This window comes from Nocardioides sp. SLBN-35 (assembly GCF_006715725.1).
Classification (GTDB): domain Bacteria; phylum Actinomycetota; class Actinomycetes; order Propionibacteriales; family Nocardioidaceae; genus Nocardioides.
Map to the genome: position 1 here is coordinate 2415513 of NZ_VFNU01000001.1, position 55779 is coordinate 2471291.

Below are 55779 nucleotides of genomic sequence, written 5' to 3' on the forward strand. Positions count from 1 at the left end.
CTCGACGTCGACCACCGGCTCGAGGCCGGTGTCGTCGAGGTGCTCGTAGAGCACGTCGAGCTGGTGGGCGGCCCCCTCGCCGAGTGACCCCCCGTGAGCGGGGTGCGGGGCGAGCTTGCGCAGCAGGTCGCCCCGCTGGGCCGCCTCCGCGGCCCGCTGGGCCGCCCGGGGGTTCTGGCTGGTGTCGCTCACGGGGACGAAGGCCACCGGCGGGCGTCCGCGCCGCTTCGTCGCGACCGTGTGACGGGCGACCAGGCCCTCCTCCTCGAGCACGCCGAGGTGGTCCCGCGCGGTGTTGACGTGCAGCCCCGTGGCCTCGGCGATCTCGGCCAGGAGGCTGCCGGGCCGGTGCTGGACGGCACGCAGCACCTTCAGCCGGCCCAGCGGAGTCAGGCCGCGGAAGTCGTGCGCACGGCGAGGCATCGGGCTCCCTGTCCGAGGGCGACCGGACGGTCGCGCCAACGGTCCGATCCTAAGCCCGGATCCGGGCTAAGCCCGTCACAACAGCGCACCGTGGTGCACGTACGGCGAGGGCGGGTCCATGCCGCGCAGGCCGAGGTGGCCGCGGGCGACCAGGTCCAGCCGGGCGGTCAGGCCGACCTCGACCGCCCAGTAGTTCGCCGACGTCACGTGGGCGATCTCGTAGCGCTCCTCGGCGCTCGCGAGGCACTCCCACAGCAGGGTGCGCGCGGCGTCCTCGTCGCGGGCCGCGAGCAACGCCATGACCCGGCCGTTCGTGTAGGCGTAGCCCGAGCGGTCGGTCGTCACGACCAGCCGGCCGGCGGCCAGCAGCCGCTCGTGGTCGGCGCCGTGCGGACCGCCCCGGTGGGCGCGGTCCAGGTCGTCCATCCAGGCCAGGTCGTCGGCGTCGCCCTCGCGCACCCCGGTCAGGGCCGGCAGCACCGACCGGTCGATCGCACCGTGCAGGGCGAGCTGGGGGTGCAGCCGGAACCCGGCCAGGTGGTAGCGGCGCAGCGCCCGGGGGTCGACGGAGGCGGCGAGCATCCCGCGGGGCGTGTCGGCGCCGTACGCCAGCGCGGCGTCGAGCACCTGCGCGCCGATCCCGGCCCCCTGCAGGCCCGGCCGGACCGCGAAGGTCGCCAGGCACCAGACCCGCTCGCGGCGGAAGCTGGTCGCGAACCCGACCACCTCGTCGTCCTGAACGGCGACCCAGCATCCGTCCGGGTCGGAGGCCAGGAAGCCCCGGGTACGGGCCTCCCAGGCCGCGCTGTGCGAGGCGGAGCGGCGCTCGGGCGGGGGCGCGGCGGGCAGCCGGTTGGCGACGTCGAGGGCGAAGAAGGCGTCGTCGCTGATCCCCTCGGCCAGGGGTACGTCGGCGTCGGTCATCGGTCGGATCAGCACGTCTTGCACACCTGTGACCGTAGACGTCCCCCATGATGTGACGCATGCGGATCCTGGTCGCCCCCGACAAGTTCGCGGGCACCCTGACGGCGGTCGAGGCCGCCGAGTCCATCGCGGCCGGCTGGCGCCGGCACGCGCCCGACGACGAGGTCGTGCTCGCCCCCATGTCGGACGGCGGGCCCGGGTTCGTCGACGTCCTGCACGCGACCCTCGGCGGCGAGCTGCTCGCCGTCGTCGGCGAGGCGCCGCAGGGCCACGAGGTCCCGGCCACGATCCTCGAGGTGGGCGACACCGTCTACGTCGAGAGCGCCCAGGTCTGCGGCGTCCACCTGACGGACGGCAAGCTCGGCGAGTTCGGTACGACGGTCGGCGTCGGCCGCCTGCTCCTCGAGGCGGTCAACGCCGGCGCCCGCCGGGTGGTGGTCGGGTTGGGTGGCTCGGGGACCAACGACGGGGGAGCCGGCCTGCTCGCCGCGCTCGGTGCGGACGCGGACGTCGCGCTGGACGTCGGCGGGATCTTCCTCGACGGGGTGAGCCGGGTCGACCTGAGCATCCCGCGCGGCCTGGTCGACGGCGTCGAGATCATCGCGGCGACCGACGTCGACAACCCGCTCACCGGGCTGTTCGGTGCGAGCAAGACCTTCGGCCCCCAGAAGGGCCTCGACGAAGAGACCCAGGTCCTGCTCGACGGGTTCCTCGAGAGCTTCGCGGCCGCGACCGACCGGCGGGTGGCCCTCGAGCCCGGCGCCGGTGCGGCCGGCGGGCTCGGCTTCGCGTTGATGCTGCTGGGCGGCACCCGCGTCTCCGGCATCGAGCTGGTCGCCGAGGCGGTCGGCCTGGCCCGCCAGGCCCGCGACGCCGACCTGGTCATCACCGGCGAGGGCGCCTTCGACTTCAGCAGCCGCGCCGGCAAGGTCCCGGCCGGGGTGGCCGCGATCGCAGCCGACGCGCTGCGCCCGTGCGTGGCGCTGGCCGGCCAGGTGCTCGTCGGGTCCCGGGAGATGCGCGCGCTCGGCATGGACGCGGCGTACTCCCTGGTCGACGCCGTGGGGGAGGAGCGGGCCTTCGCCGACCCGTCGGGTGCCCTGAGCGAGCTCGCGGCCAGGGTCGCCCGCACCTGGTCGAGCTGAGCCACTCGCGCCAAGAGTGGAACGTGTTCTAGATTGCCCGGGTGACGGACATCAGAACCCGCTTCGACGAGCTCCGGGCCGCCGAGCACGCGGACCCCGCCGACCTCGACGCCCTCTGGGCCGACCTCGCGACCGTGGAGGTCGAGGAGATGCTCGGTGCCTGGCGGGGCGGCGACTTCGCCACCGGGCACGTCGCCAGCAGCGTGCTGGAGAAGGTGCGCTGGCACGGCAAGCGCTTCGACAGCCCGCTCGAGGCGGTCCCGCTGGTCTGTCGCGACGAGAACGGGGAGCTCTACTCCAACCTCGCGGCCGGTGGCGGCGGCGAGGCGTCACTGTGGCCCGTCGGCTTCCGCGGCGAGGTCACGGCCACGATGGTCTACGACAAGATGCCCGTCCTCGACCACTTCAAGAAGGTGGACGCCGACACCGTCATGGGCATCATGAACGGCAAGCTCGCCGGGACCTTCGGCATCGACGACCTCTACTACTTCTGGCTGGAGCGTGACGCGTGAAGACGACTGCCTACCTCGTCGAGGAGCCCGGTGGCGAGTTCGTCGCCGCCGAGGTCGAGCTCGAGGAGCCCCGCGACGACGAGGTCCTGGTCCGCATCGTCGCGACCGGCCTGTGCCACACCGACCTGACCGTGCCGACCATGCTGCCGCAGGAGATGCTGCCGACCGTCGTCGGCCACGAGGGCACCGGCGTCGTGGAGAAGGTCGGTGCCGCCGTCAGCGGCATCGAGGTCGGCGACCACGTGGTGCTGAGCTTCCGCTCCTGCCGGCAGTGCGCGCCGTGCCTGGCCGGCGACGTCGGCTATTGCGAGCAGTCCCTGCTGCTCAACTACATGGGCATGCGCGCCGACGGCTCGACCACCATGAAGCGGAGCCAGGAGGATGGGGGCGGCCAGACCGTCTTCGGCAGCTTCTTCGGCCAGTCCAGCCTGGCCCGCCACGCCCTCGCGTACGCCGACAACTGCGTCGTCGTCGACAAGCGGCTCGACCTCACCCGCCTGGCACCCTTCGCCTGCGGCTTCCAGACCGGTGCCGGCACGGTGCTCAACGTCCTGGACCCCGCGCCCGGCGAGAGCATCGTCGTGTACGGCGCCGGCGCGGTCGGCCTCGCCGCGATCGCCGTCGCCCGCGGCGCCGGCGTGGAGACCGTGGTCGCCGTCGACCCGGTCGCCTCGCGCCGCGAGACGGCCGCGGGCTACGGGGCGATCGCGCTCGACCCGACCGAGGAGGGCGCCGCACCGGTCGAGGACCGGGTCCGCGAGGTGACCGGCGGCGGGGCGACGTACGCCATCGACACGACGGCCATCCCGGCCGTCGTACTGCAGGCCCAGCGCTCGCTGCGCACCCGCGGCATGCTGGTCGCGCTCGGGCTCGGCGCGCCGGAGTACACCATCGACGCGATCGACCTGCTCTCGAGCGGCAAGATCGTGCGCTCCTCGATCGAGGGGGAGGCCGATCCGCTGGTCACGATCCCCGAGCTGATCGCGCTGCGAGAGGCGGGCAGGTTCGACGTCGACCACCTCGTCACGACATACCCGTTCGAGAAGATCGCCGACGCGGTGGCCGACTCCAGGGCGGGGACGGTGGTCAAGCCGGTCCTCGTCTGGGGGGAATAACCAGGACTGTGCGACCATTGGGCTAGTCGAACACCCTTTGGCTACACCGACTGACACACCCTGGAGTGAGCATGAGCGACAGCTGCTGCGGAGGCGGCCACAGCCACGAGGCCCCCGGCGCGACCACGACCGTCGCGGCCCCGGTGGACCTCGAGCGCCGTGAGGACCAGATCAACCTGAGCCCGGTGGCGGCCACGAAGGTGAAGAGCCTGCTCGAGCAGGAGGGTCGCGACGACCTCTCCCTGCGCATCTCGGTGCAGCCCGGCGGCTGCTCGGGCCTGCGCTACCAGCTCTTCTTCGACGAGCGCACCCTCGACGGCGACATCGTCACCGACTTCGACGGCGTGGCCGTCGTCGTCGACCGGATGAGCGTGCCCTACCTCAACGGCGCGGTCATCGACTTCGTCGACACGATCGAGAAGCAGGGCTTCACGATCGACAACCCGAACGCCACGGGCTCCTGCGCCTGCGGCGACTCGTTCCACTGAGGTTGAGTTGCCACTTTCTCACCGTTGAATTGCCACAGCCGCACGGGCTACCCGTGCGGCTGTGGCAATTCAACGGTGAGAAAGTGGCAACTCAACCCGTCAGTCCAGGTGGAGGTGCAGCGCGTTGGCGAGGCGCTGGGCGGCCTCGGAGATCTGGATGTCGCGCTTCGGCACCTCGCGCGGCTGGTCGTCGAAGTGGATGCTCGGCGCGGGTCGGGTGGCCTTGACGGCGGCGTCCTGGAGGCGCCGGCTGACGGCCTGGCAGTCGGCGTGCAGGTCGGCGGGGCTGGCGATCTCTTCGTACGGCGGCATGTCTTCGACGCTAAGCGTTACTTTCCAGTACTCCCAGGGGGAACGCCGTCGCGCCGGCTACGGCTCGGTTAACCTTTCGTATCGTGACTGCACCCACGGGCTCCCTCCTGATCGCCGGCTCGATCGCCACCGACCACCTGATGACCTTCGGCGGGAAGTTCGCCGACTCGCTGGTCGTCGAGCAGCTCGACAAGCTGTCGGTCTCGTTCCTGGTCAACGACCTCGAGATCCGCCGTGGGGGCGTGGCGCCCAACATGTGCTTCGGGCTGGCCCGGCTCGGGCTGCGGCCCGTGCTCGTCGGTGCCGCGGGCGAGGACTTCGCCGACTACCGCTCCTGGCTCGAGCGCAACGGCGTCGACTGCGACTCCGTGCACATCTCGGAGAGCAAGCACACCGCCCGCTTCGTGTGCACCACCGACACCACCATGGCCCAGTTCGCGTCCTTCTACCCGGGCGCGATGAGCGAGGCCAGCCAGATCGAGCTGCTGCCGATCGTCGAGCGGGTCGGCGCGCCGGCGTACGTCCTCATCGGTGCCGACGACCCCGACGCCATGAAGCGGCACACCGAGGAGTGCCGCCAGCGCGGCTACGCCTTCATCGCCGACTGCTCCCAGCAGCTCGCGTTCGCCGAGGGCGACCTGATCCGCGACCTCATCGAGGGGGCGGCGATCCTGTTCTCCAACGAGTACGAGTCGCACGTCATCGAGAAGAAGACCGGCTGGAGCGCCGAGGAGGTCCTCTCCAAGGTCGGCCTGCAGGTCACCACGCTCGGCAAGGACGGCGTCCGGGTCACCTCCAGCGACGGCACCTCCTTCGAGGTTCCCGCCGCCAAGGACGTCGCCGCGGTCGAGCCGACCGGCGTCGGCGACGCCTTCCGGGGCGGCTTCCTGGCCGCGCTGTCGTGGGGCACCTCGCTCGAGCGCGCCGCCCAGGTCGGCTGCGTGCTCGCCGCCTACGTCGTCGAGACCGTCGGCACCCAGGAGTACGAGTTCACCCACGAGCAGTTCGTCGCGCGCATCCGCGACTCGTACGGCGACGACGCGGCCGACGAGGTCGCCAAGTACCTCAGCTGAGGCGCCGCACCACGTAGCGGGGCGCGCCGTCCGCGGCGCGCTCCTCGCCGACGTACTCCTGCCCGCGCATCCGGCACCACGCCGGCACGTCGTGCCGCGCCGCCGGGTCGCGGGCGACCACGGCGAGCAGGTCGCCGACCTCCACGGTCGGCAGCGCCTTCGCGAGCTCGATGACCGGGCGCGGGCAGGGCAGGTCGCGGCAGTCGATCTCGGTGGTCACAGACCGGCCTCCGCCCGGATCCGGCCGACCTCGTCGGCGAGGGCGGCACAGAACGCCTCGACCTGCGCGGCGGTGGTGTCGCGGCCCAGCGAGACCCGCACGTTGCCGTGCGTGAGGGCGCCCATCGCGGCCAGCACGTGGCTGGGCTCGAGCGTCGAGGCGGTGCAGGCCGAGCCGCTGGCGACGCCGAAGCCGCGCCGCGCGAGCGCGCTGACGATCTCGTCGCCGCCGACGTAGAGGCAGGAGAACGTCACCAGGTGGGGGAGCCGGGCCACCGGATCGCCCACGACCTCGGTGTCGGGCAGGGCCGCCGCAGCCGCCCGGATCCGGTCGACGAGCGCGTGCTGGCGCGCGGCGACCTCCTCCCGCTCCGCCAGGACGGCCTGCAGCGCGGCCGCCGCGGCGAGCGCCGCGGGCACGTCGGGGAAGCCGCCCAGCTGGTCCAGGCCGTCGTCACCCGGGAACGGGTTGGTCCACCGGGTGCCGCGCCTGACGGCCAGCACGCCGACGCCGGCCGGGCCGCCCCACTTGTGCGCCGACGCGGTCAGCGCGTCCCACCGGCGGGGGAGCGGCACGTGGCCGACGGCGGCGGCCGCGTCCACCAGCAGCGGTACGCCGGCCGGCAGGTCGAGCCCGTCGACCCGCTGCACCGTCCCCACCTCCTGGTTGGCGGCCTGCAGCGCCACCGCGCCCACGCCGGGGAGGCGCGCCGCCCCGGCCAGCGCGGCGAGGTCGACATGGCCGAGCGCGTCGACCGGGATGCTCGCCTGGGCGGGGGAGGGACGCCAGGCGGCGGCGTGGAGCACCGCGGAGTGCTCGACCGCTCCGTGCACGATCCCGTCGCGCCCGCTCGCCGCGGTCAGGCCCAGCAGGCCGCGGTGCACGGCGTCGGTCCCCGAGGCCGTGAAGCCCACCTCGTCGGGCCGGGCGCCGAGGCACTCGGCCACGACCGCCCGGGCGTTGTCGAGGAGCAGTCGCGCGTCGCGCCCGGCGGCGTGCAGGCGCCGTGGGTCGCCGTACCCGCGGTCCAGGGCGGCCAGCAGGGTGTCCCGGGCCGCCGGGTGGAGCGGGGTCGACGAGGCCGAGTCGAGGTAGACCTCGGAGGTACTGCTCACATCCGAACCCTAGAACACCCCAACGGAAGGACCCCTTGCCCCGACCGGGGCCGCACTCCGCTAGTGTTCGCAGTGGTTCTGACCCTCGAGAGGAAGGCTCGTTCGTGGGCTGGTGGCACCCCGAGCGCACGCGTGGCGCGCAGCGACGTTTCCGTCGCGCGACCCCGCTCGCCGGATTCGTCGTACTCGCGCTCGCGCTGTCCGGCTGCTCGACCGATACCCAGTGGGAACGGTTCGGCATGCCGGAGATCACGACCACGCAGGGTGAGCACATCCTGCACCTGTGGCAGGGCGCCTGGATCGCCGCGCTGGTGACCGGTGTCATCACGTGGGCGCTCATCATCGGCGTCCCGATCTGGTTCCGTCGTCGCAGCGACGACGAGGTCCCCGTGCAGACGCGCTACAACCTGCCGATCGAGATCTTCTACACGATCTTCCCGGTCATCATGGTCATCGCGTTCTTCTCGCAGACCGTGCGAGTGCAGAACATCGCACTCGAGCACGACCCCAACCCCGACGTGGTCGTCACGGTCGTGGGCCAGAAGTGGCAGTGGACGTTCAACCAGCCTTACGAGGGCAAGAACGTCTTCGTCTCCGGCACCGGTGAGGACATCCCGGACCTCGTGATCCCGGTCGACAAGACCATCGAGTTCCAGCTGCGCAGCCCCGACGTCATCCACAACTTCGGCATCCCGGCCTTCGCGATGCGCATGGACGTCGTCCCGGGCAACAAGAACTCCTACCAGGTGACGCCGACCGAGATCGGCGACTACGACGGCAAGTGCTACGAGCTGTGCGGTGTCTACCACTCGCGGATGCTCTTCAACGTGAAGGTCGTCTCCGAGGCTGACTACGAGGCCTACCTCGCCGACCTGGCCAAGGACCCCGACCACGTGTCGGACGAGCCTGTCGAAGGCGGCAAGTACGCCAAGCAGCCCATCAACGACGACGAGGGAGAGCACGAGTGACCACTCTCGCGCGTTCCGCGGACCTCAGCCAGCGCAAGCCGCTCGGCCAGCAGATCGTCCGCGCGATGACCACGACCGATCACAAGCTGATCGGCAACCTGTACTTCGGCACCGCACTGGCCTGGTTCATGGCCGGCGGCATCATGGCGCTTCTCATCCGGTCCGAGCTCGCCTATCCGGGCAGCCAGATCGTCAACGAGGAGCTCTACAACCAGCTCTTCACGATGCACGGCACGATCATGCTGCTGCTGTTCGCGACGCCGCTGTTCTTCGGCTTCGGCAACGCGATCATGCCGCTGCAGATCGGCGCGCCCGACGTCGCGTTCCCGCGCCTCAACATGTTCAGCTACTGGCTGTACCTGTTCGGCGGCCTGATCGCCGGCGCCGGCTTCCTCACCCCGCAGGGCGCCGCGTCCTTCGGCTGGTTCGCCTACACGCCGCTGTCCGACTCGGTCAACAGCCCCGGCGTCGGTGGTGACCTGTGGATCATGGGTCTGTGGATGGCGGGTCTCGGCACCATCCTCGGTGCGGTCAACTTCATCACCACGATCATCTGCATGCGTGCCCCCGGCATGACCATGTTCCGGATGCCGATCTTCGTCTGGACCGTGCTGATCACGGCGATCCTGGTGCTGATCGCGTTCCCGATCCTCGCCGGCGCGCTGCTCTCCCTCGAGGCCGACCGCCAGATCGGCGCCCACGTGTTCGACGCCTCGCACGGCGGGGCGATCCTGTGGCAGCACCTGTTCTGGTTCTTCGGGCATCCCGAGGTCTACATCATCGCCCTGCCGTTCTTCGGCATCATCTCCGAGATCCTCCCGGTCTTCAGCCGCAAGCCGATCTTCGGCTACGTCGGCCTGGTCGGCGCGACGCTCGGCATCGCGATCCTCTCGGTGGCCGTGTGGGCGCACCACATGTTCGTCACCGGGGCCGTCAACCTGCCGTTCTTCTCCGGCATGACGTTCCTGATCGCCGTACCGACAGGCGTGAAGTTCTTCAACTGGATCGGCACGATGTGGGGCGGCTCAGTGCGCATGGACACACCCATGCTCTGGTCGATCGGCTTCCTCACGACCTTCCTCTTCGGTGGCCTGACGGGCATCATCCTGGCCAGTCCGCCGCTGGACTTCCACGTCTCCGACTCCTACTTCGTGGTGGCGCACTTCCACTACACGGTGTTCGGCACGGTCGTGTTCGCGATGTTCGCCGGCTTCTACTTCTGGTGGCCCAAGCTCACCGGTCGGATGCTCGACGAGCGCCTCGGCAAGATCCACTTCTGGCTGCTGTTCATCGGCTTCCACACGACCTTCCTGGTCCAGCACTGGCTGGGCATCGAGGGCATGTCGCGGCGCTACGCCGACTACCTGCCGCGTGACGGCTTCACCACGCTGAACCAGGTCTCGACGATCGGCGCGTTCATCCTCGCCTCCTCGATGCTGCCGTTCTTCTACAACGTCTACGTCTCGCGCAAGGGTCCGCTGGTCAACACCGACGACCCGTGGGGCTGGGGCCGGTCGCTGGAGTGGGCCACGAGCTGCCCGCCGCCGCGCCACAACTTCCACTCGATCCCGCGGATCCGCTCGGAGTCGCCGGCGTTCGACCTCCACCACCCGGAGATCGCCGCCATCGAGATGTACGACGAGCCGGTCGCCGCCGGCGCCGGTGCCAAGGAGGTCGACGCCTGATGAAGGTCGAAGCATGGATCTTCGGCGTGACCACGATCTTCCTGGTCCTGGTCAGCCCTGCCTACTGGTTCATCACCGACGGCAGTGACCACGGCGCCGACTGGACCGGCACCTCCGCGCTGGTGATGACCACGCTGCTGTGCGCCATGGTCACGCTCTACATCGGGTTCCACGCCAACCGGATGGACGCCCGTCCGGAGGACCTCAAGGACGGCGAGATCGCCGACGGCGCGGGCGAGCTGGGCTTCTTCCCGCCGTACTCCTGGTGGCCGCTGTGGTGCGCCGCGTGCCTCGGCGTGATCGTCCTCGCGCTGGCCATGCTGGCGTGGTGGCTCGTGATCATCGGGTTCGTCCTCGGCGCGATCGCGCTGAGTGGCTGGATCTTCGAGTACTACCGCGGCGTCTACGCCCACTGATCGACCCTGATCCACCCGCTGAGCCCCGCTCAGCACCCTCGTCGGCGGTGTCCCACCTCACGGTGTGACACCGCCGACGTGCTTTCCAGCCCGGAATCTCCGGGCGGGGCAGGTACCCTCGTTCCGTGCCTTCCCCGCTGACACGCTCCCGCTCGCGCGCCCTGCGCGCCGCCGCCCTGCTGGCTGCCGTCGCGCTCGTCGCGACCGCCTGCGACGGCTCGGGATTCGTCCCCGGCGGAGACGACCCGGCAGGCGACGAGACCACGGCGGCCGCTGCCTCCGAGGCGATCGTGACGACCAATGTCAAGGACGACGCGTCCGGCGTCCCTGTCGACAAGGTGGTCCGGGTCAAGGCGGACAAGGGCACGCTGAGCTCGGTGGTGCTCAAGTCGAAGTCCGGCCGGGTCGAGGGACAGATCCGCGGCGACGGTGCCCGCTGGGTGTCCTCGGGCGGCCTCGAGCCCGACACCCGCTACCGCGTGCGCGCCGTCGCCCGCAACAGCGACGGCAAGGAGGTCGAGAGCATCTCCACCTTCACCACCCAGTCGCTGAGCCTGGACCAGCAGACCTACGCCTCGATCGCGCCCCTGCAGGGCGAGACGGTCGGCGTCGGCATGCCGGTCATCGTGACCTTCGACCTCCCGGTCACCGACCAGGCGAGCTTCGAGAAGCACATGACCGTCACGTCCACGCCCGCACAGCCGGGCTCCTGGTACTGGGTCAGCAGCAAGGAGGCGCACTGGCGCCCCGAGTCCTACTGGCAGGCCGGCACCAAGGTCAGTGTCGACGTCGGCGTCAACGGCGTCAGCGCCGGCGCAGGCATCTACGGCCAGGAGGACCGCAGGGTCGACTTCGAGATCGGCGCCGCCCACGTCTACAAGGTCAACGCGCGCACCCACCAGATGAAGGTCTTCGAGAACGGCAAGCTGCTGCGCACGCTGCCGATCACGACCGGCAAGGCCGGCTTCACGACCCGCTCCGGCGTCAAGGTCATCATGGAGAAGTACGCCCAGAAGCGGATGAACTCCGAGACCGTCGGCATCGCCCGCGGCTCCGCCGAGGCCTACGACATCGACGACGTCAAGTGGGCCATGCGCCTGACCAGCTCCGGTGAGTTCATCCACGCCGCGCCGTGGTCGGTCGGCTCCCAGGGCCACGCCAACGTCTCCCACGGCTGCACCGGCATGAGCACCGACAATGCCGCCTGGCTCTACTCGATGACCCGCCGCGGCGACGTGGTCGAGTACGTCGGCACCGACCGCCAGATGGAGCCCGGCAACGGCTGGGGCGACTGGAACGTCTCCTGGAACGACTACGTCGCGGGTTCCGCGCTCAGCTGAGCGCGTCAGGCCGGGCCATCGGCCGCCGACGGTGGCGGGCCAGGAGCGCGTGCAACCGCGGGGTCAGGCGGAGCTTGGCTGCGGCGGCCGCGACGTGCCAGCCGCGGCGCCGGTAGTCGCGCGCCATCAGGTCGAGGAACGCCGCCTCCTCGTCGAAGCGGGTGCCCGACTCCGCCTGCACCGACGACACGGAGGCGGAGTGCCTGCGGTACTCGAAGGTGACAGCAGGGTCGACGGCGAGGGTGCCACGGTCGGCGAGCACGTCGAGGAGCAGGGCCAGGTCGACGACGATGTCGTAACCGGGACGGAAGCCGATCGCCTGTGCTACCTCCCTGCGCCACGCGATGGCCGGGAAGGTCGTCCAGTTGCCGGTGAGGAGACGGACGGAGGCCCGCTGGCCGGAGTGGACACGGACGTCGCGATGGGAGGGGCGCAGGAGCCGCTTGACGCGATCGACCAACGGAAGATGAGGGGCGCCGTGCTCGTCGATCACCTCGACGCCGGGTTGGATCATGTCCGCACCGGTGCGTCGCGCCGTCTCACGCATCCTCGCGACATACCCGGGGAGCAGCCGGTCGTCGCCGCCCATGAACACCACGTAGTCGGCCGTGGCGACGTCGAGGGATGCCTGGAAGTTGCGGTTCAGGCCGATGTTCGCGGTGTGCCGGACGACGGTGATCCGTGGGTCACCGTCGCCGACGGCAGCGCTCGCCGCAGGATCGGGGTAGCAGTCGTCGAGGACGGTCAACCGCCACTCGGGATCGCTCTGGGCGCGGATGCTGTCGACCGCCTCGAGCAGGTGGTCCGGGTCTCCGTAGAACGGCAGGACGAACTCGACCGACGGGAGGTTGCTAGGCGTCGGAGTCACAGCGCTCGGCGTACGCCGCCTGCAGGAGGGCGTGCGCGCGGGCCAGCTCGGCAACGCGGTGCTCGATCGCGCGGTTCCGCATCGCCTGGGCGATCGAGGTGAACGTGAAGACGACGATCAGGAGGTACAGCAGCAGGTGCGGGCCCTCCTCGACACCTGCGCGGTGAGCGACGTCGGACACGAGGCTGGGGGCCAGGACGCTCACGATCGCGGCGGCCGCGACCAGCATCCCGGCGAGGCGGGTGAGCGCGAGCCGGTTGCCGGTCGGGTGGCGCAGCAGCCACCACGACGCGACGGCGATGCTCGCGATGAGGAAGATCCGGATGATCATGCCGGTGATCGCAATCGGTCGCTGGCGAGGTCGTAGAGGATGTTCAGCGCGTTGAGGTTCGACTGCCCCTTGCTGCGCGAGTAGTCCGAGTAGCACATGGTGACGGGGTGCTCGCGCCACGAGAGCGAGGCGCTGACGATCCGGGACTCGATCTCGGAAGCATGCGCCATGCCGCGCTGGCGCAGGTTCATCGCGGCCAGGGCACGGCGGTTGAGCACCCGCAGGCCGTTGTGGGTGTCGGTCAGGCGGATGCCCGTCAGGGTGCGCGAGAACCGCAGGGCCGCGGCCATGAGAACGCGACGGGCGTGGGGCTGCCCCTCGGTGCGACCGAGGTTGCGGGAGCCGAGGACGATGTCGGTCCCGGTGTCCGTGGCGAGGCCGACCATCGTGACCGCGTCGGCGACGAGGTACTGGCCGTCGGCGTCGAAGGTGACGACGTGGGTCGCGTCGGTGTGGCGCAGCACGTAGTCGAAGCCCGTCTGCAGCGCCGCACCCTGGCCGAGGTTGACCGGGTGGCGCAGGACCGTCGCACCCGCCTCCCGGGCGACCTGCGCCGACGCGTCACGGGAGCCGTCGTCCACGCACACGACGTGCGGGAAGACCTCGCGCAGAGCGGCGACCACGGACCCGACCATGCCGGCCTCGTCGTACATCGGCACCACGACGACGGTGCGATCGAAGGCGGGGGACGTGCTCACGTCGACGAGGTTAGTGAGGAGGACGGCTCCGCGACATGCGTCCCGCCCAAGTGTGGCCGACAGTCCGCGGTGCCCTAGCCCGTTGGGACTAGGCCGGGTGCCGACCGCTCCCAGCCGGTCCGGACCCGATCCACCGGTCGGCGAGGTACGCCGCGCCGGCGCCGATGCCGAGGATGACAAGGAAGGCGGGCGGGTTCTCGCGCAGGGCGTCCAGGGCGAGGTTGTAGCGCCACGCGGAGCCGTCGCCGTCGCCGTCGGTCGAGGCGGCGCCGAACAGGACCCCGATGGCCAGTAGGCCCACCTGCAGCCCGACCAGGACGGCCGCCGCGGTCCGGCCGCGCCGCCCGAGCCGTGCCGCGGCGAGCGCGAGGAGCGGGAAGCACGCGCACAGCGTCTCCAGCGGGAGCCGGTAGCCCCAGAACCCCGTGCCACCCTGGAACGGGTTCAGATACACCTGGATCAGGAGGTACACCGCACCGCCGACGGCGAGTGCCCGGACCCAGTCGGGTGCTTCTCGCCAGGCGCCGCGGAGGAGCGGCAGGAGCACGAGCAGGCACGGCGTCCAGACCAGGACGCCGACGCCGGGGGAGACGAGGATGCCGGCGACGTCAGCGGCGCGCTCCGGCCAGCTGCGCGAGGCCGGCCACGCGCTGAGGCTGCTCGCGGCGTAGCCTGCGGTGGGGCTCCATGATCCGTACAGCCAGTGTCCCCAGACGGAACTCAGCAGGACGAAGGGGAGACTGCCGACGGCGATGCGGACGGCGATACCCGGCTGCCGGCGGGCGAGCGCCACGCCGACGCCGAGCACGGCGACGACGACGGCGAGGTGGAGGCGGCCGACGAGCGCGACACCCCCGAGGATCCCCGCGAGCCACCAGCGCTCGCGGGCGGCCGCGGCGGCCATGCCGGCGATTCCGAGTACTCCGACCGTGTGTGGCCAGAGGTCGTTGCCTGCGATGCTCCACAGCGGCGTGCCGGCGGCGAGGGCCGCGGTGCAGGCAACGGCGACCGGGCCCGGGACCAGGCGGGACGCGGCCAGGAGCAGCAGGGCGGCGGTCAGAGCGACCAGTGCGGAGGCGGACAGAGATCCCGGAACGTCGCTGAAGCGGCCCGATCGGTCGGTGTCGAACCAGCCGGCGATCGCATACGCGGGCACGCCGGCGAGGATCGCTCCCGGGCTGCGAGCAACGACCCGGTGCCCGTTGTCGGGGTTGATCACCGTCCACAGGGCGTCGCTGTCGACGTCGTCGACGCCGGGCCACGCTGGCAGCTGGTCGGGGGAGACCCCGTCGACCCACGGCGTCCCGCTGGTCGCGAGACGCCACGCTCCGAGGTCGGCGGACCACACGTCGCCGGTGATGGGCGGGTTCAGTGCGCCCAGGCTGCAGAGCAGGAACACAGCGACCCCGAACGCCGCGATGACGCGGCGCCGGGGTCGGCTGCGGTCGTGCTGGTTGATCAGTGCTCTGCCGGACCGTGCCGGTTGGGGCCGGCGGCGATCTGCGACTCGAGCTCGTGGAGCTCGTGCTCCGCGTGGTGCTGGGCCTCGTGCAGCTCCTCGGCCGTGGGCTTCTGCACGTTGTCCGCGAAGAACACGGTCGCCAGCTTGGCCCGCAGCTTGCGCAGGCGCGCGCTGCGGCCCGTGGCACCCGAGGCGTCGATCTCCTCGACCGTCTCCGGCGTCGGGTCGTCGTCGCGGGCGGTGAGCGTGTAGGCCTTGCCCTCGGGGAGCGGGAGGTGCTTCTCGGCGTACCCGCCCTCGGGGGAGCGGACCAGGACGCCGGTCTCGTAGCCGTGGAGCAGCTTGCCCTCGTCGTGACGCTGGAGCGAGATGCACCAGCGACGCGTGATGATGAAGGCGATGACCGGTCCGAGGAACACCGCGGCCCGCATGAAGTACGTGATCTCGTTGATGCTCAGGTGCATCTTGATCGCGATGATGTCGTTGCCGCCCGCGGCCCAGGAGAGGCCGTAGAAGGTCATCAGCGCGACCATGATCGCGGTGCGGGTCGGAGCGTTGCGCGGACGCTGGAGCAGATGGTGCTCCCGCTTGTCGCCGGTGATCCAGGCCTCCAGGAACGGCAGCGCCATCAGGATCATCAGCATCAGCGGCGGCATCACCAGGATCGGGATCATCACGTTCCAGGACAGCGTGATGCCCCAGATGTGGGTCTCCCAGGCCGGGATGATGCGCAGCAGGCCGTCGGGCCAGCCCATGTACCAGTCGGGCTGCGAGCCGGCGGTCACCTTGGACGGGTCGTACGGGCCGTACTTCCAGACCGCGTTGATCGAGAACAGGCCACCCATCGTGGCGATGGTGCCGAACACGATGAAGAAGAAGCCGCCCGCCTTGGCCGCGTAGACCGGGAGCATCGGGTAGCCGACGACGTTCTGCTCGGTCCGGCCGGGACCAGGCCACTGGGTGTGCTTGTGGTAGACGAGCAGCAGCATGTGCGCGGCCACCAGCGCGAGCAGCAGGCCGGGGATGAGCAGGATGTGCATCGCGTAGAAGCGGGGGATGATCGCGTCACCCGGGAACTCGCCGCCGAACAGGAAGAACGACATGTAGGAGCCGATGACCGGCGAGGCCTTCATGAAGCCGTCCGCGGCGCGCACGCCGGTGCCGGAGAGCAGGTCATCGGGAAGCGAGTAGCCGGTGAAGCCCTCGATCGTGCCGAGCAGCAGCAGCAGGCAGCCGATCACCCAGTTGAGCTCGCGCGGCTTGCGGAAGGCGCCGGTGAAGTAGACGCGCATCATGTGGATCATCATCGAGGCGATGAAGATCATCGCGCCCCAGTGGTGCATCTGCCGCATGAGCAGGCCGCCGCGCACGTCGAACGAGATGTCGAGCGAGGAGGCGTACGCCGAGGACATGTGGACGCCGCGCAGCGGGTCGTAGGCGCCGTCGTACTGGACCTCGGTCATGCTCGGGTCGAACCACAGCGTCAGGAAGACACCGGTCAGCAGGACGACCACGAAGCTCCACAGGGCGATCTCGCCCAGCATGAACGACCAGTGGTCCGGGAACACCTTGCGGATGTTCTTCTTCATCGCCGTGCCGAGGCCCAGGCGCTCGTCGGCCCAGTTGGCGATGGCGCCGGCGGCCTTGCCACCCTTGGCGGTGGCGGGCGTCGTGCCGTTGGTCGTGGCGACCTTGCTCATGTCACCAACGGTCATAGTAGTCACGCTCCCAGAAGCTCGGGCCGACGGGCTCGTCGAAGTCACGCTGTGCGACCAGGTAGCCCTCGTCGTCGACGGTGATCGGCAGCTGGGGCAGCGGACGGCCGGCGGGGCCGAACACCACCTTGCCGGAGTCGGCGAGGTCGAAGGTGGACTGGTGACAGGGGCACAGCAGGTGGTGGGTCGTCCGCTCGTTCAGCGAGATCGGGCAGCCGACGTGGGTGCAGATCTTGGAGTAGGCCACGATGCCGTTGACCGTCCAGTTCTTCCGGCTCTTGCCCTCGGCGTCCTTGCCCGGCTTGATGTCGCCGGGGTTCATCCGGAGCAGGACCAGTGACGCCTTGGACTTGTGGACCTGGAGGTTCACGCCCTCGACCTCGGTCGGGTCGATGTCGTAGCGCTCCGGGTTGTGGTAGGCGTCGGGCTGGCAGTTGACCAGGTCGCCGATCTCGAGGTCCGAGGCGAGGATCGGGGTCCAGATGCCGTCGCGCACGATGCGCATCGGCTTGTCCTTGGTCCCCTTGCCCCAGATGGTGTGGTAGAGCTTGTCGCCCGGCAGCGGACCGAGGTCGCGCAGCAGGACCACGGCCGGCAGGCCCAGCAGGCCGACCGCACCGAGCAGTGAGTTGCGGATCAGCGGACGGCGCCCGATGCCCGACTCGGCGATGCCGTCGTTGAGCGCCTGGACGGCGACCTCACGGTCCTCCTCGGAGGACTTCGCCGGGTGGCGCAGCTCGACCATCTCGTGGTCGGCCATGAGCTTGCGGGCCCAGTGGATGATGCCGACGCCGATGAACAGCAGTGCGAGACCGAGGAAGAAGCCCAGCGCCATGGTCGAGGCGCCGTGGTTGCCGATCAGGGTCCAGTCGTCACCGATGTCGAGGGTGAAGTAGGAGACCAGGAAGGCGAGGGTCGCCAGCGCGGAGAGGCCGAACAGCGTGGCCACCTGGCGCTCGGCGCGCTTCTCCTTGGCGGGGTCGACGTCCGTCGGCCGCCACTGGTGCTCGGGCAGGCCCGGGTCCGCGATCGGGATCGCGAGCTCGCCCCCGCTCGCGTCGGAGTGGTTGTCGTGTGCGTCGGTCACGCTGCCGCCTCGTCCTTCTTCTTGCTCGAGCGGGTGGTGTGGGCCGCGATCCAGACGGCGAAGCCGACCAGGAGGCCGATGCCGCCGACCCAGGCGATGATGCCCTCACTCACCGGTCCGAGGCCGCCCAGCGTGAAGCCGCTGTAGCTCGGGGCCTGGTCCAGCTCGTTGAGGTAGGCGATGACGGCCTTCTTGTCCTCGGGCGGGATGTTGCCGTCGGAGAAGGTGTCCATCGACTGGGGACCGGTCAGCATCGCCTCGTAGATGTGCTTGGAGTCGACGCCGCGGATCTTGGGCGCGAAGCCGCCGCGCGGCATGGCGCCGCCGGAGCCCTCGAAGTTGTGGCACGCCGTGCAGTTGGCGAGGAAGATCTGGCCGCCGCGCACGACGAGCTCCTCGATCTCCTTCTCGCTCATCCCCTCGGTGGAGTAGAGCTCCTTGTCGGGGACGGCCGGGCCGGTGCCGAGCGAGGCGACGTACGCCGCGAGCGCAGCGGTCTCCTCCTTGGTGTAGACGACCTCCTTGCGCGGCGCCTGGGCGCCGGGCTGGGCCATCGGCATGCGGCCGGTGCCGACCTGGAAGTCGACGGCCGCGGCGCCCACGTCGGTCAGGGCGGGCCCGTACTGCGAGCCGCCCTGGGTGAGGACGCCCTCGCCGTTCTGGCCGTGGCAGAAGGCGCAGCCGACCAGGAAGAGCTCACGCCCCTCCTTGACCAGTGCCGCCTCGTCCTGGCTGGTGTCGGCCTGGGCCGGCGCGAGCGCTGCGTAGAGGCCACCTGTCAGCAGGAGGCCGCAGACGAGCACCAGGAGTCCGGCGATCGGACCGCGGCGATGCCGCGAGAGGCGACCAGCGGTTCGGTTCAGGAGGCGCACATTCAGTCCTTGTCAGTCCGGAGGATCCAACAGCTCTTCGTCATCGGGGTGGCCCGTGTCACTTGATCAGGTAGATCGTCGCGAACAGGCCGATCCACACGACGTCGACGAAGTGCCAGTAGTACGAGACGACGATCGCGCTGACCGCCTGCTCGTGCGTGAAGCGCCTGGCGACGTACGTGCGGCCGAGGACGAAGAGGAAGGCGATGAGACCGCCGGTCACGTGGATGCCGTGGAAGCCGGTGGTCAGGTAGAACATCGTGCCGTAGGCGTCGTGGGGGATCGTGACGCCCTCGTGGATGAGCTCGGCGTACTCGAGCGCCTGGCCGCCGACGAAGATGGCACCCATGACGTAGGTCAGGATGAACCACTCGCGCAGGCCCCACTTGCCGACCTGGAGCAGCGAGCCAGCGCGCGAGACCTGGCCGCGCTCGGCCGCGAACACACCCAGCTGGCAGGTGAACGACGACAGCACGAGGATCGTGGTGTTGATCGACGCGAACGGGACGTTCAGCAGCTGGGTGTTCTCCGACCACATCTCGGGCGAGACCGAGCGGATCGTGAAGTACGACGCGAAGAGCGCCGCGAAGAACATGAGCTCGCTGGACAGCCAGATGATCGTGCCGACCGCGACCATGCTGGGTCGGTCGTGCTGGCCGTGCAGGCGCGAGGCCGGGAGAGTTGCCGAAGCTGAGATCGCCACGGGCGCCATTATGGCGGTATCGGATCGCATCGGCATCCCGACCCCCCGTTCTGGGCCCTCACCACCTGCCACCTACGCTCGGACGGTGGTCGTTGCGGGCGGTGCGGGAGTCGAGAACCTTCCCCCGTTCGACGCCGGAGCACTGCTCTCCCAGTGGGGCATCGCGCCGCTGCCGCTGATCATCACCGTCTGGGCCACCGGCCTGTACGCCGTCGGCGTGCTCACGCTGCGCCGCCGCGGCGACGGCTGGCCGGTCGGCCGCTCCATCGCCTGGGGCGTCGGCATGCTGGCGTTCTACCTGGCCACCTCGTCGGGGCTCGCGGCGTACGACACCGTCCTGGTCAGCGTCCACATGGTCCAGCACATGATCCTGTCGATGGTCGTGCCGCTCTCACTGGCCCTGGGCGCCCCGGTGACCCTGGCGCTGCGGACCCTCCCGCGGCGGCCGCGCGGCTGGCTGCTCGCGCTGCTGCACTCCCGGCTGGCGAAGGTGCTGGGCTTCCCGCCGCTGACCTTCGGCCTCTACGTCATCTCGCCGTGGGCGCTCTACTTCTCCGGCTGGTACGACGCGTCGCTGCGCTCGACCTACGTCCACGAGATGATGCACGTGCACCTGGTCGTCGTCGGCGCGCTCTTCTTCTGGCCGATCGTCGGGGTCGACCCGCTGCCCGGGCGCGTCGCGCACCCGTTCCGGGTGCTGCTGACCGTGATGACGCTGCCGTTCCACGCCTTCCTCGGCGTCACGATCATGGGGCAGAAGACCCTGCTCGGAGGAGACTGGTACCCCTCCCTGCACGACGGCCCGCTCGGCGCCTGGCTCCCGGACCCCTACGAGGACCAGAAGCTCGCCGGCGGGATCCTGTGGGGCGCCGGCGACCTCGTCGGCCTGGTGTTCTTCGTCGTGCTCTTCGCGCAGTGGGTGCGCTCGTCGATGAAGGAGGCCGCGCGGGAGGACCGGCGGCTCGACCGGCTGGAACGGCAAGCCGCGGCCGCGGACCGCGAGGCGTCCGAGTAGCATCGCGCGGGTGACGTCCCCCAAGACCCTGAAGGTCCTCGTCTACAGCGACGACGTGCACACCCGCGAGCAGGTCATCCTGGCGCTGGGACGCCGTCCCCACCCGGACCTGCCCGAGCTGGAGTACGTCGAGGTCGCCACCGAGCCCGTGGTGATCCAGAACATGGACGCCGGCGGCCTGGCCCTCGCGATCCTCGACGGCGAGGCGGTCCCGGCCGGGGGGATGGGCATCGCCAAGCAGCTCAAGGACGAGATCCTCGACTGCCCGCCGCTCGTGGTGCTCACCGGTCGGCCCCAGGACGCCTGGCTGGCGACCTGGTCGCGTGCGGACGCCGCCGTACCGCACCCGCTCGACCCGATCCAGCTCGCGGAGGCCGTGGTCTCGCTGCTCCGCGCCCGCGTCCCGGCCTGACGTGGCGACCTGGCCCGACGTCCTCGGTGCCCTCGTCGCCGGGGAGGACCTGACGCCCGCCCAGTCCTCGTGGGCTATGGGGCAGATCCTCGCCGGCGAGGCGACCCCCGCCCAGATCGCGGGCTTCGTGGTCGCACTTCGGGCGAAGGGGGAGTCCATCGACGAGCTCACCGGCCTCGTCGACGCGATGTACGCCGTGATGACCCCGATCTCCGTCCCCGGGCGGCTGCTCGACGTGGTCGGTACCGGCGGCGACCGCTCCTTCTCGGTCAACATCTCGACCATGTCCGCGATCGTCGCGGCCGGGGCCGGCGCGCGCGTGGTCAAGCACGGCAACCGCTCGGCCTCCTCGCAGGCCGGCACCGCCGACGTCCTCGAGGCGCTCGGCGTTCGGCTCGACCTGCCGGTGGCCCGGGTCGCCGAGGTCGTCGACGAGGCCGGGATCACCTTCTGCTTCGCCGCCGCCTTCCACCCGGCCATGCGGCACGCCGCGGTCCCGCGCAAGGAGCTCGGCATCGGTACGGCGTTCAACGCGCTCGGCCCGCTCGCCAACCCGACCCGCCCGGCCGCCCAGGCGATCGGCTGCGCCGACCCCAGGCTGGCCCCGGTCATGGCCGGCGTGTTCGCGCGCCGCGGCGTCGACGCCTGGGTTTTCCGCGGCGACGACGGGCTCGACGAGCTCACCACGACGACCACCTCGCGGCTGTGGCAGGTCCACGGCGGCGAGGTCAGCGAGGTCAGCGTCGACCCGACCGCCCTCGGCATCGCCCCGGCGACCGCCGAGGACCTGCGCGGCGGCGACGCCCAGCACAACGCCGGCGTGGTCCGCGACCTGCTCGACGGCAAGACCGGCCCGGTGCGCGACGCGGTGCTGCTCAACGCGGGTGCCGCGCTCGCCGTCTACGACGCCCCCGGGGCGCCGTACGACGAGGCGCTCCTCGCCGGCATCGCCCGCGCCGGCGAGGCGATCGACTCCGGGGCCGCGCGCGCGACGCTGGACCGCTGGGTGGCCGCAGCCGGACGCTGACGCTCAGCGTGCCGGGGGAGCGAGCAGCACCAGCTCCAACGTGTGCTGCGCGACCGTCCAGCCGTCGTGTTCGAGCGCGTAGGCGAGGGGTGAGTCGTCGGGGAGCAGGGCGACCCCGGGGTCGAGCTCGGCCAGCGTCCGGTCCCAGCCGGGCTCGAGGTGGTCGAGGTCGGCGTACCGCTCGAGCTCGGCGTCGGTGTAGACGTCGCCGTAGCCGTGCAGCGGTACGTCGAGCCGCGGCTCCAGCCACAGCAGCACCCCGCCGACCGGCCAGTCGGTCAGCACCCGCGTGCCCGGTGGCAGCGCGTCGAGCCGCTCGGCGAACGGGCGGACCCGGTCGGCCGGGTCGTCGACGAGGTCCTGGGTCGGCGCGACGGCCAGGACCGCGACCGCCAGGCCGAGGGCGACCAGCAGCTCGGGCCGCCGGACCGGGCGGTGCCCGCCCCGGCGGGCCAGCTCGGGGGCGACGAGTGCGGCCAGGGTCACCAGCGCGAGGGGCAGCGTGCGGCCCGAGTAGAGCGCGAACGCCCCACCCATCGCGAGCAGGCCGAGGTCGTAGGGGCGCACGTCGTGGCGCCGGACGAGCAGGAGCACGGCCGCCGCGGCGAGGACGGTCACCGGAGCGGCACGGACGGTGAGCAGCTCGGGGGCGGCCCACTCGGCGAAGTAGTCGGCACGCGAGTTGACGAGCAGCACCGCCGTCAGCAGCCGCGGGCCGACCGGTGTCACCAGCGCGGCGAGGAGCATGCCGGCCGGGACGGCCAGCAGGGCGAGGGCCTGGGCCCGGCGCGGGCGCCGCTCGACGAGTACCAGGACCGCCAGCAGGGCGCTGGCCGCGACGCCGATGATCCACATCCCGTGGCAGGTCGCCCACAGCCAGCCGAGCGGGACGAGCGCCCACGGGGGCCGGCCGGTGGCGCGCGCTCGGTCCCAGGCGGCGAGCACGGCCACCAGGAAGAGGTAGCTGAGCAGCTGCGGGCGCAGGGACAGGCTGGGCAGGCAGCCAAGGACGACCACCACCGTGAGGGTGATCGCGACCGACGGTCCGGCATGGCGGCGCAGCAGCAGGTAGGTCGCGGTGGCGAAGGCGACGACCAGCACGGCGAACGCCAGCACCAGGCCCGTCGTACCGAAGCTGTCGTCGAGCTGGGACAGCACGACCTGGGGCAGCCACTGGGTGGGGACCCAGTCGTTGGTGGATGCCGAGCTGAGCTGGCCCGGGTGGGCGATCGACCAGTCGTGCCGGAACTCCTCGCCGAAGCGCAGGTGGAAGTAGGTGTCGAAGGCGCGCAGCGGACGACGCACCAGCGCGATCACCAGCACCGCCAGGAGCACCGCGACGGCCGGTGGGTAGGCCCGGGCGATCAGGGGGAACCGCGGCTCGCCCCGGGCTCGGTCGGTCATCCTCAGTCGAGGCCGAGCGAGAACGCCGCCTCGAGGTCGTGGCGGGAGTAGGCCCGGTAGGCGATGTGGGTCTCGGTGTCGACGACGCCGTCGACCTTGTTGAGCCGGTCGGCGACCACCGCGGCGATGTCGTCGTGGGAGCTGACCCGGACCAGCGCGATGAGGTCGATCTGGCCGGTGACGGAGTAGACCTCGCTGACGCCCTCGAGCGCCGCGATCGCCTCGGCGACCTCCGGGATCCGGGCGGTCTCGGCCTGGACGAAGACGATGGCGGTGATCATGGGGTCACAGTAGTGGTCAGCAGAGTCGTGGCGTGGCGCCCCGCGCCCTGCACCGGACAGGCCCATTCGCCGACCACCTCGACCAGCCGGACGCCGGGCGACTCCAGCCAGCGCAGGATGCGCTCGGACTCCTCCGCGGTCGCCGCGGGGGTCGGACCGATCGTGGGCAGCACGGTCTCGGCCGAGGCGCGCAGGCCGTCGACGTACGCGACCGCGTCGGCGCCGGACGGGATCACGCCGGCGGCGGCGAGCCGGCCGTGGCGCACCACGTGGACGGCCCAGCGGCCGTCGTCCTCGCGGCGGGCGGCGACCACCTCGGGGCAGCCGGTCAGCGCGGTGAGGCGCTGGGTGCGCGCGGCCGCGCGGACGAAGTCGGCGAGCCGGTCGCGATGGTGGGCCGCCTCCTCGAAGCGCTCCTGGTCGGCCAGGGCCGACATCCGGGCGTGGACCAGGTCGACGACGTCGTCGGGCCGGGTGAGCAGCGTGTCCCTGAGCTGGCGTACGACGGCCGCGTAGGTCTGCGGGTCGACACTGCCGTCGCAGGGGGACAGGCAGCGCTCCATCTCGGCCAGCACGCAGGCACTGCGATGCGGCTGCCGGCCGAAGCGGTCGTTGCACTGGCGGATCGGGAACACCTCGTGCAGTGCGGCCAGCGAGCTCTCCGCCGCCGCCCGCGAGGAGAACGGTCCGAGGTAGTCGGCGTCGTCGTCGAGGACCCGCTTGACCAGGGAGAGCCGCGGCCACGGCTCGCGGGTCAGCTTGAGCCAGGTGACCTTCTCGGGATGGCGGGAGCGCCGGTTGTAGGGCGGCTTGTGCTCGGCGATCAGGCGCAGCTCGCGCACCGAGGCCTCCAGCGGCGTCGCGCACTCGACGCCGCTGACCGACGAGGCGATCTGGACCATCTCGCCGATCCGGGTGCGCTTCTCCGAGGCGGTGAAGTAGCTGCGGACCCGACGGCGCAGGTCGCGCGACGTACCGATGTAGAGGACCCGGGCGCTGTCGTCGCGGAACAGGTAGACGCCGGGGGCGTGGGGGAGGTGCTCGGCGAGGTGGCGCTTGCGGCGGGCGGCGCTCGCGACCTTGCTGGAGTAGCCCTGCAGCTCCTCGAGGGTCTGCACGCCGAGCCCGCCGAGGCGCTCCATCAGGCCGTGCAGCACGTCGACGGTGGCCCGGGCGTCAGCGAGCGCCCGGTGGTTGGGGGTGGTGCCGGCGCGGAAGACCCGGGCCAGCGAGGACAGCTTGTGGTTGGGCGCCTCGTCGCGGGTCACCACGTGGCGGGCCAGCTTGACCGTGTCGAGCACCTCGAAGTCGGGCCAGGCGATGTCCTGCTCGCGCGCGAAGTGGCGCAGGAAGCCCACGTCGAAGCGGGCGTTGTGGGCGACCAGGACGGACCCGGCGGCGAACTCGAGGAAGGCCGGCAGGGCGGACTCGATCGGCGGGGCGTCGGCGACCATGCCGTTGGTGATCCCGGTCAGGACCGCGATGAAGGCCGGGATCGCGGCGTGCGGGTTGACCAGGGTCTGGAACTCGCCCAGCACCTCGCCACCGCGGACCTTGACCGCGCCGATCTCGGTGATCATGTCGCCGTCGGCCACCGAGCCGCCGGTGGTCTCGAGGTCGACGACGCAGAAGGTCACGTCGTGGAGGGGGCGGCCGAGCTCGTCGAAGCCGCGCTGCGCATCCCACCGGGGGGCGAGCGGTGCTGCGGTCATGGGAGCGACGGTAGGCGCCACCTCCGACGCATCCCGGGAGCCGCGCGGTCCGGGGACCCGGCGCGGGCTTTGTGTCGGACCGCTCTGCCACCCTCGCGGACATGACGAGGATCGACTGCGACACCTGTGTGGTGCGAGGCCTGGCCTGCCACGACTGCGTGGTGACGGTGCTGCTCGGGCCACCGCCCGAGCTGGTGATCGGCGACGACGAGATGGCCGCCCTCGAGGCGCTGGCCGACGGAGGGCTGGTGCCGCCCCTGCGGCTGGTCCAGCCGGTCGACGGTCCCCAGGTCGAGTCGGCCTGAGCCGACCTGAGCCGACCTGAGCCGACCTGCCGTGACCGGAGGGGCTGGTGTGACCCACGTGACAGCTGTTGCGTGCAATCGTCCACAACACGCCCTCGACCGGTTTGGTGCCGCCGGGAGCCACGACTAGGCTGCTCCCTCAGGTGTCCGAGGAAGTGGGTCGACGACCCGCGCGGACGCCGCGCTGAGTCCGGATCCACTCGGGGATCCGGAGCCGGGGAACCAACCACTCTGGGGTGAATCCCGCACGAGGCGCGAGGGCGAGGGTCCGACCGGACCACCGCCGGCGCGAGGAGTGCGGGTAGGGCGAGTCGTGCCCGAATCCGTCAGCTCACCCGGTAGGCGTACGACACCAGAGGGGACCGCCAGCTCGTGCTGAACGGCCGGACACGCACTACCGCCGCGCTCGCGGCACTCGCCGTCACCGGAGCGATCACGCTGTCGATCAGCGGGACGCCGAGCCCCGCTCAGGCCGAGCCCGACATCGAGACCGTCAAGGCCCGGGTCGACCGGCTCTTCCACGAGTCCGAGCAGGCCGCCGAGCGCTACAACGACGCCGAGCTCGAGCTCACCGAGCTCGACAGCGACCTGTCGTCCCTCGAGTCGGACCAGTCCCGGCAGGGCGACGCCCTCGACGGTGTCCGCTCCGACGTGCGCGACTCGCTCATCCAGCAGTACCAGTCCGGCAACCTCGGTGCGACCGGCGACCTGCTGTCCTCCGACACGCAGGGCTTCCTCGACCAGCTCTCCACCATGTCGACGGTCGAGGGGATCCAGGACTCGCTCCTCGCCGACTACGGCGACGAGCTCGAGGCCTACGACATCCGCAAGGACCAGACCGAGAAGCGCCGCTCCGACATCAAGGAGCTCAAGGCGACGCTCGCGGAGGAGAAGAAGACCGCCGACGCCAAGCTGGCCGAGGCCAAGGACCTGCTCTCGCAGCTCGAGGCCGAGCAGCGTGCCGAGTTCCTCTCCCGCAACGCCGGTCGCCCGATCGACCCCGCGACCATCCCGGCCAGCGGCCGCGCGGCCGCGGCGATCAAGTACGCCCTCGCCCAGGTCGGCGACGCCTACGTGTGGGGTGCCGCCGGGCCCAACGCCTTCGACTGCTCCGGCCTGACGATGATGGCCTACGCCCAGGCCGGCGTGAGCCTGCCGCACTCCTCGCGCGCCCAGTACGGCAGCGGCGCCCACATCGCCAAGAGCGACCTGCAGGCGGGCGACCTCGTCTTCTACTACAGCCCGATCAGCCACGTCGGGATCTACCTCGGCAACGGCCTGATCGTGCACGCGGCCAACCCGGGCGCCGGCGTCAAGGTCTCCGACCTCGACGAGATGCCCTACGCCGGAGCGGTCCGGCCTGGGTGAGGCCGCTCGCGGCCGCGCTGCTGGTCGTCGCGCTCGGCACCGGGGCGTGCTCGAAGGACGAGTACGTCGCCCCGCCGCCGGCGAGGACCAGCGACGCCGCCGATCCCGCGGCAGCGGCGCAGACCCTGGCTGCGCTGCAGGACGCGATCTCGGCCGGTGACACCTCGGCCGCGGCCGACCTCGGTGCCGACGCGCGCAGCCGCGACCTGCTGGCCGCGGTCGTCACCAACGCGGGCGCGCTCGGACTCACCGACGTGACCCTGCGCTACGTCACCGAGACGGGTCGCACCACCGGCGCCGACGGCTGGGACGGCCAGGTCGCGGTGACCTGGCGTGTCGACGGGCACGACGCCGCGTCGGCGCGCACCGAGCTCCCGGTCTCCTTCGCCGGGCACGGCGCCTCGATCGCCGCGATCGGCGGCACTGGTGCTCGGCTCCCGCTGTGGCTGTCGGGCCCGCTCACCGTCGAGCGCGCAGGTGACGTGCTCGTCTCGGTGGCCGGCGACCCGGCCCGGGCTCCGGCATACCTCGCGGCGGCGCGGCGCGCCGTCACGCAGGTGCGCGCCGTCGTCCCCGGCCAGGCCGGGCTCGTCGTCGAGGTGCCCGCCGATCCCGACGGCCTGCAGCGCACGCTCGACACCGCACCCGGGCAGTACTCCGCGATCGCCGCCGTCACCGCACCGGTCGACGGCTCACAGGCCGCGGGCAGCCCGGTGCACGTGTTCCTCAACCGCAGCGTGTACGACGACCTCGACCCCGTCGCGGCGCAGGTCGTGATGACCCACGAGGCCGTGCACGCGCTCACCGACGCGGTCGGCGCGCGTCAGGCGCCGCTGTGGCTGGTCGAGGGCTTCGCCGACTACGTCGCGCTGCGCGACGTCGACCTGCCGCTCACCAAGACCGCCGGCCAGGTCGCCACCGAGGTCCGCAAGGACGGGACGCCCAAGACGCTGCCGCCGGACAGCGAGTTCGACCCGACGGCGAGCCACCTCGGCGGCGTCTACGAGGCCGCCTGGCTGGTCTGCGTGACCCTTGCCGACCACGCGGGCGAACGGGCGCTGGTCGACCTCTACGAGCAGGTGCGCGACGGCGGCGAGCTCGCCGCCGCGCTGCGCGAGCACGCCGGCTGGACCGAGGCCGAGCTCACCGCCGCGTGGCAGGAGCGGCTCCGCTCGTTGCCCGGCGTGGCAGGCTGACTGTCGTGGACGACCGATCGGCGGTGCGCAGGGTCGCGCTGGGCACCGTGCTGGTGGGGGCCGCCGCCTTCGTCCTGGTCGCCGCGACGCGCGTCCCGTGGCACCCGGTCCCCGGCGGCCTGCCCGACCCGGTGACGGCATCGTCGGTGTTCACCCGCGCACAGATCGACCGGGGCGAGCACTATGCGCTCTGGGGCCGGATCTGGAGCTGGTCGCGGCTGGCGGTCTCCCTGGCCGTCGCCGCCTGGCTGGGCTTCGGACCGGTCGGCCGGCGCTGGGCGGCCCGGTTGCGCGGGTGGTGGTGGGTCCGGGTCGTCGTCGTGGTCGCGGGCCTCGCCCTGGCCGGCGAGTTGGTCACGCTGCCGTTCGGGATCGCGCTGCGCCGCCTCGGACTCACCGAGGGCCTGGTCGCGGGCACCTGGGCCGACTGGGGCGTCGACCAGGTCAAGGGCTACCTGGTCACCGTCGTCAGCACCTCGATCGCGGTGGCCGCGCTCGTCGCCTGCATGCGCCGGCTGCCACGCCTGTGGCCGGCCGTGGCCGGGCTCGCCGCGGCGGTCCTCGTGATGCTCGGCTCGTTCGCCTACCCGTTGGTGGTCGAGCCGGTCTTCAACTCGTTCGACTCACTGCCCGAAGGTCCGCTGCGCAGCCAGGTGCTGTCGCTCGCCGACGCGGAGAGGGTCCACGTCGACGACGTGCTGGTGGCCGACGCGTCGCGGCGCACGACGACGCTCAACGCGTACGTCTCCGGCTTCGGCGACAGCCGCCGGGTGGTGCTCTACGACACTCTCGTGACCGGCACGCCCACCGACGAGACGCTCTCGGTCGTCGCTCACGAGCTCGCCCATGCGAAGTACGACGACGTCCTCACCGGCACGCTGCTCGGCGCGGCGGGTGCCGCCCTCGGCGTCGGGCTGCTCGGCATCCTGCTGGCCGTCCCGCGCCGGGACCGGGCGGGGGACTCGGGGGACGCGGGGGACGAGGTGTCCGCGGTGCCGCGGGTGCTGGCACTGGTCGCGATCGCGACGTTCCTGGTCGCGCCGCTGCAGAACGGGATCAGCCGGGCGATCGAGACCCGGGCGGACCAGACGGCGCTGGCGGTGACCAACGCCCCCCAGGCGTTCGTCGACCTCCAGCGCCGTCTGGCACTGCGGTCCCATGCCGACCCCACACCTCCGGCGTGGTCGCAGTGGTGGTTCGGCTCGCACCCGACGGTGCTGCAGCGGATCGGGCTGGCCAACCAGTTCGAGACGCGCGCTACGGAGTGATGGCGGAGTCGAAGCTGGCGTTGGTGTTCTCGAAGAGATCGCCGACACCGCCTCCGAACAGCACCACGGCGAAGACGATCACCGCGGCGAGCAGCGCCACCAGGAGGCCGTACTCGACGGCGGTGGCGCCTCGCTGGCTGCGACCGAGCGGTGTTGTCAATGTCGTCTCCCAAGCTAGAGGCGGCCGGAACGGCGCAACCGCGCCAAGGCTCCCTTGACGCGGCTGCAGATGGCCTTCGATACGAGGATCAGCCGCCGAGGCTGCTGTTGACCTTGCCGAAGGCGTCATCGAGCTTGTTGCCGAGGAGGATGACCGCGGCGATGATGACGGCGGCGATGAGCGCGACGAGCAGACCGTACTCGACGGCGGTCGCACCCCGCTCCTCCATCTTGGCCAGACGGCCGTTCAGCAGGATGTTGAGGTACTGGATCATGGGGTCTCCCTGTGCACTGGTTCTTCGTGTCCCCGGGGAGTGCTTTCCCCGATGCACAGAACTCTGCCGGAAGGGCCCCGACGAGGGATCGGGAGTTCGTCTCCTCGCTGCTAGTCACTTCGGACTAGCGGCCGCCGACGGGCTGCAGAGGCTCTCAGCGTGCCGACGGCTGGACCGTCGAGAGCAGGCCGATCCGCATCGCCGTGACCAGGGCCTGGGCCCGGTTGGCGGCGCCCAGCTTCTGGTAGATGCGGGCGATGTGGGACTTCGTCGTCGACTCGGAGAGGTAGAGCTTGGCGCCGATGGCGGCGGCGTTGAGGCCCTCGGCAAGGAGCAGCAGTACGTCGTGCTCGCGCTCGGTGAGCGCGGTCGACTCGGCCGACTGGCGGCGCATCATCGCGCCCACGAGGCCGGCGCACACGAAGGCCTTCGGGGACACGGCGGCGTGCCGCGCTGCCTTGATCACCTCGGTGGAGGGGGCGTCCTTGCCGACGAAGCCGGAGGCGCCCGCCTGCATGGCGGCGAAGATCTGCTCGTCGCCGGAGTGCATGGTGAGCACGATCAGGCCGACCTGGTCGTTCTCCTTACGCAGGGTGCGGACCACGTCGAGACCGGTGCCGTCCTGCATCTGCAGGTCGGTGATCACGACGTCGGGACGCACCTCGCGGGCGCGCTGGATGCCCTCCATCACCGAGCCGGCGGTCGCGACGACGCTGAGGTCGGGCTCGAGGTCGATGACGGCGCCGAGCCCGTCGCGGATCAGCTCGTGGTCGTCGATCAGGAGGACGGTCGTCATGTCGCTCATCGCTGCTCCGTGAGGATCGGGGAGTCGTCGCTGCCGGCCGCGCTCCGTGGGATCTTGAGGGCCACCGAGACCGTGAGGCCCCGACTGGCATTGTCGCGGACCACGAGCTCCGCGCCGATCAGTCTGGCACGTTCGCGCATGATCTTCAGGCCGTGCGAGTCCGCGCGCGCCGCCTGCAGCCCGACGCCGTCGTCGGTGACGGTGATGATCGCCTCCGGCGCGTAGACCTGGCAGCGCACGTCGATCGAGGTGGCCCGGGCATGCTTGACCGCGTTGTTGATCGACTCCTGGGCGATCCGGAACAGCTCGGCCTCCACCTCGGGACGCAGCCGGGTCGGCTGCTCGTCGAGCCGGACCCGGATCGGGATGCCCGACGACTCGGAGAGATGGCGCGCGACGTTGCTGATCGCGGCCCCGAGGCTCTCGTTCTCACCGATGCTGGTGCGCAGGTTCATCACGGACTGCCGTACCTCGGCGACGACCTTTGATACGCGCTCGCGCAGCATCGCGAGGGCCTTGGCCTGCTGCTCGTCGGCGGGGCGGGCGGCCAGTGCGTCGATGATGTAGCCGAGCGAGGCGATGTCCTGCGCGACGCCGTCGTGCATCTCACGGGCGAGCCGGTTTCGCTCGTCAGCAGTGGCGGCGTCGCGGAACTGTGCGAAGAGCAGTGCGGCGTCCAGCTTGACCGCGGTGTCCGAGAGATCCCTGGCCACGGCGGACAGCGGGAGGGGCAGGGTCGTGTCGGCCCCGGTCGGCCGCAGCCCGGCGACGATCGCCTGGTCGCTGACCCGGAACGCGAATCCCTCACCTATCTCGATCGGCCGGTTCCTGTCCGACTCCTGCAGCCTGACGTCACCGGCGAGGGTCTCGGTCGCGATGGCATCCGCGGCCTCCAGCTCGACGGTCGACGCCACCGGGGTCAGCGCCTCGCCGCGGGGGACGTAGAGCACCAGGGCCCGGTTGGGGATGTCATCGCCGACCTGGCTGAGCAGCTCACCGCCCAGCGCGCCGACGTCGAGCCCGGAACTGAGGCTGCCCGCGAGGTCGATCAGCTGCCGCAGGTGCTCCTGTGCGTCGCGGTAGGGCGCCACCGGGTCCGGGGCCCGGTCCGAGGAGAAGGTGACGGCGGCGATCAGGCTCAGGCCGAGGCCGGCCATCGACCAGGTGAAGATCGCGACCGCCTGGTCGTTGGTGATCTCCTCCCACCACATCAGTCCGAGGGCGACCACCGCGATCAGCTCCACCAGGACGGTGCGGATCATCGTCCGGATCCCCGCGATCGCGGTCGCGTACAGCGGCGGGACGACGAGCGCGGCGAGGATCACCGGTGCGTCGGTCATCGCCAGCGCGCCGATCACGCCGATGGCTGCGGCCTCGGTCATCGGGCTGAGCGACAGCTCGAGCTCGCGCCGGGTGGCGGTCACGCCCTGGTAGATCCAGACACAGCTCACGGCCGCCAGGGCGAGCAGGCCCTGCTCCTGGTGGAGCCAGACGATCGGTCCGCCGATGGCGAGCAGCGCGAACAAGCGCGCCGCGCCCACCACAGCGTACGTCTGGCTGCTCGGCATGGTCTCCACCCTAGTGCCGCAGCCGCTCGCTCACTTGTTGTTGAACGCGTCGACCGCGTTCAGCACCGCCGGGCCCATGACGACGATGAACAGGCAGGGGAGGATGAACAGGATCAGCGGGACCATGATCTTCACCGGCACCTTCTGGGCCTTCTCCTCGGCGTACTGCCGGCGCTTGACCCGGATCTCGTTCGACTGCACGCGCAGCACCTGGCTGATCGGGATGCCGAACGCGTCGGCCTGCACCATCGAGCCCACGAACGTGTTGAGGTCCTCGACGTTGCTGCGCCCACCCATGGCCTTCAGGGCGTCCGCGCGGCTCATGCCCAGCTGCATCTCCCGCAGCACTCGGGAGAACTCCTCGGCCACCGGGCCCGTGGTGTTGCGGGCGACCTGCTGGAGGGCGGCGTCGAAGCCGAGGCCGGCCTCCACGCTGATCGTGAGCAGGTCGACCGCGTCGGCGAGGCTGCGCCTGATCTGGTCGGCACGGTGGGCGGCCTTGTTGTAGAGGTAGAGGTCGGGCCCGAAGAACCCGAGAGCGGCGCTGCCCACGGCGATGACCAGCAGCACCGTGAAGGAGCCGCCGAGAAGGGCGCCGTAGGCCACCACGACGACCGGGAGGGCGACCGCGCAGATCACCTTCATGGACAGGACCCGGTCGACGGTCCAGCCCCGCGGGTTGCCGGCGAAGTCGAGGCGCTGGCGGATCCGGTCGGCCTTGTCCGCGCCGGTGATCCGCCGGCCGAGGGACAGCGCGCGGGCCTGGAAGGGCGCCAGGACCCGGTCCGCGAACGGACGGTCGGCCTCTTCGGCGAGCTCGCGACCGGCGTGACCGGACTGCTCCAGAGCCTGGAGGGCCCGCGCCAACCCGTCGGGCTGCTCCTTGGCGAGGGCGGCTCCGATGGTGGCGATCGCCGTGAGCAGCAACAGGAATGCGACCAGGAGCAGCATCAGGCCTCCACTCTGACCATGCGGGACATCAGGAAGGTGCCGATCGACATCCACAGCACGCCGAAGCCCAGGAGGATCCAGCCCCGGAGGTCGGCGACCAGCGGGTGCAGGAACTCACGGTTGGTGAGGAACAGGAACAGCGCGAACAGGATCGGCAGGGCGCACAGAATGATCGCGGAGAGCCGGCCCTCGGCGGACAGGGCGCGTACGTGGCGGCGCAGGTACTGCCGCTCCCGCATGGTCGCGGCGACCGTCGTGAGCAGCTCGGCGAGGTTGCCGCCGACCTGGCGCTGGATCCGGATGGCCATGACCGCCCAGCCGAAGTCCTTGCTCTCGAACCTTCGGGCCACGCCCTCGAAGGCGTCCTCGATCGACACACCGATCCGAGCCTCGACCAGGACCCGCTTGAACTCCGAGGCGATCGGCTCGGGGCCCTCGCGGACCACGGTGTCGACGGCCTGGGCCAGGGAGAGTCCGGCACTCAGCGCACCGGACAGCAGCTGCAGCACCTCGGGCAGCGCCGCGTCGAAGGCGCGCTTGCGCCGGCCCGCCATGAACCGCAGGTAGAACGGCGGCAGCATGGCGCCGACGAGCATGAAGAGCAGGCCGAGGATGAGGCTGCCCTGGCCGAGCAGCATCCCGATGACACCGCCGGCGAGCACCGCACCGACGTGCAGCAGCAGCCACTCCGACGGCTTGAACTCGCTGCCCGCGGCGGTCAGGCGCCGGGTCATCCGGTCGTTGAGGGCGCTGTTGCGCTGCAGGATCTCGGCCGCGGCGGCCTTGGCCTGGTCGAGGACGGGGTCGGCCTGCGGCTTCTGGGCGCGCTCCTCCAGGCCCGTCACCCGGGTGCTGTACGCCGTCACGCGGTCCGCGATGCTCATCGGCGCCGGCTTGGCCGGGACCAGCAGCACGGCCACGGACAGCAGGCCGACCGCGAACACGCCCACACCGACCCACAGCAGCCAGTCGGGGGCGGTGAACCCGCCGTCGTCGTTGCCGATGGTGGGCAGCGGAGCCGCGGCGCCCGGCGTGCTCGCGGCCTCGATGGTGGCCAGGCTGCGGGCGACGAGGGGCGCGCCGCTGCTCGTCGGCAGGGTCACCTCGACAGTGGCGACGTCGGCGGAGAAGCCGGAGGGCAGCGGGGCGGTGACGAGGACCTGGTCGGCCAGCGCCTCGGCCTGCTCGGCGAACGCCGCGGCGAGCGCGGACCCGCTCGAGGTGATCACGTCGCCCTTGCCGGCCTCCGCGACCGTGCGCAGCGGGGTGAGCTGGTCCTCGGAGAGGTCGAGGCCGACGATGTGGACCCGGGTGCCGGCGTCCTTGATCGCGGCCACGGCGTCCTCGATCGACGCCTTGCTGCCGGCGTCGGCGCCGTCGGACAGCAGCAGCAGGGAGCGCTGGCCGGTGTCGCCGGCGAGGTCGGTGGCGGCGATGATGCCGTCGTAGAGCAGGGTGTTGCGCTGCAGGGACAGCCCGTCGATCACGCTGCGTGCGGCGGCGCGGTCGGTGGTCGGCTCGAGCGCGACGTCGACGGTGCTGTCGAAGGTGACGATGCCGACTTCGACGTCGTCGGGCACGGCGTCGAGGTACGTCGATGCGGCCTGCTGGGCGGCCTCGAAACGGCCCTGCTTGCGCATCGAGTTGCTCGTGTCGATCGCCAGCACGGTGGTGCGCTTGACGGCCGATCCCGAGCTGGTGCTGCTCGCGGTCGCCTCCAGCGCCTTGCCGTCGAGCGTCGCGGTCACCCCGGACAGGTCGAGCTGGCTGCCGGCCGGTACGTCGACCAGGATCCGGATGCCGTCGCCGGTCGACTCGACGTGGGCGATCCCGCCGTCCTCGGCGTACGCCGGCGCGACGACCAGGGCGGCGAGGAGGGCGGCCACGAGGGCGATCAGCAGCCTCGCTCCCCGACGGACGACCTGCTGCCCGCGCATCAGATGCGTTCCGTCCGGAAGATCGTGGGATCGACGGCGACGTTGGCGTAGGCCAGCTTCTCCAGGAACTTGGGTCGCAGGCCGGTCGAGCGGAGCCGCCCGAGGATCCGGCCGTTCTCGTCGAAGCCGGCCGAGTTGTCGAAGACGAAGATGTCCTGGAGGGTGATGATGTCCCCCTCCATCCGCTCGACCTCGGTGATGTGGGTGATCCGGCGCGAGCCGTCCTTGAACCGGGTCTGGTGCACGATCAGGTCGACCGCCGAGGCCACCTGCTCGCGGATGGCGCGGATCGGCAGGTCCATGCCGGCCATCAGCACCATCGTCTCCATGCGGGCGAGCGTGTCGCGCGGGCCGTTGGAGTGCAGGGTGCAGATGGAGCCGTCGTGGCCGGTGTTCATCGCCTGGAGCATGTCGAGCGCCGAGGCGTCGCGGACCTCGCCGACGACGATGCGGTCCGGGCGCATGCGCAGGCTGTTGCGGACCAGGTCGCGGATGGTCACCGCGCCCTTGCCCTCGATGTTGGCCGGGCGGGACTCGAGGCGGACGACGTGGTCCTGCTTGAGCTGGAGCTCGGCGGCGTCCTCGATGGTGACGATCCGCTCGTCGGTGGGGATGAACGACGACAGCACGTTGAGGGTGGTCGTCTTGCCGGCGCCGGTGCCACCGGAGACGATCACGTTCAGCCGGCCGCGCACGCACGCGTCGAGGAAGTCGGCCGTCTGCGGCGTCAGCGACCCGAAGTTGATCAGGTCCTGCACGGTCAGCGGGTCGGTGGAGAACTTCCGGATGGTGAGCGCGGAGCCGTCGATCGCCAGTGGCGGGACGATGGCGTTGACGCGGCTGCCGTCGGGCAGACGGGCGTCGACCATGGGGGAGGACTCGTCGACGCGACGACCGATCCGCGACACGATCTTGTCGATCGTACGGCGCAGGTGGGCCTCGTCGGCGAAGTGCGCCTCGGCCTTGACCAGCCGGCCGTCCTTCTCGAGCCAGACGTCGTCGTGGCCGTTGACCATGACCTCGGAGACCTCGGGGTCGCGCAGGTACGGGTCGATCGGGCCGTAGCCGAGGATGTCGTCGGTGATCTCCTGGGTCACGCGCACCCGGTCGGCCGCGCTGAGCGGCCGATCCTGGGCGCCGAGGACGTCGGAGAGGACCGAGCGGACCGTCTGGTCGAGCTCGTCCTGGTCCATCTCGGCGTCGTACAGGTGCGGGCCGAGCTGCTTGATCAGCTCGGTGTGCACGCTGGACTTGAGGTCCTCGAGACGGTCGCTCTCGGTGCCGGCCATCCGGCGGCCGGGCTTGCCGTCGGTGGCCGCGGCCGCGGCACGCGACGAGAGCGGACCGGGGGTCTTGTGCCCGGCGGCGGGTGCCTCGGCCTCGGCGTGGGTCGCCACCGGTGCGGGTGGGGGCTGCTCGGTGGCGCTCACGACGTCGGCCAGCAGGTCGGTGTCGGCGCCCGGGGTGGCGGCGTGCCGGCCCTGCGCAGCGGCGTCGCGGCGCGCGGCGGCGAGGCGCTCGGAGAGGCTGGACACGACTCAGCCCCTCCCGCGACGGAACAGGCCGCGCGAGCGGGTCGGCTCGGGCTGGCTCGAGGTCGCGGAGGCCGGCGCGGCGACCGGCTCGCCCGTGACCGACGCCGCGAGGTGTGCGTAGGCGAGGCTCGCGGGGTGGCCCGGCTTGTGGGAGACGATCGGCGTACCCGCGTTGGTGGCGGCCGCGATGTCGACCGCCGTCGCGACCTGCGCGCTGACCGGCATGCCGAGGATGCTCTCGACCTTCTCCACGCTGATGCCGACCTCGTCGTCGGCCCGGTTGAGCAGCAGGTGCCGGTGACCGCGGGCGATGCTCAGCATGTCCATGGTCTCGAGGGCGACCTTGACGTTCTTCAGGGTCGGTACGTCGAGGGTCGCGACGATCACGCACTCGTCGGTCTCGTCGAGCGCGGTCAGGGTGGCGTCGTCGAAGGACGGCGAGGTGTCGACCACGATGTAGTCGAAGCCGTCGCGCAGCGCCCGCAGGATCCGCGAGATGAGCAGGGGAGTGACCCGCTCGCGGACGTCGGGGTGGGCCGGGGCGGCGAGGACGGTGAGCGAGTCCTGGTGCCGGGTCAGCAGTCCCTCGAGCATGCCGAGGTCGATCGAGTCCTCCGAGCCGACGGCCTGCTCGATCGAGTGGGTCGGGAAGAGCTGCATGGTGATCGCGACGTCGCCGAAGGCCAGGTCGAGGTCGACCAGGCACACCTTGCGGGCCCCGCGGTCGGTCAGCGCGAGCGCGAGGTTGACCGAGGACGTCGTCTTGCCCACACCGCCCTTGGGGGAGAACACCGTCACCACCCGGCCGAGCTGCCGGGCACCGCCCGGGCCGCGCAGGGCCTGGTAGAGCTGGTGGGCCCGCTCGACGGCGCTGGTGAGCGCCTTCTCGTCGCCGCCCGTGACGACAACGTCGCGGATGCCGGCGTGCATCGCCCGGGTCAGGACCTCGGTGTCGAACTGGTCGCGGACCAGCACGACGCTGACGGTGGGGCGCTTGATGCGCAGCTCCTCGGCCGTGGCGAGCGCCGCGCCGAGGTCGACGGTCGGGCCGAGGGCCACGACGTACTCGTCCGGGTGCTGGTCGAGCCACGCCACGGCCCGCTCGGTCGAGGCGACCGCGTGGGAGCCGGTGGGCAGGGCGCGCACCAGTGCGTCGACGAGCGACGGATCCTGTTCGACGAGAACCGGCATGTCGTCCTCACTCGCTGTCGCGGATGGTGGCGCAAGGTCCGGTCTTGTCGACCTGGACCTCGCTCTCTGCGTTGAGCAGGGCCACGGAGAGCTCGCCGCGCTCCCGGCCGTCCTGGAGCCACTCGAACTGCTCCTGGGTGACGGCGAGGTGCAGGGCGGGGGCCTTCTCAGCGGCGGCGTCGCCGCTCGAGTCGGTGGCGGTCTCGGTCTGCGCGCCCTTCGAGAGCACGGTGACGCGGTCGATGAGCAGGCAGGTCGGCGTGCTGGGGTTGACCGTCAGGAACACCGCGAGCTGCGAGCCCGGCTCGATGAAGGAGCCGACCGGGAGGTCGAAGGACTCCGGCTTGGCGATCATGCCCTTCGGCAGGGGCAGCGAGGCCACGTCGACGGGGTCGCCGACGCCACCGAACTTGGTCGACAGCAGCTGCTCGCCGGCGTACAGCGTGGTGAGCGCCACCTTGCCGTCGAGGTCGCCGAGGTCGCTCTGGCGCAGCGCGTTCTCGAGCACCTGGCCCTGCGGTACGGCGGTCTCGGCGAGCTTGCCGGTGTCGAGCGCCGACTTGATGCTCTCGCCCGGCAGCACGGTCTTGCCTGCGGCGACGGTGACGACGTTCGTCGTCTGGTACTTCTCCGCGGCGCGCGACTCGGCCCCCCGGGCGAAGACGAACACCAGCCCGACGCCGAGCGCGGCGATCACCGCGGCCACGACGAGCAACAACCTGCGACGGTCCACTTCAGAGCCCTCCCGCTCCCCATGTGCATGGTGGCTGCTCCCCGGTTGCAGCGCACGGCGAGGCTAGCGAAGGACGTGCTCGGGGCGTGAGCGAAAAGGCCAATTGGGGCCGAATGATGCCCGATCGCCGGCCGCGGGATGGCCCGTTGGGACTATGTCCCGCGAGGTCCCGTGGGGTACGTGCGGCGGTCCCGTCAGGAGTCTCGTCGGGAGTCCCGTCAGGAGTAGAGCGCGGCGATCTCGTCGCGGCACTCGCGCATGACGACATTGCGCTTGAGCTTGAGGCTCGGCGTCACCTGGCCCGCCTCCTCGGTCCAGTCCGTCTGCAGGATCACGAACTTCCGGATCGACTCCGCCTTGGAGACCGCCTTGTTGGCCTCGTCGACCGCGGCCTGGACCTCGGCACGCAGGTCCTCGTCGTCGACGAGGTCGGCCACCTTGCCGGTCTTGCCGTGCTGCTCGGCCCAGGCGGGGAAGGCCTCCTCGTCGATGGTGACGAGTGCGGCGATGAACGGCTGGCCGTCGCCCACGACCAGGCATTGGCTGACCAGGGCCGAGGCGCGGACCCGGTCCTCGAGGACCGCCGGCGCGACGTTCTTGCCTCCGGCGGTCACCAGGATCTCCTTCTTGCGACCGGTGATCCGCACGAAGCCCTCGTCGTCGACCTCCCCGACGTCGCCGGTGTGGAACCAGCCGTCGCCGTCGATCGCCTCGGCCGTCGCGGCCGGGTTGTCCCAGTAGCCGGTGAAGACCTGGCCGCCGCGGAAGAGCAGCTCGCCGTCGTCGGCGATCCGTACGGCGGTGCCGGGGATCGGGCGCCCCACGGTGCCGACCTTCTGGGCGTCGGGAAGGTTGACCGTGAGCGCGGCGGTGGTCTCGGTCAGGCCGTAGCCCTCGAGCACGGTCACCCCGATCCCGCGGTAGAAGTGGCCGAGCCGGTCGCCGAGCGGTGCGCCGCCGGAGACCGCGAACTCGCACCGCCCGCCGAGCGCCGTGCGGAGCTTGCCGTAGACCAGTCGCGAGAACAGGGCGTGCTGGGCCCGCACCCGGACCGGGATCCGCCCGCCCTCGAGGGCGCGGGAGTAGGCGATCGCCGCTTCCGCAGCCCGGTCGAAGATCTTGCCCTTGCCGTCGGCGGTCGCCTTCTGCGACGCGGTGTTGAAGACCTTCTCGAAGACGCGGGGGACGGCGAGGATGAAGGTCGGCTGGAAGGTGGCCAGCTGGGGCAGCAGGTTCTTGATGTCCGCGCTGTGGCCCAGCCGGGTGCGGGACTTGATGCAGCCCACCTGGATGATCCGCGCGAACACGTGCGCCAGCGGCAGGAACAGCAGCGTCGAGGCGCCCTCGGCGTCGAACAGCCGCTCCAGCTCGGCGACCGCGACGCCCAGCTCGGTCTGGAAGTTGTCGTGGGTGAGCATGCAGCCCTTGGGACGGCCGGTCGTGCCCGAGGTGTAGATCAGGGTCGCGAGATCGGCCGGGCCGGCCGTCGTACGACGCGCCTCGAGGTCGTCGTCGCCGAGGTCGGCGCCCAGCCCGGTCAGGGTCGCGATCGCCCCGTCCTCGATGGTCCACAGGTGCTCGAGCGCCGGCAGCCGGTCGCGGGTCGCCTCGACCCGGTCCCGGTGGCCGGCGTCCTCGCAGACCACGGCACGGGCGCCGGAGTCGGAGAGGATCCAGTTGACCTGCTCTTCCGAGGACGACTCGTAGATCGGCACGGTCGCCGCGCCGGCGAACCAGATCGCGTAGTCGAGCAGGGTCCACTCGTAGCGGGTGCGCGAGATCACAGCGACCCGGTCGCCGGCCTGGATTCCCGCTGCCATCAGGCCCTTGGCCACGGCCGACACCTCGGCCAGGAAGGTGGCGCAGGACACGTCGTCCCAGCCTCCGTCGGCGTTCGCCCGGCTGAACTGCACGGTCTGCGGCGCCTCGGCCGCGTTGCGGACCACGTCGTCGGTGAGGTTGCCCGTCCGGGGGATCTCGATGGTCTGCGGGGTGGAGTACTCGCGCACGGAGCGAGGTTACCGCCGAGTTGGCGAATGTGGTCCGGTAGCCTTCCGGCCATGGCCGAACAGACGTCCTCGTCGATCGTCGTCGACGCCCCCGCCGCCGATGTGATGGCCGTCATCGCCGACTTCGCGGCGTACCCCCAGTGGGCCAAGGGCGTCACGGTCGCCGACGTGCGCTCGTCGTACGACGCCTCCGACCCGGGCCAGGGTGGCCGGGCCCGCGAGGTCTTCTTCGCGCTGGACGTCTCGCCGATCAAGGACGAGTACACCCTCTCCTACGTGTGGGACGGCGACCGCCAGGTCACCTGGACCCTCGTCGAGGGCAAGATGCTCAAGGCGCTCGAGGGCGCCTACGTCCTGCGGGAGGCGGGCGCGTCGACCGAGGTGACCTACCGGCTGGCGCTCGACGTCTCCATCCCGCTGATCGGCATGCTCAAGCGCAAGGGCGAGAAGATCCTCATCGACACCGCGCTCAAGGGCCTGAAGAAGCGCGTCGAGTCCGGCGTCTGAGGTCTGCGCGTGCGGATCGTTCTCTTCACCGGCAAGGGTGGTGTCGGCAAGTCCACCGTGGCCGCCGGCACGGCGGCCCTCGCGGCCGCGAGGGGCCTGCGCACCCTGGTGATCTCGACCGACGCCGCGCACTCGCTGGCCGATGCGTACGGCGCCCCGGGTGTCTCGACAGGCTCGACCAACTCGGGCGCCGAGCCGACCGAGGTCGCCCCCCACCTGTTCCTGCAGCAGGTCGACGCCCAGCTGCGCTTCGAGCAGTCCTGGGCCGACATCCAGCGCTACCTGCTCTCGGTGCTCGACGCCGTCGGCATGGACCCGGTCGCGGCCGAGGAGATGACGGTCATCCCCGGCGCCGAGGAGGTCCTCGCACTGCTCGAGCTGCGCCAGCACGCCCGCTCCGGCGCCTGGGACGTGATCGTCGTCGACTGTGCGCCGACCGCGGAGACGCTGCGGCTGCTGGCCCTGCCGGAGGCGCTCGGCTGGTACCTCGAGCGGCTGCTGCCGATCCAGCGCCGCCTGGTCAAGGCCCTGCGCCCGGTGCTCAACCGGGCGGCCGGCGTACCGATGCCCGGGGACGCGGTCTTCGACGCGATCACCCGCCTGCACGGCGAGCTCGACGACGTGCAGGCCCTGCTGTCCGGCCCGGAGTCGTCGGTGCGGCTGGTCCTCACGCCCGAGAAGGTCGTGCTCGCCGAGGCGCGCCGCGCCTACACCAGCCTGTGCCTGTTCGGCTACCGCGTCGACGGCGTCGTGGCCAACCGGGTCTTCCCGGCCGGCGAGGACGACCCGTGGCGGGCCGGTTGGGTCACCGCCCAGGCCGGCGTGCTGCGCGAGGTCGCCCAGTCCTTCAGCGGACTGCCGGTGTGGACCTCGGAGTACCAGGCCGCCGAACCCGTGGGGGTTGCGGCGCTCAGCACCCTCGCCACGGACCTGTACGACGACGCCGACCCGCTCGCCGTACCTGCCGGCGACGGCCCGTTCCGGGTCGACCGCGGTGACGACGGGGGAGCCGTCGCCCATCTGTCCCTGCCCTTCGTGTCCCGCTCGGAGGTCGACCTGTCCCGCAACGGCGACGAGCTCGTGATGACGGTCGGCTCGTACCGCCGCCTGCTGACGCTGCCGCCCGGTCTCGCCCGGTTGCGGGTGGCCGGCGCGAGTGTGGTCGAGGGCGAGCTCCGGGTGCGGTTCGCCGAGCCCGAGCCGGTGGAGGCCCGATGACCGACGACCAGCCCCAGGACAAGAAGCCCGACGACATCGGCAGTGTCGGCGAGGAGGCGATGAAGCTCCTCGGCGCCTTCGCCGACCTGGCCCGCCAGCACGGCGGCGATGCCGCCGGCGGGGTCGGCAACCTCGCCGGGCAGGCGGCCGCGATGGCGCACGAGGTCGGCGAGCACATCGCCACCGACGCGGTCGAGTGCAAGTACTGCCCGGTGTGCCGGGTGGTCCACGCGGTCCGGCAGACCTCGCCCGAGGTCAAGGCGCACCTGATGGTGGCCGCATCCTCGCTGCTGCAGGCCGCGGCGAGCCTGATGGAGACGTCGCCGGAGAACGGCACCCGGACCTCCGAGGTGCAGCGCATCGACCTCGACGACCCCGAGGAGCCGACCCCGTGAGCCTGACCTGCGGCATCGACATCGGCGGCACCAAGATCGCGGGCGCCGTCGTCGACGAGGACGGCACCGTGCTCGCCGAGGCGCGGGTGGTCTCGCCCGCCACCGACCCCAGCGCGATCGAGGCCGCCGTCGCCGGTCTCGTCGCGCAGCTCGTCGCCGACCATCCCGTCACCGCCGTCGGAGTCGGAGCCGCGGGCTACATCGCCTCCGACCGCTCCACCGTGCTCTTCGCGCCCAACATCGCGTGGCGCAACGAGCCTCTCGGCGCCGACCTCGGCCGGCTGGTCGGGCTTCCCGTCGTCGTCGAGAACGACGGCAACGTCGCGGCCTGGGGCGAGTTCCGCTACGGCGCCGGGCGCGACCACGACGACCAGCTGATGGTCACCGTCGGCACCGGTGTGGGCGGCGGCGTGATCGCCGGCGGCCGGCTGTTGCGCGGCGCCCACGGCGTCGCCGGCGAGATCGGCCACCTGCGCCTGGTCCCCGACGGTCGCCTGTGCGGCTGCGGCAACCACGGCTGCCTCGAGCAGTACGCCAGCGGCTCCGCACTCGTGCGCGACACCCGCGAGGTCGTCCTCGCCGACCCGACTGCGGCAGCAGATCTGCTCGCACGGGCCGGCGGCGACGTGGAGGCGATCGACGGACCGCTGATCACCGCCGCCGCCCAGGACGGCGACGCCTTCGCCGCCGGCCGGCTCGCGGCCCTCGGCGACGCGCTCGGCCAGGGGATCGCCTCGCTCGCCGCGGTGCTCGACCCCGGTGTGGTCGTGATCGGCGGTGGCGTCAGCGAGGCCCGCGACCTGCTCCTCGACCCGATCCGCACCGCCTTCGAGCGCGAGCTCACCGGCCGGGGCTTCCGGCCCGAGGCGGAGATCCGGCTGGCCGCGATGGGCAACCGCGCCGGCGTGGTCGGCGCGGCCGACCTGGCCCGCGGCTGAGATGGCCGGCGCGACCGACTCCTGGGTCGGCGTCGACGTCGGCGGCACCAAGGTGCTCGCCGTCCGCGTCGACGCCGACGGCACGGTCGAGGCCAGCGCGACCCGACCGATGCCCGGCCGGTCCGCCGGGACCGACGCGGTCGAGGAGGCGGTCGCCCTCGCCGCCCGTGACGTGTACGACGACCGGGAGCCCCGTGCGCTCGGGGTCTCGGCCGCCGGCCTGGTCGACGCCGCGGGCGAGCGCTTCCTGTTCGGCGCCCACCTGCCGTGGCGGGACGCACCGGTGCGTCGTGCCCTCGCCGAGCGGACCGGCCTGCCCGTCGTACTCGACAACGACGCCAACTGCGCGGCCCACGCCGAGCTGGTCGCCGGCGCCGCCCGGGGTGTGCGCTCGGCGTTGCTCATCACCATCGGCACGGGCATCGGCGGCGCGGTCGTCCTCGACGGCCGGGTGGTGCGCGGCGCGCACGGCCTGGCGGGGGAGTTCGGCCACATGCAGGTCGTACCCGACGGCCTCGCCTGCGAGTGCGGGCTGCGCGGCTGCTGGGAGCAGTACTGCAGCGGCCGCGCGCTCGAGCGGGTCACCCGGGTCGCGCTCGGAAGGCACCTCGACGGTCCGGAGGTCACCGCCCTGGCCCGCGCGGGGGACCGGGTCGCGCTCAGCTCCTTCGCGTCCGTCGGCACCTGGCTCGGCGTCGGCGCGGCGGGACTGGTCTCGGCCTTCGACCCCGAGCTGGTGGTCGTCGGCGGCGGGGTGTCCGCGGTCGGCGACCTGCTGCTCGACCCCGCCCGCACGGCGCTCGCGGGCTCGCTGCAGGGCACCGCCTACCGCGCCGTGCCCGCGCTGGTCCCGGCCGGCCTGGGCCCGGAGGCCGGCGCGATCGGCGCCGCCCTGCTCGCGCGCGACGGTCGTCGATGACCGCGGCGCCCGCCCGGCTGTGGGCGCTGTGGGGCCTGACCCGGCTGCTGCTCGTCTTGCTGCTGATGACCGGGGAGTGGGGGTCGATCTCCGACCTCAACTACTACAGGGCGAGCCTCGACGACCTCGGGTCCCGCGGCGTGGCGGACACCCTCGCGGAGTACCCGGTGCCGGCGTTCCTGCTGCTCGCCGCGCCGTACGCGCTGCTGTCGCTCGCCGGCCTGACCGCGTCGTACCAGGTCCTGGTGCTGGTCCTCCTCCTCGCGCTCGACGCGGGCTTCCTGGCGGCCCTGGTCCGGCGTGGACGTACGGCGACACCGGCGCTCGCCTGGCTGGTCGCGACCCCCGCGCTCGGGGCGATCAGCTATGCCCGGTTCGACCTCGTGCCCGGTGTCCTGGTCGCGCTGGCCCTCTTCGCGCTCGTCGCCGCCCCCCGCCGGGCCGCGCTGCTGGCGGTCCTGGCGACCGGCGTGAAGTACAGCCCCGCGCTCGTCCTCCCCGCCCTCGCGGCCCCCGCCACAGGCAGGGTGCGTGTCGTCGTGTCCGGTGCCCTGGCGGGCATCGGGCTGGTGGCGGTGAGCATCGCGGTCGGCGGCTGGGACCGGATCGTGTCGCCGCTGGCCTACCAGGGCGACCGCGGCCTGCAGGTCGAGTCCCTCGCCGCGACCCCGGCCGTGCTGCGCTGGGCGCTCTCACCCGGCGACCACGAGATCTTCTTCGCGCCCTCCCTCGCCTGGGAGATCGACGGGCCCTGGACCGATGTCCTGCTCCGGGTCTCGGTCGTGATGACCGTGCTGCTCGCGGCCGCCCTCGTCGCCCTGTGGGTGCTCGCCTGGACCCGACTGCCCGACGCGCGGACTGGTCTGCCGGCGGTGGTGTGGCTGACGCTGGCCGCGCTCAGCGCGTTCGTGGTGAGCGGCAAGGTGCTCAGCCCGCAGTATCTGCTCTGGCTGCTGCCCGCCGCGTGCGCCGGCCTCGCGATGCTGGACGGGGAGGACCGGAGCCGGCTCGGACGCTGGACGGCCGCGCTGCTCGTCGCGGCGGTGCTGTCCCACGTGATCTACCCGCACGCCTACCGTGCGCTGATCGACGGGCACTCCGGCTGGAGCGTCCCGGTGGCCGCGCTGCTCGCGCTGCGCAACCTGCTGCTCGCCGCCCTGTGCGTCACGGCCCTGGCGGCGGCGTGGGGTGCGGTCAGACGCGTGCCCCGTCGTCCCAGGGATCGCGCGGCGAGCCCGGCGTCCTGATCACCAGGTAGCAGAAGCCCCCCACGAACCACGCGACCAGCAGCCAGCCGAGCCAGGACGGCATCGCGATGCCGAAGACGAGGAACACCAGCAGGACGGCCGGAGAGCAGAACACCCCCAGCCAGGCCAGCAGTCGGTCCGCCGGAGGCATCGGCACCGGCGGCGGCCTGTCGGGCACGAAGCGGTCGTCGTCGACGAGGTCGATCTCGTCGTAGGCGTCGTCGTACGGGCTCTCGTAGCGGTCGGCGTCATCGGGGTCGGGTGCCGGCCCGGGATCGTGCTCGGCCTCGTCGGGCGTCTCGATCTCGACACGCTCGCCGTAGTTGTCGACGATCGCCTGCCAGGCGGCGGCGTCGTAGTCCGGGTCGTCCCGTTGCACGTCCTCAGGTTACGCCTGCGGTCCGCAGGCTACGCCCCGGTCACCCGCGCGACGAAGGCCGCCGACTCCTCGAAGATCGTGGGAGCGTCGTTGTCGAGCGTGGCCACGTGGAAGCTCTCCGGCAGCGCGATGCGCGTGACGTCGGTCGACGAGATGCCGTCGAGCACCAGCGGCTCGGAGGCGTCGTCGACGACGTGGTCGTCGGCGGAGCGGAAGTAGACCAGGGGAGCGGTGATCCGCGGCAGGTCGGTGCGCAGCGACGGCCACGCCCGGATCAGCGAGTGGATCGCCTTGAGCGGGGTGCGGTCGTAGCCGCGCTCGTCGACACCGGGCTTCTTGATGTCGTTGGCGATCGCGGGGAAGGACGGCACCAGGTGCTTGAGCACCGGCAGCAGCTTGACGTCGAGCCGCCTGGTCGCGACCGCGGGGTTGACCACCATCACGCCGGCGACCTCGTCGGGCCGGTCGGCGGCCAGCCGGAGCACGAGCGCGCCTCCCATCGACAGCCCGCCGACCACGACCGCGTCGTGCTCGGCGCGCAGCGCGTCGAAGGTGCGGGTGAGCTCGGCGTACCAGTCCGTCCAGCGCAGGGTGTTGAGCTCCTGCCAGGTGGTGCCGTGCCCGGGCAGCAGGGGTACGGCGACGCCGTACCCGAGCGCGCCGAGGTGCTCGCCCCACGGTCGCATCGACGCTGGCGAGCCGGTGAAGCCGTGGCTGAGCAGCACGCCGATCCGGCGTCCGCCGGTCAGCTCCGGCCGGGCCGCGATGGTCAGGGCAGCGGTCTGGTCGGTCCCGCGCTCGGGGGTGCTCGGAGGCATGACGGGATTGTGCCGTACCGCAGCCTGGATCCGCGGATGGCCACCTACTACGCGGCCCCACAGCGGCGCGCTCGCTGCGTTGCGGACGCTCGATGGGCGGCCCAGCACGACTTCGCGCCCGCGCCTTGCGATCACACCCCTGTGGTGCCGCTCGCTACGGCGCCCATCCACGGATCCAGGCTTGGCACTAGGATCCGTTGCAGTGGCGTCGGTCCGGGCAGGCGCCAGGTCCCTGGGGAAAGGTCCGAAGAGGTTGTTCTACTGGTTCCTGAAGTTCGTCGCCCTCGGGCCGCTGCTGAAGGTCGTCTTCCGCCCCCGGGCCGAAGGCGTCGAGAACGTCCCCGCCACGGGGCCGGCGATCCTCGCCAGCAACCACCTCTCCTACGCCGACTGGCTGTTCATGCCGCTGGTCATCCCGCGGATGGTGCGCTTCGTCGCGAAGGCCGAGTACTTCACCTCGCCCGGCGTCAAGGGCTGGCTGCAGAAGAACTTCTTCAGCGGTACGGGCAACATCCCGATCGACCGCACCAGCGGTGACGCCGCTTCCGGCGCCCTGGTCTCCGCGAAGCGGGTGCTGGCCGAGGGCGAGCTGTTCGGCATCTACCCCGAGGGCACCCGCTCCCACGACGGTCGTCTCTACCGGGGCAAGACCGGGATCGCGCGGCTGACCCTGGAGACCGGCGTACCCGTCATCCCGGTCGCCGTCGTCGGCACCGACGTGGTGGCGCCGCCGGGCAAGAAGTTCGGCCGGATCACCCGCCCCACGGTGCGCTTCGGCAAGCCGCTCGACTTCTCCCGCTACGCCGGCATGGAGAACGACCGCTTCATCCTGCGCTCGATCACCGACGAGATCATGTACGAGATCATGCGGCTCTCCCAGCAGGAGTACGTCGACATGTACGCCACCCGCGCCAAGGCCGAGTCGAAGTCCGAGTCACGGAAGCTCGCCTCCTGACGACCACCAAGGCGGCTCTGGCCGTCGAGGACCGGATGTTCCGGGCCCTCGCGGTGCTGCGGGTCGTCGTGCTGGGCTACGCCGTCGTCCTCAACGCCTACCGCAACAACTTCGACCACCCGGTCCTCGGCTGGGTCTGCGTCGCGGTGATGGTGGTCGCGACCGCGGTCGCGACCGTCGTGTACGCCGCCCCCGAGCGTCGCGTCACCGCGGTGCTGCTGGCCGACCTCGCGCTGGCGCTCGCCCTGCTGCTCGCGACCCCGGTGGTCAAGGGACCGTGGTTCCAGGCGACCATCCCGGGCTACTGGATCGTCGGGGCGCTGCTGGCGTGGGCGGTGCGCTACGGCTGGCGGGGCGGCACGATCGCGGCGGTGCTGCTCGGCGCGGTCGACCTGCTGACCCGCTCGCACGTCGCCCAGAAGGACTGGGGCAACGTCTTCCTGATCCTGCTCGGCGGCTCGATGGTCGGCTTCGTCTGTGAGTCGCTGAAGGCGATGGCGGCCGAGCGCGACCTGGCGCAGCGCGAGGCCGCCGCGGCGGCGGAGCGGGTCCGGCTGGCCCGGGCCGTGCACGACGGCGTGCTGCAGGTGCTCGCCCTGGTCCAGCGCCAGGGTGGCGAGCTGGGCCGTGCGGCCGGTGCGCAGGAGCAGGCGCTGCGCACCCTGATCCGCTCCCAGGACGCCCTGACCGCGACCCCGCAGGCGCTGGCCGGGCACGCCGACCTCGCTCGCGCGCTGGGCACGCTCGGCGCCCGGCCCGGCATCGAGGTGGGCCTGCCGGCGGGCGCCGTCGAGCTGCCCGCCCACACCGTCACCGAGCTGGCCGCGGTCGTCCGGGCCTGCCTCGACAACGTCGAACGGCACGTCGGGCCCGACGCCCGTGCCTGGGTGCTCGTCGAGGACCTCGGCGACCAGGTCGAGGTGAGCGTGCGCGACGACGGGCCCGGCATCGCCGCCGGCCGGCTCGAGGCCGCCGAGCAGGAGGGCCGGCTCGGCGTCGTGGAGTCGATCCGCGGTCGGGTCCGCGACCTCGGCGGGACCGCGTCCCTCGACACCGGCTCCTACGGGACCGAGTGGACCTTCGTCGTCCCCCGTGGGCAGGAGCGATCGTGACGATCCACAGCACGCACCCCTTCGCCGACGCCGATCCGGACCCGGCGCGCCGCTTCCGCGGCCGGGTCGGCGGCGCGGTCACGCTGTGGACCGCCGGCGACGAGCACGACCGGGCCGGCCTGACCGTCACCTCGTTGATGGTCGCGCTCGGCCCCGAGCCGTGTGTGCTGGCCCTCCTCGACCCCGACTCCGACCTGCTCGACACGCTCCGCTCGACCGGGCAGGGCGTCGTCCAGCTGCTGACCTGGGCCGACCGCCAGCTGGCCGAGTCGTTCGCCGGTACGGCGCCCGCCCCCGGCGGCCCGTTCCGCCAGGCCCCGTTCGTCGCCGAGTCCCACGGCCCCCGGCTCGCCTCCGCCACCACCTGGGCCGGCGTCCGGCTGGCAGGGGAGCGCGAGGTCGGCTGGTCGGTCGAGGTGAGTGCGGTCCTCGAGCAGGTCGTGGTCGGGGACGAGGACGACCCGCTGCTGCACCGCCGCGGCCGCTTCCTGCGGGTCTCGTGACGGTTGCTGCGCAACCTCCTCGACCTCCGGTGGGTAGGGTTCGCTGACATGACGGACCCGATCCGGGTGATGGTCGTCGACGACCACCCGATGTGGCGCGACGCCGTCGAGCGCGACCTGCAGGCTGCCGGCTTCGACGTGGTCGCCGTGGCGGCCACGGGCGCCGAGGCGATCGCCCGGTTCCACGCGACCCGGCCGCGGGTGGTGGTCCTCGACCTCCAGATCCCCGAGCCGAGCGGCGTCGAGGTCACCGCACAGGTGCTGGCGGCCGAGCCGTCCTCGCGGGTGCTCATCCTGTCCGCCTCCGGCGAGCAGGACGACGTGCTGGCGGCGGTGAAGGCCGGCGCCACCGGCTACCTCCTCAAGTCCGCCTCGCGTGAGGAGCTGCTGACCGCCGTACGCCGGGTCGCGAAGGGCGACACCGTCTTCACGCCCGGCCTGGCAGCGCTGGTGCTCGGCGAGTTCCGGCGGATGAACGAGCCGGCCACGCCGCCGGGGGAGCGGCTGACCGACCGCGAGACCGAGATCCTGCGGATGGTCGCGAAGGGGGTGTCCTACAAGGACATCGCCGAGCGGCTGGTGATCTCGCACCGCACCGTGCAGAACCACGTGCAGAACACCCTGCGCAAGCTGCAGATGCACAACCGGGTCGAGCTCACCCGGTACGTGATCGAGCAGGGCCTCGACGCCGACGACGAGAACTGATCGGCCCGTGGCGGAGCGGCAGCGGGCCCGGCCCCGGCAGGACCGTGCGGTGCAGACGCGCCGGCTCCTGCTCGACACGGCGGTGCGGGTGCTCGACCGCGACGGCCTCGACCGGCTGACCACCTCGGCGGTGATCCGCGAGGCCCACGTCAGCAGCGGGACCTTCTACCGCTACTTCAACGACCGCACCGAGCTCCTCGCCGTGCTCCGCGAGCAGGCGGTGCACGCGATCAGCGACGACCTCATGGTCAGCGTCGTCGACGCGCTCGAGCTCGACCTCGACGCCGCGCTGCGGATGGTCGTGGTCACCCTCGTCGACGGGTTCGAGCGGCACCGTGGGGTGATCACCGCGATGGTCAACCAGACCCCGGCCGGCAACAACGCCAACGTGCTCCCCGAGATCGAGGCCGACCTGCACCGGCTGGCCTCGCTGCTCCCGCGCCGGCACCGTCCCGACCTCGCGCCCGAGCAGCTCGAGGCCGTCGTGTTCATGCTGATGGGCGTCCTGGTCTCCACCTGCCTGCGGATCGCGCTCGCCCGGCCCGAGGGCGTGGCCCGCGAGGACCTCGTGGAGCTCACCGTCGTGATGATCGGCGCCGGGCTGCGATGACTCTGGAAGACTCCGACCGTGGCTGACCTGCTGGAGATCGCCGACGAGCTCTACGCCCTGCCGCTGGGGGACTTCACGCCGACGCGCGACGCCCGGGCCAAGGAGCTCAAGGGCACGCCCCTGGCCGCGCAGGTCAAGGCACTGCGCAAGCCCAGCACCGCGGCGTGGGTCGTCGACCTGCTGGTACGCCGGGAGGCGGCCCAGGTCGACCAGGTGCTCAGCGTCGGGGCGGCGCTGCGCGAGGCCCAGGAGGCGATGTCGGCCGGCGAGCTGCGGGCACTGACCAAGCAACGCCGCCAGGTCACCGCCGCCGTCACCACCCAGGCCCGCCGGATCGCGGCCGAGGAGGGCCTGCGGGTCACCGAGGCCGTCGCCGAGCAGGTCGAGGCCACGCTGACCGCCGCGATGGTCGACGCCGAGTGCGGCCGCGCCGTCCGCAGCGGCCTGCTGGTCAGCACGCTGCGCACCACCGGGCTCGAGCCGATGGACGCCGACGACCTCGCCCGCGCGGTCGCCCTCCCCGAGGCGCTGGGCTTCAGCGCCACCCCGCGCGAGGCCCCGCGCCCCGGCCCGCCCGACCTGCACGTCGTACCGGACCCGGACAAGGCGGCCAAGGCGGTCGCGGCTGCGAAGGATCGGCTGGACGCCGCCGAGGAGGAGTACGCCGCCGCCCGGGCAGCCCACGACGACGCGGCCGGCGAGGTCGAGCGCCTCTCCGCCCGGTCGCTCCAGCTGGAGGCCGAGACCGACGAGCTGCGCCGCCGCCTGGCCGACCTCGAGGAGCAGGCCGAGGCGCTCGAGGAGGAGCTGGCCGAGGCCGAGGAGGTCCGCGACGGCACCGGCGCGGACCTGCGCACCGCCACCGCCGAGCGGGACGCGGCGCATCAGGCGCTGGAGCGGGTCAGGAGTCGCTGAGCTCCCGAACGATCGCCAGCACCCGCCGGTCGATCCACGCCAGGTCGGGGGCAACCCGCATCTCGTAGTTCTCGGTGCCGACCCAGGTGTGGAAGTCGCGGTGCCCGGCGGCCACGGCGAACGCCTCGAGCTCCTCGCGCAGGGCAGCGTCGACGCTCACCCTCTCCTCCTCGGTCGAGGCGGTCAGGTAGAGGTCGTGCAGGTCGAGGAGCCGGACCAGCTCGTCGATCGGTGCCTCGTGGTCGTCGACCCGGAGGTCGACGGCGACGTCGTCGAGGCCGCCGTACCCGGCACCCTCGCGGACCACGAGGATCGCGGCGGACTGCCGTCCCCGGCGGTCGCCGCCGGCGGCGTCGCCGGCAGCCAGTGCGGCGATCAGCCGGTCCTGGAGCGGTGCGTCGGCCGCACCGCCCAGCCAGGCGTCCTCCATCGCGGCCACGACCTCCTCGCCGGCCAGGCAGTTGCCCTGGACGGCGTACCCGTCGCCGGTGCGCCCGCCCGCCCAGGGGATGCACTCGGCGCCCGTGTGGGAGGCGGCGGTGCCGTCGAGGTCGACGATGCCGACCTGGCGGTGCGCCCGGCCCTCGTCCTCCTCGAGCAGCCGCTGCAGCGCGACCGGTGCGGTGGCGCCCTCGTCGAGGTGGGACAGTGCGAGCCCTTTGTAGGCCACGTTGGCGTCGGCCTGGGTCGCGAGCGCGCCGACACCGGCCACGGCGGCCGGCACGGCGGAGCCGACCGCCAGGAACTTGGACGCGACGGCGACGCCCCAGGACTCGCCGTCGGCGGAGCGGGCCACGATCGAGAAGGTCATGGCCAGAGCCTAGATACCGTGCCCGGACCCGACGTACGTTGGGAGCCATGCGCGTCGGAGTGCTGACCGGTGGCGGTGACTGCCCGGGCCTGAACGCCGTGATCCGGGCCGTGGTGCGCAAGGGGGTGAACGAGCACGGGTTCGAGTTCGTCGGCTTCCGTGACGGCTGGCGTGGACCTCTCGAGGGCGCGACGGTGCCACTCGGGATCGAGCAGTGCCGCGGGATCCTGCCGCGCGGCGGCACCATCCTCGGCTCCTCGCGGACCAACCCGTTCGCCATCGACGACGGCGTGCAGCGGATCAAGGACAACCTCGCCGCGGCCGGGGTCGACGCGCTGGTCGCGATCGGGGGCGAGGACACCCTGGGCGTCGCGACGAGGCTGGCCGACCTGGGGGTCGCGGTGGTCGGCGTACCGAAGACGATCGACAACGACCTCTCCGGCACCGACTTCACCTTCGGCTTCGACACCGCGGTCAACATCGCCACCGAGGCGATCGACCGGCTGCACACCACCGCCGAGTCGCACCACCGGGTGCTCGTCGTCGAGGTGATGGGCCGCCACGCCGGCTGGATCGCGCTGCACGCCGGCATCGCCGGGGGAGCGAGCGCGGTGCTGATCCCCGAGGCCCCGTTCGACATCGAGGCCGTGTGCGCACATGTCGAGACCCGGTTCCGCAGCGAGTACTCGCCGATCATCGTCGTCTCCGAGGGCGCGGTCCCGGCCGACGGCACCGGCATGACCCTGGTCAGCGGCGAGAGGGACGCCTTCGGGCATGTCCGCCTCGGCGGCATCGGCGATCGTCTCGCCCAGGAGATCGAGCAGCGCACCGGCAAGGAGGCGCGCGCCGTCGTCCTGGGCCACATCCAGCGCGGCGGCACGCCGTCCGCCTTCGACCGCTGGCTCGCCACCCGGTTCGGGCTGCAGGCGATCGACGCGGTCGCTGACGGTGAGTACGGCGTGATGGTGGCGCTGCGCGGTACGTCGATCGTCCGGGTGCCCCTCGTCGAGGGCACCGGTGAGCTCAAGCTGGTCAGCCCGGCGGAGTACGCCGAGGCACAGGTGTTCTTCGGCTAGTCGGATGCACGCCTGGCGGGCGCCCCGCGCCTTCGACGGTCACCGCTTCCTCGCCGGGGGAGCGACGGTGCTGGTCGAGGGCGACCGGATCGTCGGCGTCGAACCGGCGCACTTCGCGGTGCCGCACGACTGTCCCGTCACGACGTACGACGCAACGCTGATGCCCGGCCTCGTCGATGCCCACGTCCACCTGGTGTCCGACGGCAGTGTCGGCGCGCTCGAACGCGTCGGGGTCCAGGGCGACGACGAGATCGACGCCCAGGTCGCCCGGTCCCTTGCGGCACAGGCCGCCGCCGGTGTCACGACGGTCCGCGACCTCGGCGACCGCGACTACCGCACGCTGCCGTTCCGCGACGCCCCCGGACCGGGGACACCGCGCATCGTCGCCTCCGGGCCGCCGCTGACCACCCCGGGCGGGCACTGCCACTACCTCGGCGGCGCGGCTGCGAGCGACGACGACCTGCGCGCTGCGGTGATCGAGCACGCCGAGCGCGGCGTGAACCTCGTCAAGGTCATGGCCGGTGGTGGCTTCCTCACCCCGGGCAGCGACATGATCGGTGCGCAGTTCGCGGTCGAGGCGCTGCGCCTGGTGGTCGACACCGCCCACGGCCTCGGTCTGCCGGTGCTCTCGCATGCCCACTCGGTGGTCGCGATCGAGGTCGCGCTCGACGCCGGCGTCGACGGCATCGAGCACTTCACGGGCGTCACGGAGAACGGCGCCGTGCTCAGCGACGACCTGCTCGAGCGCACCGCGGCGGCGGGCGTGGCCGTCGACCCGACGATGGGCAACGATCCAGCGGTGCTGGCCATGCTGCCGACACCACCGCCGGCGATCCTCGAGATCATGGCCCGCGTCGGGCTCGACATCGAGGCCTTCTTCGCCCAGCGGTACGTCGACGTCGGCCGGATGCGCGCCCACGGCGTACGGGTGGTGCCGGGTGTCGACGCCGGTGCCGCGCCGACGAAGGCGCACGGCAACGCGTGGCGGGCGGTGCTCGACCTGGCCACGGCCGGCTGGCCCCTGGACGAGGCGCTCGCCGCGGGGACCTCCGGGGCCGCCGACGCCTGCGGTCTCGGTGCGGAGACCGGGGCGCTGCGACCGGGGCTGGCGGCGGACCTGCTCGTGGTGGAGGGCGACCTGGCGGCCGATCCGGCGGCACTGGGACGTCCGCTCGACGTCCTGCTGCGCGGATCCCGGCTCAGCGGCTGAGCGGGGACGCCGCGAGCTCCACGTCGACCACCAGGGCCCGGTGGTCGGAGAGCCGCATCCGGCGCGCCCGGGCGACCGCCGGGAGGGCGGGCTCGGCGAGGACGTGGTCGAGCTGCTCGACCGGCCGGTCGGCCGGGAAGGTCGGCTCCCCGCCCAGGGGGTGCAGGCCGGTCAGCCGAGCCGCGCGCCGGGTGCCCATGTTGAGGTCACCCGTCAGCAGGAGCGGACGTGGGGCGCCGGACAGCGACCGCACCAGCCGCCGCAGCTGGTGTCCGTTCCACCATCGAACGAACGACAGGTGCGTCGTCGCCACCGTCAGCACGCCGCCAGCACCCTCGACGGTGGCGGCCACCGCGACCCGAGGCTCGTCGCGCACCCAGGTCGGCCGCGGCTGCCCGCCGAACCACATCGGGACCGGCGTCGTGACGGCCGGGAGCCGGACCACCTGCCAGCCGGTGACCGGGAGGCGGCTCAGCAGCGCGATGCCGTACGCCGCGTCGTGCGGCTGCTCGTCCCCGGTGGCCGCCGTCCAGGTCGCCCCCGGGCTGCCCGCGAGCGCGGCCACGAACCGGTGGTGGGGTGCGCCCATCGCCTCGGCGGCGAGCGCGGTGAGGTCGGCATGCCCGGAGCGCTGGAGCAGGTGGTCGACCTCCTGCAGGGCGAGCACGTCCGCGTCGAGGTCGCGGATCGCGTCCTGCAGCACGCCCACGTCGACCTCGTGGTCGTGCTGGGTGCGACCGCCCAGGATGTTGAAGGTCACGATCCGCATCCCGCCCGAGGTACCCGCCCGACTGCGCCGTACCCGGCCGGGTACCTCGTGCTCCCCGGAGATGCGCGA

Annotated in this window: 60 protein-coding genes and 1 riboswitch (1 of these 61 cut by a window edge); of the genes, 30 read left to right on the top strand and 30 right to left on the bottom strand. The window is 72.0% G+C overall.

Annotated elements, in window-relative coordinates:
- Together FBY23_RS11695 and FBY23_RS11700 are read right to left on the bottom strand one after the other, a co-directional pair.
- Window positions 1-423: the 5' portion of a helix-turn-helix domain-containing protein gene (locus tag FBY23_RS11695; RefSeq protein WP_141798300.1), read on the bottom strand. 216 nt of this gene lie to the left of the window's left edge; only the first 423 of its 639 coding nucleotides appear in the window; it begins with the start codon at window positions 421-423; the stop codon falls past the left edge of the window.
- A gap of 75 nt (window positions 424-498) precedes the next feature.
- Window positions 499-1362 carry a GNAT family N-acetyltransferase gene (locus FBY23_RS11700; RefSeq protein WP_260805917.1) on the bottom strand — a complete coding sequence of 288 codons (864 nt, stop codon included), beginning with the start codon at window positions 1360-1362 and terminating at the stop codon, window positions 499-501.
- 44 nt (window positions 1363-1406) lie between these two features.
- Between FBY23_RS11700 and FBY23_RS11705 the strand changes: the two genes are divergently transcribed.
- From FBY23_RS11705 to erpA, 4 genes are all read left to right on the top strand, one after another.
- Window positions 1407-2492, top strand: a complete 1086-nt coding sequence (locus FBY23_RS11705; protein WP_141798301.1) for a glycerate kinase — start codon at window positions 1407-1409, stop codon at window positions 2490-2492.
- Window positions 2493-2533: 41 nt separating this feature from the next.
- Window positions 2534-3004: a DUF4334 domain-containing protein gene (locus tag FBY23_RS11710; protein ID WP_222117805.1), complete on the top strand. Its 471-nt coding sequence runs from the start codon at window positions 2534-2536 to the stop codon at window positions 3002-3004.
- Window positions 3001-4119 carry an NAD(P)-dependent alcohol dehydrogenase gene (locus FBY23_RS11715; RefSeq protein WP_141798303.1) on the top strand — a complete coding sequence of 373 codons (1119 nt, stop codon included), beginning with the start codon at window positions 3001-3003 and terminating at the stop codon, window positions 4117-4119. Before FBY23_RS11710 ends, FBY23_RS11715 begins: the two co-directional genes overlap by 4 nt.
- Window positions 4120-4190: 71 nt before the next feature.
- On the top strand, window positions 4191-4607 hold the full coding sequence (erpA, locus tag FBY23_RS11720) for an iron-sulfur cluster insertion protein ErpA (protein ID WP_260805918.1): 417 nt from the start codon (window positions 4191-4193) through the stop codon (window positions 4605-4607).
- Between the two features lie 99 nt (window positions 4608-4706).
- Here the strand turns inward: erpA and FBY23_RS11725 are convergent, their stop codons facing one another.
- Window positions 4707-4919, bottom strand: a complete 213-nt coding sequence (locus FBY23_RS11725) for a hypothetical protein (RefSeq protein WP_141798304.1) — start codon at window positions 4917-4919, stop codon at window positions 4707-4709.
- A gap of 140 nt (window positions 4920-5059) precedes the next feature.
- Between FBY23_RS11725 and FBY23_RS11730 the strand changes: the two genes are divergently transcribed.
- Complete coding sequence (locus FBY23_RS11730) at window positions 5060-5992, top strand: carbohydrate kinase family protein (RefSeq protein ID WP_141801005.1); 933 nt, start codon at window positions 5060-5062, stop codon at window positions 5990-5992.
- Here the strand turns inward: FBY23_RS11730 and FBY23_RS11735 are convergent.
- Window positions 5985-6212, bottom strand: coding sequence for a sulfurtransferase TusA family protein (locus FBY23_RS11735; protein WP_141798305.1), 228 nt, complete (start codon window positions 6210-6212; stop codon window positions 5985-5987). The genes FBY23_RS11730 and FBY23_RS11735 overlap by 8 nt on opposite strands.
- A complete protein-coding gene (locus FBY23_RS11740; protein WP_141798306.1) occupies window positions 6209-7327 on the bottom strand; it encodes a cysteine desulfurase family protein in 1119 nt (372 codons plus the stop codon). The genes FBY23_RS11735 and FBY23_RS11740 overlap by 4 nt, the downstream gene beginning before the upstream one ends.
- A 104-nt stretch (window positions 7328-7431) precedes the next feature.
- On the opposite strand from FBY23_RS11740, the gene coxB reads away from it, so the two are divergent.
- The 4 genes from coxB to FBY23_RS11760 all read left to right on the top strand — a co-directional run bounded on the left by coxB (window position 7432) and on the right by FBY23_RS11760 (window position 11736).
- Window positions 7432-8295: a cytochrome c oxidase subunit II gene (gene coxB, locus FBY23_RS11745; RefSeq protein WP_260805919.1), complete on the top strand. Its 864-nt coding sequence runs from the start codon at window positions 7432-7434 to the stop codon at window positions 8293-8295.
- A gap of 65 nt (window positions 8296-8360) precedes the next feature.
- Window positions 8361-9980 (top strand): cytochrome c oxidase subunit I, encoded by a 1620-nt coding sequence (ctaD, locus tag FBY23_RS11750; RefSeq protein WP_141801007.1) that lies wholly within the window; start codon window positions 8361-8363, stop codon window positions 9978-9980.
- Window positions 9980-10396 (top strand): cytochrome c oxidase subunit 4, encoded by a 417-nt coding sequence (locus FBY23_RS11755; RefSeq protein ID WP_141798307.1) that lies wholly within the window; start codon window positions 9980-9982, stop codon window positions 10394-10396. The genes ctaD and FBY23_RS11755 overlap by 1 nt, the downstream gene beginning before the upstream one ends.
- A gap of 125 nt (window positions 10397-10521) precedes the next feature.
- Window positions 10522-11736 (top strand): Ig-like domain-containing protein, encoded by a 1215-nt coding sequence (locus tag FBY23_RS11760; protein WP_260805920.1) that lies wholly within the window; start codon window positions 10522-10524, stop codon window positions 11734-11736.
- On the opposite strand, the gene FBY23_RS11765 is transcribed toward FBY23_RS11760, so the two are convergent.
- The 8 genes from FBY23_RS11765 to FBY23_RS11800 all read right to left on the bottom strand — a co-directional run bounded on the left by FBY23_RS11765 (window position 11729) and on the right by FBY23_RS11800 (window position 19481).
- The gene (locus tag FBY23_RS11765) at window positions 11729-12604 is read right to left on the bottom strand and encodes a glycosyltransferase family 2 protein (RefSeq protein WP_141798308.1); all 876 of its coding nucleotides are present in this window, start codon (window positions 12602-12604) and stop codon (window positions 11729-11731) included. The two genes, FBY23_RS11760 and FBY23_RS11765, sit on opposite strands and share 8 nt — an antisense overlap.
- Complete coding sequence (locus FBY23_RS11770; protein WP_141798309.1) at window positions 12588-12935, bottom strand: DUF2304 domain-containing protein; 348 nt, start codon at window positions 12933-12935, stop codon at window positions 12588-12590. The genes FBY23_RS11765 and FBY23_RS11770 overlap by 17 nt, the downstream gene beginning before the upstream one ends.
- Window positions 12932-13633: a glycosyltransferase family 2 protein gene (locus FBY23_RS11775; RefSeq protein ID WP_222117806.1), complete on the bottom strand. Its 702-nt coding sequence runs from the start codon at window positions 13631-13633 to the stop codon at window positions 12932-12934. Before FBY23_RS11775 ends, FBY23_RS11770 begins: the two co-directional genes overlap by 4 nt.
- A gap of 88 nt (window positions 13634-13721) precedes the next feature.
- The gene (locus tag FBY23_RS11780) at window positions 13722-15032 is read right to left on the bottom strand and encodes a hypothetical protein (RefSeq protein ID WP_141798310.1); all 1311 of its coding nucleotides are present in this window, start codon (window positions 15030-15032) and stop codon (window positions 13722-13724) included.
- 59 nt (window positions 15033-15091) lie between these two features.
- Entirely contained in the window at window positions 15092-16795 is a 1704-nt protein-coding gene (locus tag FBY23_RS11785) for a cytochrome bc complex cytochrome b subunit (protein ID WP_260805921.1), read from the bottom strand.
- Window position 16796: 1 nt separating this feature from the next.
- The gene (locus FBY23_RS11790; RefSeq protein WP_174245203.1) at window positions 16797-17897 is read right to left on the bottom strand and encodes a ubiquinol-cytochrome c reductase iron-sulfur subunit; all 1101 of its coding nucleotides are present in this window, start codon (window positions 17895-17897) and stop codon (window positions 16797-16799) included.
- The gene (locus FBY23_RS11795; protein WP_141798313.1) at window positions 17894-18769 is read right to left on the bottom strand and encodes a c-type cytochrome; all 876 of its coding nucleotides are present in this window, start codon (window positions 18767-18769) and stop codon (window positions 17894-17896) included. The genes FBY23_RS11790 and FBY23_RS11795 overlap by 4 nt, the downstream gene beginning before the upstream one ends.
- Before the next feature lie 58 nt (window positions 18770-18827).
- A complete protein-coding gene (locus FBY23_RS11800; protein WP_141798314.1) occupies window positions 18828-19481 on the bottom strand; it encodes a heme-copper oxidase subunit III in 654 nt (217 codons plus the stop codon).
- 76 nt (window positions 19482-19557) lie between these two features.
- Here FBY23_RS11800 and FBY23_RS11805 point away from each other — a divergent pair, with 76 nt between their 5' ends.
- From FBY23_RS11805 to trpD, 3 genes are read left to right on the top strand one after another with little or no spacing between them, the layout of a single operon-like run.
- Window positions 19558-20487 (top strand): cytochrome c oxidase assembly protein, encoded by a 930-nt coding sequence (locus FBY23_RS11805; RefSeq protein WP_260805922.1) that lies wholly within the window; start codon window positions 19558-19560, stop codon window positions 20485-20487.
- A 10-nt stretch (window positions 20488-20497) separates the two neighbouring features.
- The gene (locus FBY23_RS11810; protein ID WP_204835246.1) at window positions 20498-20899 is read left to right on the top strand and encodes a hypothetical protein; all 402 of its coding nucleotides are present in this window, start codon (window positions 20498-20500) and stop codon (window positions 20897-20899) included.
- Between the two features lies 1 nt (window position 20900).
- Window positions 20901-21926, top strand: a complete 1026-nt coding sequence (trpD, locus tag FBY23_RS11815) for an anthranilate phosphoribosyltransferase (protein WP_141798317.1) — start codon at window positions 20901-20903, stop codon at window positions 21924-21926.
- A gap of 3 nt (window positions 21927-21929) precedes the next feature.
- Here trpD and FBY23_RS11820 read toward each other — a convergent pair whose 3' ends face one another.
- Genes FBY23_RS11820 through FBY23_RS11830 form a run of 3 tightly spaced genes read right to left on the bottom strand, consistent with a single transcriptional unit; the run spans window position 21930 to window position 25323 of the window.
- The gene (locus tag FBY23_RS11820) at window positions 21930-23330 is read right to left on the bottom strand and encodes a hypothetical protein (protein ID WP_141798318.1); all 1401 of its coding nucleotides are present in this window, start codon (window positions 23328-23330) and stop codon (window positions 21930-21932) included.
- A gap of 2 nt (window positions 23331-23332) precedes the next feature.
- Window positions 23333-23611: an Lrp/AsnC family transcriptional regulator gene (locus tag FBY23_RS11825; RefSeq protein WP_141798319.1), complete on the bottom strand. Its 279-nt coding sequence runs from the start codon at window positions 23609-23611 to the stop codon at window positions 23333-23335.
- A complete protein-coding gene (locus FBY23_RS11830; RefSeq protein WP_141798320.1) occupies window positions 23608-25323 on the bottom strand; it encodes a DEDD exonuclease domain-containing protein in 1716 nt (571 codons plus the stop codon). The genes FBY23_RS11825 and FBY23_RS11830 overlap by 4 nt, the downstream gene beginning before the upstream one ends.
- A 101-nt stretch (window positions 25324-25424) precedes the next feature.
- On the opposite strand from FBY23_RS11830, the gene FBY23_RS11835 reads away from it, so the two are divergent.
- From FBY23_RS11835 to FBY23_RS11850, 4 genes are all read left to right on the top strand, one after another.
- Window positions 25425-25628, top strand: a complete 204-nt coding sequence (locus FBY23_RS11835; protein ID WP_141798321.1) for a hypothetical protein — start codon at window positions 25425-25427, stop codon at window positions 25626-25628.
- Between the two features lie 182 nt (window positions 25629-25810).
- Window positions 25811-25975, top strand: a riboswitch (cyclic di-AMP (ydaO/yuaA leader).
- A gap of 25 nt (window positions 25976-26000) precedes the next feature.
- Window positions 26001-26996, top strand: a complete 996-nt coding sequence (locus tag FBY23_RS11840; protein WP_260805923.1) for a C40 family peptidase — start codon at window positions 26001-26003, stop codon at window positions 26994-26996.
- A complete protein-coding gene (locus FBY23_RS11845) occupies window positions 26993-28192 on the top strand; it encodes a hypothetical protein (RefSeq protein WP_141798322.1) in 1200 nt (399 codons plus the stop codon). Before FBY23_RS11840 ends, FBY23_RS11845 begins: the two co-directional genes overlap by 4 nt.
- A 5-nt stretch (window positions 28193-28197) precedes the next feature.
- The gene (locus FBY23_RS11850; RefSeq protein ID WP_141798323.1) at window positions 28198-29460 is read left to right on the top strand and encodes a M48 family metalloprotease; all 1263 of its coding nucleotides are present in this window, start codon (window positions 28198-28200) and stop codon (window positions 29458-29460) included.
- Here the strand turns inward: FBY23_RS11850 and FBY23_RS26650 are convergent.
- The 10 genes from FBY23_RS26650 to FBY23_RS11900 form a co-directional block, all read right to left on the bottom strand.
- On the bottom strand, window positions 29450-29620 hold the full coding sequence (locus tag FBY23_RS26650; RefSeq protein WP_260805924.1) for a Flp family type IVb pilin: 171 nt from the start codon (window positions 29618-29620) through the stop codon (window positions 29450-29452). The genes FBY23_RS11850 and FBY23_RS26650 overlap by 11 nt on opposite strands.
- 88 nt (window positions 29621-29708) lie before the next feature.
- On the bottom strand, window positions 29709-29894 hold the full coding sequence (locus FBY23_RS11860) for a Flp family type IVb pilin (RefSeq protein ID WP_141798325.1): 186 nt from the start codon (window positions 29892-29894) through the stop codon (window positions 29709-29711).
- A gap of 154 nt (window positions 29895-30048) precedes the next feature.
- Window positions 30049-30690 (bottom strand): response regulator transcription factor, encoded by a 642-nt coding sequence (locus FBY23_RS11865; protein ID WP_141798326.1) that lies wholly within the window; start codon window positions 30688-30690, stop codon window positions 30049-30051.
- Between the two features lie 5 nt (window positions 30691-30695).
- Entirely contained in the window at window positions 30696-32267 is a 1572-nt protein-coding gene (locus FBY23_RS11870; protein ID WP_141798327.1) for a sensor histidine kinase, read from the bottom strand.
- A gap of 30 nt (window positions 32268-32297) precedes the next feature.
- Window positions 32298-33218, bottom strand: coding sequence for a type II secretion system F family protein (locus FBY23_RS11875; RefSeq protein WP_141798328.1), 921 nt, complete (start codon window positions 33216-33218; stop codon window positions 32298-32300).
- On the bottom strand, window positions 33218-35155 hold the full coding sequence (locus FBY23_RS11880) for a type II secretion system F family protein (RefSeq protein ID WP_141798329.1): 1938 nt from the start codon (window positions 35153-35155) through the stop codon (window positions 33218-33220). Before FBY23_RS11880 ends, FBY23_RS11875 begins: the two co-directional genes overlap by 1 nt.
- The gene (locus FBY23_RS11885) at window positions 35155-36690 is read right to left on the bottom strand and encodes a CpaF family protein (RefSeq protein ID WP_222117807.1); all 1536 of its coding nucleotides are present in this window, start codon (window positions 36688-36690) and stop codon (window positions 35155-35157) included. The genes FBY23_RS11880 and FBY23_RS11885 overlap by 1 nt, the downstream gene beginning before the upstream one ends.
- A gap of 3 nt (window positions 36691-36693) precedes the next feature.
- Window positions 36694-37881, bottom strand: coding sequence for an AAA family ATPase (locus FBY23_RS11890; protein WP_141798330.1), 1188 nt, complete (start codon window positions 37879-37881; stop codon window positions 36694-36696).
- Between the two features lie 7 nt (window positions 37882-37888).
- Window positions 37889-38599: a Flp pilus assembly protein CpaB gene (locus FBY23_RS11895; protein ID WP_141798331.1), complete on the bottom strand. Its 711-nt coding sequence runs from the start codon at window positions 38597-38599 to the stop codon at window positions 37889-37891.
- A gap of 233 nt (window positions 38600-38832) precedes the next feature.
- Window positions 38833-40623, bottom strand: a complete 1791-nt coding sequence (locus FBY23_RS11900; protein ID WP_141798332.1) for a long-chain fatty acid--CoA ligase — start codon at window positions 40621-40623, stop codon at window positions 38833-38835.
- Between the two features lie 51 nt (window positions 40624-40674).
- Between FBY23_RS11900 and FBY23_RS11905 the strand changes: the two genes are divergently transcribed.
- Genes FBY23_RS11905 through FBY23_RS11930 form a run of 6 tightly spaced genes read left to right on the top strand, consistent with a single transcriptional unit; the run spans window position 40675 to window position 45847 of the window.
- A complete protein-coding gene (locus FBY23_RS11905; protein WP_141798333.1) occupies window positions 40675-41130 on the top strand; it encodes an SRPBCC family protein in 456 nt (151 codons plus the stop codon).
- Between the two features lie 9 nt (window positions 41131-41139).
- The gene (locus FBY23_RS11910) at window positions 41140-42348 is read left to right on the top strand and encodes an ArsA family ATPase (RefSeq protein WP_141798334.1); all 1209 of its coding nucleotides are present in this window, start codon (window positions 41140-41142) and stop codon (window positions 42346-42348) included.
- Window positions 42345-42743, top strand: coding sequence for a hypothetical protein (locus tag FBY23_RS11915; protein ID WP_141798335.1), 399 nt, complete (start codon window positions 42345-42347; stop codon window positions 42741-42743). The genes FBY23_RS11910 and FBY23_RS11915 overlap by 4 nt, the downstream gene beginning before the upstream one ends.
- On the top strand, window positions 42740-43681 hold the full coding sequence (locus FBY23_RS11920; protein WP_141798336.1) for an ROK family glucokinase: 942 nt from the start codon (window positions 42740-42742) through the stop codon (window positions 43679-43681). Before FBY23_RS11915 ends, FBY23_RS11920 begins: the two co-directional genes overlap by 4 nt.
- 1 nt (window position 43682) lies before the next feature.
- Complete coding sequence (locus FBY23_RS11925) at window positions 43683-44600, top strand: ROK family protein (protein WP_141798337.1); 918 nt, start codon at window positions 43683-43685, stop codon at window positions 44598-44600.
- Window positions 44597-45847: a glycosyltransferase 87 family protein gene (locus FBY23_RS11930; RefSeq protein WP_141798338.1), complete on the top strand. Its 1251-nt coding sequence runs from the start codon at window positions 44597-44599 to the stop codon at window positions 45845-45847. Before FBY23_RS11925 ends, FBY23_RS11930 begins: the two co-directional genes overlap by 4 nt.
- On the opposite strand, the gene FBY23_RS11935 is transcribed toward FBY23_RS11930, so the two are convergent.
- The gene (locus FBY23_RS11935; protein WP_141798339.1) at window positions 45795-46226 is read right to left on the bottom strand and encodes a hypothetical protein; all 432 of its coding nucleotides are present in this window, start codon (window positions 46224-46226) and stop codon (window positions 45795-45797) included. The two genes, FBY23_RS11930 and FBY23_RS11935, sit on opposite strands and share 53 nt — an antisense overlap.
- A 29-nt stretch (window positions 46227-46255) precedes the next feature.
- Window positions 46256-47044, bottom strand: coding sequence for a carboxylesterase (locus tag FBY23_RS11940; protein ID WP_141798340.1), 789 nt, complete (start codon window positions 47042-47044; stop codon window positions 46256-46258).
- A gap of 253 nt (window positions 47045-47297) precedes the next feature.
- Between FBY23_RS11940 and FBY23_RS11945 the strand changes: the two genes are divergently transcribed.
- The 6 genes from FBY23_RS11945 to FBY23_RS11970 are packed head-to-tail and all read left to right on the top strand — an operon-like array spanning window position 47298 to window position 51844.
- Window positions 47298-47999 carry a 1-acyl-sn-glycerol-3-phosphate acyltransferase gene (locus FBY23_RS11945; protein WP_260805927.1) on the top strand — a complete coding sequence of 234 codons (702 nt, stop codon included), beginning with the start codon at window positions 47298-47300 and terminating at the stop codon, window positions 47997-47999.
- A 35-nt stretch (window positions 48000-48034) separates the two neighbouring features.
- Window positions 48035-49111 (top strand): MacS family sensor histidine kinase, encoded by a 1077-nt coding sequence (macS, locus tag FBY23_RS11950; protein ID WP_222117808.1) that lies wholly within the window; start codon window positions 48035-48037, stop codon window positions 49109-49111.
- Window positions 49108-49614: a flavin reductase gene (locus FBY23_RS11955; RefSeq protein ID WP_141798343.1), complete on the top strand. Its 507-nt coding sequence runs from the start codon at window positions 49108-49110 to the stop codon at window positions 49612-49614. The genes macS and FBY23_RS11955 overlap by 4 nt, the downstream gene beginning before the upstream one ends.
- A 48-nt stretch (window positions 49615-49662) precedes the next feature.
- A complete protein-coding gene (locus FBY23_RS11960) occupies window positions 49663-50319 on the top strand; it encodes a response regulator transcription factor (protein WP_222117809.1) in 657 nt (218 codons plus the stop codon).
- Between the two features lie 7 nt (window positions 50320-50326).
- Complete coding sequence (locus tag FBY23_RS11965) at window positions 50327-50929, top strand: TetR/AcrR family transcriptional regulator (RefSeq protein WP_141798344.1); 603 nt, start codon at window positions 50327-50329, stop codon at window positions 50927-50929.
- An 18-nt stretch (window positions 50930-50947) separates the two neighbouring features.
- The gene (locus tag FBY23_RS11970) at window positions 50948-51844 is read left to right on the top strand and encodes a hypothetical protein (protein WP_141798345.1); all 897 of its coding nucleotides are present in this window, start codon (window positions 50948-50950) and stop codon (window positions 51842-51844) included.
- Here the strand turns inward: FBY23_RS11970 and FBY23_RS11975 are convergent.
- On the bottom strand, window positions 51831-52655 hold the full coding sequence (locus FBY23_RS11975; RefSeq protein ID WP_141798346.1) for a DUF1028 domain-containing protein: 825 nt from the start codon (window positions 52653-52655) through the stop codon (window positions 51831-51833). The genes FBY23_RS11970 and FBY23_RS11975 overlap by 14 nt on opposite strands.
- Before the next feature lie 47 nt (window positions 52656-52702).
- Here FBY23_RS11975 and FBY23_RS11980 point away from each other — a divergent pair, with 47 nt between their 5' ends.
- Both FBY23_RS11980 and FBY23_RS11985 read left to right on the top strand, forming a co-directional pair.
- The gene (locus tag FBY23_RS11980) at window positions 52703-53731 is read left to right on the top strand and encodes a 6-phosphofructokinase (protein ID WP_141798347.1); all 1029 of its coding nucleotides are present in this window, start codon (window positions 52703-52705) and stop codon (window positions 53729-53731) included.
- A gap of 4 nt (window positions 53732-53735) precedes the next feature.
- Complete coding sequence (locus FBY23_RS11985; RefSeq protein WP_141798348.1) at window positions 53736-54941, top strand: amidohydrolase family protein; 1206 nt, start codon at window positions 53736-53738, stop codon at window positions 54939-54941.
- Here FBY23_RS11985 and FBY23_RS11990 read toward each other — a convergent pair.
- On the bottom strand, window positions 54931-55710 hold the full coding sequence (locus FBY23_RS11990) for an endonuclease/exonuclease/phosphatase family protein (RefSeq protein ID WP_141798349.1): 780 nt from the start codon (window positions 55708-55710) through the stop codon (window positions 54931-54933). The two genes, FBY23_RS11985 and FBY23_RS11990, sit on opposite strands and share 11 nt — an antisense overlap.
- Window positions 55711-55779 lie beyond the last annotated feature (69 nt).

Coding starts and splice junctions, on each gene's coding strand:
- FBY23_RS11890 (WP_141798330.1), bottom strand. CDS start 37,881: ATGCCGGTTCTCGTCGAACAGGATCCGTCGCTCGTCGACGCACTGGTG.
- ctaD (WP_141801007.1), top strand. CDS start 8,361: ATGACCACGACCGATCACAAGCTGATCGGCAACCTGTACTTCGGCACC.
- FBY23_RS11975 (WP_141798346.1), bottom strand. CDS start 52,655: ATGACCTTCTCGATCGTGGCCCGCTCCGCCGACGGCGAGTCCTGGGGC.
- FBY23_RS11825 (WP_141798319.1), bottom strand. CDS start 23,611: ATGATCACCGCCATCGTCTTCGTCCAGGCCGAGACCGCCCGGATCCCG.
- FBY23_RS11980 (WP_141798347.1), top strand. CDS start 52,703: ATGCGCGTCGGAGTGCTGACCGGTGGCGGTGACTGCCCGGGCCTGAAC.
- FBY23_RS11770 (WP_141798309.1), bottom strand. CDS start 12,935: ATGATCATCCGGATCTTCCTCATCGCGAGCATCGCCGTCGCGTCGTGG.
- FBY23_RS11800 (WP_141798314.1), bottom strand. CDS start 19,481: ATGGCGCCCGTGGCGATCTCAGCTTCGGCAACTCTCCCGGCCTCGCGC.
- FBY23_RS11875 (WP_141798328.1), bottom strand. CDS start 33,218: ATGCTGCTCCTGGTCGCATTCCTGTTGCTGCTCACGGCGATCGCCACC.
- FBY23_RS11940 (WP_141798340.1), bottom strand. CDS start 47,044: ATGCCTCCGAGCACCCCCGAGCGCGGGACCGACCAGACCGCTGCCCTG.
- FBY23_RS11835 (WP_141798321.1), top strand. CDS start 25,425: ATGACGAGGATCGACTGCGACACCTGTGTGGTGCGAGGCCTGGCCTGC.
- FBY23_RS11755 (WP_141798307.1), top strand. CDS start 9,980: ATGAAGGTCGAAGCATGGATCTTCGGCGTGACCACGATCTTCCTGGTC.
- FBY23_RS11870 (WP_141798327.1), bottom strand. CDS start 32,267: ATGCCGAGCAGCCAGACGTACGCTGTGGTGGGCGCGGCGCGCTTGTTC.
- erpA (WP_260805918.1), top strand. CDS start 4,191: ATGAGCGACAGCTGCTGCGGAGGCGGCCACAGCCACGAGGCCCCCGGC.
- FBY23_RS11820 (WP_141798318.1), bottom strand. CDS start 23,330: ATGACCGACCGAGCCCGGGGCGAGCCGCGGTTCCCCCTGATCGCCCGG.
- FBY23_RS11785 (WP_260805921.1), bottom strand. CDS start 16,795: ATGAGCAAGGTCGCCACGACCAACGGCACGACGCCCGCCACCGCCAAG.
- FBY23_RS11725 (WP_141798304.1), bottom strand. CDS start 4,919: ATGCCGCCGTACGAAGAGATCGCCAGCCCCGCCGACCTGCACGCCGAC.
- FBY23_RS11705 (WP_141798301.1), top strand. CDS start 1,407: ATGCGGATCCTGGTCGCCCCCGACAAGTTCGCGGGCACCCTGACGGCG.
- macS (WP_222117808.1), top strand. CDS start 48,035: ATGTTCCGGGCCCTCGCGGTGCTGCGGGTCGTCGTGCTGGGCTACGCC.
- FBY23_RS11880 (WP_141798329.1), bottom strand. CDS start 35,155: ATGCGCGGGCAGCAGGTCGTCCGTCGGGGAGCGAGGCTGCTGATCGCC.
- FBY23_RS11730 (WP_141801005.1), top strand. CDS start 5,060: ATGACCTTCGGCGGGAAGTTCGCCGACTCGCTGGTCGTCGAGCAGCTC.
- FBY23_RS11960 (WP_222117809.1), top strand. CDS start 49,663: ATGACGGACCCGATCCGGGTGATGGTCGTCGACGACCACCCGATGTGG.
- FBY23_RS11990 (WP_141798349.1), bottom strand. CDS start 55,710: ATGCGGATCGTGACCTTCAACATCCTGGGCGGTCGCACCCAGCACGAC.
- FBY23_RS11930 (WP_141798338.1), top strand. CDS start 44,597: ATGACCGCGGCGCCCGCCCGGCTGTGGGCGCTGTGGGGCCTGACCCGG.
- FBY23_RS11985 (WP_141798348.1), top strand. CDS start 53,736: ATGCACGCCTGGCGGGCGCCCCGCGCCTTCGACGGTCACCGCTTCCTC.
- FBY23_RS11865 (WP_141798326.1), bottom strand. CDS start 30,690: ATGACGACCGTCCTCCTGATCGACGACCACGAGCTGATCCGCGACGGG.
- FBY23_RS11925 (WP_141798337.1), top strand. CDS start 43,683: ATGGCCGGCGCGACCGACTCCTGGGTCGGCGTCGACGTCGGCGGCACC.
- FBY23_RS11830 (WP_141798320.1), bottom strand. CDS start 25,323: ATGACCGCAGCACCGCTCGCCCCCCGGTGGGATGCGCAGCGCGGCTTC.
- FBY23_RS11915 (WP_141798335.1), top strand. CDS start 42,345: ATGACCGACGACCAGCCCCAGGACAAGAAGCCCGACGACATCGGCAGT.
- FBY23_RS11905 (WP_141798333.1), top strand. CDS start 40,675: ATGGCCGAACAGACGTCCTCGTCGATCGTCGTCGACGCCCCCGCCGCC.
- FBY23_RS11860 (WP_141798325.1), bottom strand. CDS start 29,894: ATGATCCAGTACCTCAACATCCTGCTGAACGGCCGTCTGGCCAAGATG.